We start from the raw sequence: 57671 nt of genomic DNA, 5'->3' as shown, positions 1-57671 counted from the left end.
CGTACGGGATGCCGTGTAGCCGTCGAGGCCCAAAGTGCCGTCGGCACGCTGCTTCGTACCGAAAGCAGCGAGCATAAACGAGCCGACACCGAGACAAGCGAGCAACTCACCGGTCGCCTTGGCGAACGGAAACCCGAAGGTAGTGATTGTGCCCGGATCAGGAATGCCCAACGTGGCGCGCGAATCCATGTTGAACGCCATCGAGAGCAAACCAGCTAGAACGCCGCCGATAAGCACAAAAACAACGTACCAACCAGCAGATTTACGGACTTTCTTATCCTTGCTAACAGGCGGAGAGGTCTCGGCCTTGGTCGTGGCAGTCATAGCCCTAAGCTTAGCGACCAAATTCCCTAGAGCAGAACCGGTAACACCACTGGGATTAGAACCGGTTGTGATTGGCTGTGCCAGAGACGCTACAATGCTTTTCTTAGCTGGCCTCCATAGCTCAGTGGACAGAGCAGTCGGCTTCTACCCGATTGGTCGAGGGTTCGAATCCTTCTGGGGGCGCAAAAATAACCCGCCTGGCCTGGTTTTATACCAGCATCAGGCGGGTTTTTACCTTTTAGTCCTTCTTGTTATCCGCGGGATCCGGACGCAAGTAGCGGTCAACCATGTCGACAACCTCTTCGACAGATTTCTTGTCTAGCGCAGCATCCTTTCCATCCGGACGCCACACCAGCACCATCGTCTGAATCAGACGGTAAATGTTGCGTGCCAACTGATATGGGTCGTGCTCGCGAATAGTGCCATCTTCCTGCCCGTGACGGACACCGGGGAGAATGAACTTCTCCACAATCTCCAGCTGAGTGTCGCTCATCTCTCCAGTGAGCGCTTCTAAGACGCGGTCGGGATCTGTCTTGACCAGGCCAGGGAAAAAGTCACTTTCGATGATGCGTTGAACGACGATTCGAATACGCAGCAACATACGAGCGCGTGAATCGCCAGGGACATAACGGAGCCCCTCAAGCATGTGCAGGATTTCGCGGTTGGTCACTTCCGCGAGAAGCTCGCCAATATCGGCGTAACGGCGATATACAGTCGGCCGCGAAACCCCTGCCTTGCGAGCAATTTCTGCAATCGAAGTCCTACGAAAGCCCACAGTCATTACGCTCTCACGAGCAGCGGCAATGATGACATCATCGACGGATGGTTTCTGTGCCGCGGTGTTGCTTTGAGCAGCGTCGCCAACACGGCTCGTCTCATCCATGTAACTATTTCTCCCGTTGGAATCCGAATTCAGAAGTAATTTTATCAGGCAAATAGGTCGATTTAGTTCATGCCCCGTTGTCCAATTCTAAAACCTCACTTTCCAGTTAATTTCGTTTCCCCACAATCCGCCTCAAAATCGGCACGCTAAACCACATCACAATCCACATCGCTAAGCTGGGCGTAGTCAACACGCGCCCCGCAGCCCAGTCCGGGCACAAAATAAGGCGCACTGCAGAAACATGCCGAATCTCAGCGAAAGGTGAAATCATGGCTCAGCCCAATCCCGATCTCCAGCTCTCCCCTGAGCTCGACCGGATTGTGTGGATTGACTGCGAGATGACAGGCCTCGAGCCCGAGCGCCACGTCATTGTCGAAATCGCGGCTCTCGTCACCGATGCCAACCTCAACGTGCTTGGAGAAGGTGTGGACATCGTCGTGCACGCGTCCGAGACTGAATTGGCACAGATGGACGATTTCGTCACCAAGATGCATGCAAAGTCCGGCCTGGATCAGGAAATACGCGCAAGCAAGACAAATGTCGCCGACGCCGAACAAGCTGTTCTGGACTACATCCACCAGTGGGTTCCCGAGCCCCGCACCGCTCCGCTGGCAGGAAACTCGATTGCTTCCGACCGCAAGTTCATCCACCGCTACATGCCAGAGCTCGATCAGCACCTGCACTACCGCATGATTGATGTCTCTTCCTTCAAGGAACTGGCCCGCCGTTGGTACCCCCAGGTTCTCAAGGGCGCTCCAGAAAAGGGTCTCGCTCACCGAGCTCTCGCAGATATCAAGGAGTCGATCCGCGAGCTGGACTACTACCGCCGCGCCATGCTTCTGCCCCACCCTGGCCCCGATGCCGACGCTGTTTCCGCCGCAAGCAAGGAATCCACAGAAAAGTACGGTGAAATTCGCGGCTAGCTCGCTTTACGACGGCCCCAAACCCTAACCCTCTCCAATTTTATCCGGGTTGACCTGCTGTTTTTGTTTCCAGCCCACTGTGGGCTACCATATAGTTCGCTGCAGAGATGAACTGAGAAAACAGCTCATTTAATGCGGTAATGGTGACTGTAGTTCAGTTGGTAGAGCACCAGGTTGTGATCCTGGGTGTCGCGGGTTCGAGTCCCGTCAGTCACCCCAAGTAGAACCCTCGGCCAGGATTTTTCCTGGCCGAGGGTTTTTGTGTGTCCGCCTACCACGCGGGTCTCGGGTTAATAGACAAAGTGTGTCCACCCAGCGTGTCGCCGGGATGGGTCCTTTTGCTACTTATCCCCCCCCCACAGTCACTACCGAGTAGCTACCAAACCTGCATCCGATACCTGCAGTTTGCCGTCGATCATCTCCACGATCCGGTCGGCACCGTGGAGCTGCCCCAGGTCGTGGGTGATGTACAGGGTGGCCACACCCATCTTCCGCGTCACATCCATAATCAGTTGCGTCACGGCCCCTGCGCTCTTCTGATCCAAGGCCGCGGTCGGCTCGTCGACTAGCAGCACTTCCGGCTCATTCATCAGTGCGCGCGCAACATTGACACGTGCCTGCTGACCACCGGAAAGCTGGTTCACGCGACGGTTTCCCAGCCCCGCCAGGCCGACTGCCTCGAGTAGCTCATCGGCGCGCTTCTCCGCTTCACGACGGCCACCCGCGAGCCAACCGAAGACGCGGCCCAGCCGCCGCATTGCGATGAGCTGCTGCTTAACCGTTAAGGCTGGTAGAAGATTCGGCTGCTGGAAGACGATACCGATATGTTCGCGACGAACCTTGGCAGCATCCGCGCCGCGAGCGCTCAGGTCAATGGCCGTCCTTTCCGCACTCTCGTCCGCGCCTGCACCGTTCGACTCCTGCTTGGTGGAGTACAGAGTGACGTGTCCGGAGTCGGCGCTCTTCAAGCAACCGGCAATGGTCAGCAACGTTGACTTACCAGAACCCGATGGGCCGACCAATCCAACGACCTCGCCAGCGCGAATCTTCAGCGAGATGTCATCCAAAAGAGTGCGCTTGTTTTCACCGTCCTGGACAGTCAACGAGATGTTTTTGAGCGCCAGTGCCACGGGAGCTTTGTTGTCGATGTAGGTAGTCATGTTGTCCTCAATTCCTCAGTTGCGTGATGTGCAGAGTGTGCAGGGCGTGCAGGTTGTACGGGATGTTTTTGGCGGAAAGTCGTTTTCTCAGATTGCCACTATGCGTTCGCCAGTGCGGTGGTCGGATCGACGCGAAATACCGGCACCAGTGCCAGCAGCGCACCAACTACGCCGGTCACAGCGAGAACGAGCCCCGGCACGACGGTCGTGGAAGCATCGACCACAATCGGCATGACGTTGGCGCTCTGCAGAGCCCAGCCCGCCGCTGCAGTCACCGCCACGCCGCCGCCGACTCCGATTGCTAGCACGGCCAGGACCTGTGCCAGAGAGTCAGCCACCAGCACGGAGCGGGACGCACCGAGCGCCGAGGAAATGGCCACACCACGGAGTCGCTGAACGGTCCACACGGTGAAAAATGCGCCTACTACCAGCGCGGAGATGACATACAGCATCGAGGTCATCGCGTTGAGCGAAGTCTGCTCGCCCTGGTAGGAAGCCGACAGGTTGTTGCGCTCGCCGTCGCGCAGAATGGTTCCTTCCGGGACATTCGGCAGCTGCGCCGCAGACTCGTCGACAACCATCGCCGCCGGCACCATCTGCCCCGGCGTCAGGTCTTCCATCACACCGCGCCCGGCATAAATGACTGCTTGATGGTCCAGCCACTTATCCCCCACCAGTCGTGCAACCGTGGCCTTATAATCGCCCATCGCGCCAGACAGGGTCAGCGAGTCACCTTCCGCAATGGCGGTTTCACTAACGCCGTCGGTGACGGCCACCTGGTCGTCGTTAAGCGAAAAATCGGAGATGACGGTGACGGGCGTTTCATCGACTCGTGCACGGCTGACGTAGACATCGCGGATGGCGGCGTTATTATCGTTCGCCCACGTTTGGATGCCCTTTCGCACTGTCTCGCCCATGCTTGACGACGACAACGACGTGGCCCCCTCAGCGACGACGACGGCATCGTTTTTGCCGTAGACCTCGTCAAGTGCGGAAACGGACTGGGAGGACAGGCCGGCAGCCAAAGCCGAGAGGAACACGACCATCACAGCAATCATGCCAACGGTGATGGTGATTAGTGCCGCACGGCCTGGAGCGGCCCGAAGTTCTTTCATTGACTGGTACATACTCATTATGGTCGTGGATTCAAAGGAGGATTTAATCGCCAGGGAGGTTGAACTTCGTCTCCAACTTTCGGTTGATGTTGACAATTCCGGCTCGTCAGCGGTGTTTTGGCAGGTGGAACTGTCCTAAGCTCGAGGGCGTGGATACTCCTGAGACCCTGAACCGCAACTGGCAATTACTGCGGTTTGCCCTGGATGTTTTGGTGCTGGTGCTGCTAGCGGTATGCGTGGTTCCGGACCCGCAGTGGCGAATCATCACCTATGCGGTGTGTTTTCTAGCGGTGTACATAGCAGGTTCGGTCGGGCCGATTGGTCGGGCTCGGCATGGCAACGTAGCCAACGAGGTCGCACTGACTAAACCGCACGGCCTACTACTGGGCTGGCTTGTGATCCTGCTGCTGTGCTGGGCTGCGTTGGCGTTTGCAACGCTGGACGCCTCGTTCCTGATTTTCCCACTGTTTTTCGTAATTTTGCAGGTCACTGGCGGCCTTACGGCTGTAATCATGGTGGCGGCGACAACAGCGACGGCAATCGGCGCTATCGCCGTCCACACTCCCCTGACTTTTGGTGGGGTCCTCGGTCCTATCCTCGGCGGGACATTTGTGCTCACGGTGGGGCTGGGGTTTCGGCTGCTGCAGAAGGAGACTATCGAAAAGACCAAGGCGCTGGAGGAGCTCTCGGCTGCCCGCGCCCACTCGGAAGCACTGTCCCGTCGTGCCGGTGAGCTGAACGAACGCGCACGCCTCGCAGCCGACATTCATGACACCGTGGCGCAGGGGCTTTCCTCCATCCAGCTGCTGCTGCATTCGGTGGAGTCTCGCATGAAAAGTGCTCCCACTCAGCATGACCAGGCCTCGGTGGATTCGCTGCAGCTCGCTCGCAAGGTCGCGGCCGACAACCTCGCCGAAACTCGGCGCATTATCGCAGCACTTCAGCCGGCTCCTCTCGAAGGGGCTGACCTATCCGGTGCGTTGGAGAAAGTCTGCTCCTCCACGGTGCTGGGCGATGCTGTCAGCTTCTGCGTTGACGGCACACCCACGCGACTGCCGGCCACCGTCGAAGCCACAATTATCAGGGTGGCCCAGGCGAGCTTGGCGAACGTCGTCAAGCATGCACACGCCACGCGCTGTCGCGTCACTCTGACCTATCAGCCCGACGAGGTTCTGCTCGACTGCGTCGACAACGGCATCGGCTTCGACCCCACCGCACCAACCAACGACGACAGCGTGGGTATCGCCAACGCGCGCCGACGCGTGGAAAAGCTCGGCGGCACCTTCACAATCGAGTCGGAACCTGGGCGCGGCTGCGGTGTCAGCGTCAGCATCCCGCACGAGCTCGCCTCTTAAAGTCCCGCGCCTGGTATGCAGGTAGGAAACGACCATTCACATCACCCGAGGAGATAGCCAGGTGACCAAGCCCATCGGAGTCCTCATCGCCGACGATCATCCCATCGTGCGCGCTGGTCTTCGCGCCGTCGTTGAATCGGCGCCGGATATCGTCGTGGTTGGCGAGGCTGCCAGCGGTGACGACGCGGTCGAGAAGGTGCGCGCATCGCTTGACGACGACTCTTGCGACCACATCGATCTGGTACTCATGGATCTTCGCTTTGGCGAGGCCCCTGGCACCGCTTCCCGCGCAGGCGGAGTTGATGCCACTGCAGCCATCCGCGCACTCGCCGGGCGCGGCGTGAAGGCTCCGGAGGTGTTGGTGGTGACCAACTATTCTTCGGACTCCGATGTCCTCGGCGCTGTCACCGCTGGCGCAGTTGGTTATCTGCTGAAGGATGCCGCTCCGGAAGAACTCATCGATGGCATCCGTCGCGCCGTTCGCGGCGAGACCGTGCTGAACACGCAGGTTGCCGGGCGCTTGATGGGGCGGATGCGCAATCCCAATACGGCACTAACCCCGCGCGAACTCGAGGTGCTCGAGTTGGTCGCGCGGGGTATGTCGAATAGAAAAATTGCAGAGCAGCTGGTGCTCACTGAAGCGACTGTGAAGTCGCATCTGGTGCATATTTTCACCAAGCTAGACGTCAGCTCCCGCACCGCGGCTGTTGCTCGGGCGCAGGAGCTGGGAATGTTGGATGAATAGTAAGCGGTCTAACCCGTGTGACTTAAGTGATGGCCTCACTTAGAGGACAGGGGGTTACCAAGAGCTGGTCTCGTCGGCGTTGCCCTTCTTCCAGGTCTCCCACGGGATGTTCCAGTCACCTAGTCCATCAACACCGGAGAGCGTCTCGCCAACCGTATTCTTCACAACCACGATGTCACCGCGCTTAGTGTTGTCCAGGAACCACTTAGCGTTGGCGTCAGTGACGTTGATGCAGCCGTGAGACTGGTTGACGCTGCCCTGTGCCCATGTTGACCACGGTGCACCGTGGACGTAGATACCGGAGTAAGACATCTGCGTTGCGTAGTTAACCGGCGTGACGTAGCCACCGTTATCCAGAGACAGGCCGTAAGTACGGGAGTCCATCACCATAGTCTCGTTGCGATCACCGATGATGTACTGGCCATTCGGAGTCGGGTGAACATTAGACCCCATAGAGATAGGCATGGAGTTTACGACTTCACCGTTCTTCTTAATGACCATGGTCTTCGTCGCATCATCAGCGATAGCGATGACTTCATCACCGATGGTGAAGCTGGTTTCGGCGGACTCCGCACCGTACATGTCGTCACCGAGATCCGTGCCATAAATGTCGGACTTCACGGTAACCTTGGTACCCGGCTTCCAGTACTCCTTTGGACGCCAGCGCACCTCGCTATTATTCAGCCAGTAGAAAGCGCCTTCCACCTTAGGCTCGGTGGTCACCTTGATTGCTTCCTCAGCGGCCTTGCGGTCCGAAATACTCGCGCTGAACTTCACGGCAATAGTCTGACCGACACCCACGGTGGAACCATCCAGTGGGGACAGGTAGCCATTTACCTGAGAAGTCGGCTCAATAGTGGTGAAAGAAGTAGCCAGCTTTTCTGTGCCTGAGGTGGCGTTAATCTCATAGGTCTTTGAGTAGCCCAGGGGTTCTGCAGTGGTCCACTTGGTACCACTGGAGTCGAGCTTGCCCTTTACCTCTTTGCCCTCAGGGTTGGTCATAACAACCTTGTCCAGGCGATGCCCCTCTTCCACCTGAACCGAAATCGGGTCAACCACCGAAACATCGGTGGCATCGTCCTTCACACTGGCGACAAGACCAACGTCCGACTTCTCCGCCTCTTGCTGCTCGGCATTATCGCCGCCGACGGTACAAGCAGCTAGCGAAATGGTGGCCGCAAATGTCACCACCGCCGTCGACAGGCGCTTAAAAGATTGCCGCATGATCGTGCTTCACTCCAACAGTGCAATTATTAAGTAGTAAGTCCCGGGGACACACTGTGACACACAGCGGAGTCCTGCTACAGCCCCTGGTGCGCCCTCGAAAAAGGTCAGACTACCCTGCAACGGCACTAGCCGCCGATAAAACGCCCGCCCTAGCTGAAAAAGCCGTAATGACTGCCCGATCGCAGTTTTCAACTCTTCACAGGGCGCAGCACGCAAAGTAGCCCAACGGTTCCTACAGTTAACCCTCTGGAAAAATGCTGTGCAACCCCCAAAAACCGGGGCACTTCAACCGACCTGGGAAAACGATGCACCTTTGAGGCTGCGTTACCGAAAAGTAATCAGTTCGCTATTCAAAAGTGCCACCGGACGTTACCGGACGTTACTAAACACCGCCGAACGTCACCGAACGTACCTACGGCATCAATGCACGCTCCCGGCGTTGATGACCTTGATACAACCCCACCCCACTTTGAGGATTTTCAAACTTTTTTTGAACTTTTTTCAAACGGTTGCGCAAAACCCTTCAAAAAACATGCAAAAACGTCAGCTCAAAAACAGCACCTGACCAGCCGATTTTACAAACAATCAGAAACCTGGTTATATATCTTCTCGTTGCCGGGGAGGAGCTCACACAGAGAGCACCAAGCAGGAAACAGTAAGCGCCATTAGCTCAACTGGCAGAGCAGCTGACTCTTAATCAGCGGGTTCGGGGTTCGAGTCCCTGATGGCGCACGATACAGACCGGGAAGGTAGAAATACCTTCCCGGTCTTTTTGTTGCATAACAAGCGCAGTCGCCAACTTGTGCCCCACGCCTGACTCAAAAAGGGATTAGATACGCAAAAGCGCACGACCCCAGGTAACCACCCGAAGCACGTGCGCTAATTACTGAAAACTACTTAGCAGCAGTCTCAATCATCTCGCGAATGCGGTCGATTTCCTTGCTGCGATTGCGGTTACGACGAATGCCCATTGCGATGCCGCCAACAACGAGTGCGGCAACGACACCCAGTGCTGCCTGCACCTTAGGCTCATTCAGAGCATCGAAAACACGGGTCTTTGCGTCATCCGCAACGTTCTTCGGATTCGTTCGCACGGTTAGCTCATCCAGAGTACGGGCGAGCTGGTTACGGTTACGCTCAATATCGCGCTGGATATCTTCAATGCTGCGAGCCACGTAAACTCCCTAAAAAGTTGAATATCTAAAGTGATTGTTCGCCTAAAAGACTAACACTTCCGCTACAGCAACGTGGGCGAGCACGGGAAAAACTCAATGCATTGCTTCAGAGTCGCCACGCACCGCTCCAGAGTCGATACGATTAAGCCATGACTACTTCTTCCTCCAGCGACAAAGAATACGGCCAGAACAACATCCGATTGGAAGCTGGCGATCCTGCCCCGGCGTTTACTCTTCTCAACGACGCCGACGAGCAGGTTTCTCTGTCGGACTACGCGGGCAAGCCAGTGCTGATTTACTTCTACCCGCGGGCCAACACCCCAGGCTGCACCACTGAGGCATGCGACTTCCGCGATGAATCCGCAGCCCTGAACGATGCCGGCATTCCTGTTGTAGGTATTTCTCCGGACAAGCCGGCAAAACTCGCAAACTTCCGTGAGGACCACGGCTTGAACTTCACCCTCCTGTCCGATCCGGACAAAGAAACTATGACCGCGTTCGGCGCTTTCGGCGAGAAGAAGAACTACGGCAAGGTTGTCCAGGGCGTCATCCGCTCGACTTTCCTGGTTAATGCCGAAGGAGAAATTGAAAAGGCCTGGTACAACGTTCGTGCCAAGGGGCACGTCCAGCGAGTACTGCGTGATTTGGGCGTGGAATCACAGGCTTCCGACAGCTAGCTTGTCGCAAGACCTGCTCTGGCCCCGGCCCCAAACTCTCATCTCATATCATCCCGATTAGACGGTTTCGTAGTAGTGACTCAATCCCAGGACGCACCGAATATTCTTCGTCCCCGTCGCACTCCGGCTCAACAACGCAGCCGAGAGCGGTACGCACGCATGCTCAGCTCGGCACGCACAGTGCTCATCGAGCACGGGTTTGAGTCTTTCACTTTCGACGAAGTCGCTCGCCTTGCCGATATCCCCATTGGCACGCTCTACCAATTTTTCGCAAACAAGTATGTGATGATCTGCGAGCTCGACCGTCAGGACACCGAGGCCGTCATTGAGGAAGTCTCACGCTTCGGTGAAACAGTCCCCACCCTGAAATGGCCGGAGTTTCTCTCGGAGTTCATCGACCACCTGGCAAAACTGTGGCGCGAGGACGTTTCTAGAAGAGCCGTATGGCTGGCCGTTCAATCGACGCCCGCTACACGCGCGACCGCAGAAGATACGAAGGCACGCCTGGTCACCGAGATTTCAAAGGTGCTGCGCCCGCTGGTGCCGTCGTCAAGCGATGCGGAACTGAATTTCATCTCCGACCTCATGATTAACGCGACGTACGCCCTGCTGAATTATGCGGTTGACCATCCGGGAAGTGATGCTGAACGGGAAGCTCATTACGAGCTGACGGTGCAGGAAATCAAACGCATGACTATCTCTTATCTCATGAGCGTCGCAGAAGCAGCAGACTAGAAAGCTCCCCTCCTCACCTCGGCAGGGGCATTTATTGCCCTTACCAATACGCGGAGGGTAGGCTTGCCTTAGTTTACGCTTTACTCTGGTCAGCGCGGTGGGGTTGCTTGTTTTTCGCCGTGCCTGCGCCGGAACTCCCAAACAGAATCAGAGGTTTACATGTCCACGACGCAGGGCGCTTTCCGACGGAGCCTGCTTCCCCGCTCTATTGTTCTAGCTTCGGCAATCGTAGTGAGTACGGGATTTCTACCCGCAGTCCCCGCATCGGCACAGTCGCTGCCATCGATTGGACAGCTCGGCGGTTCGCTCCCCGGCATCGGTGACCTTCTCGGCGGTAGCATCGATCAGTCTGAGCGCCAGCTCTCCGTGACCCCTGCCACTGATCTTTCCGACGGCGCCACCGTGACCATCAAGGGAGTCGGCTACCCCGCTAACGCAAATATTTACCTGGCCCAGACAATCGAGAAGCCAAAGTCGGGCTACCCCTCGACCTATGGCGAAGCGGCCAAGGTCACGGTCGGCGCTGACGGAAGTTTTACGCAGGAGATGAAAGTCGCGACCAGCTTTGGCGATGTCGACTGCACCTCCACCCAGTGCTACGTAGCCTCCTTTACTGCGTTCCCTAATCTTTCTGACCGCAGCAATGACCAGTGGGTCCCCATCACTTTCAAGGCGGGTGCTACTTCCCAGGCTGCTCAATCGCAGGGTTCCACCGGCGCGGCACCGAGTGGTGGCCAGAGCACTGGTTCGGGCGCACAGTCACCGTCGCAGTCACGAGGTAGCGCATTGGTGAGCCTGTCCAAGACCTCAGACTTGAACCCGAGCGGCGACACCATTCGAGTTGAAGGCAAGGGATTCAAGACCTCTGGACCGGGCATCTACGTCGGTATCGCGCAAAATGACCAGATGGATGTGACCAACGCCGATTCCTTCGGCCCGGATACCAAGTTTGTGTCTACCTCTCGCGGCAACCTGAAGTCCGACGGCAGCTTCAGCGTGGATCTTCCGGTCAGCGCGAAGTTTGGCACGGCAGACTGCATGCAGAACGCTTGCTCGGTCTACACCATTGCTGCTCACGGTTCTTCCGACCGCAGCCAGGACACAGCGACAGCAGTATCGTTTGCCGGCGGAGCTGCTAAGCAGGACGCTACCCTGCCGTCCGGCGGTGGCTCCTCACAGTCCGCCGGCAGCGCAAGCTCCAGCGCCAGTGGCAGCACAGGGTCTAGTGGGTCGAGTAGCACCACCGGTTCCAGCGGCTCTAGCAGCTCCAGCAGCTCCAACGACAGCAGCTCCTCGACCGGAACCCCGGCGGTAAGCCTGTCCACCACGGAACTGAACCCATCGGGCAGCACCGCAATTACCGTCTCCGGCACCGGATTCAAAACCAGCGGCAACGGCATCTACGTCGCAGTGGCTGAGAAGAACAAGTTCTCCACCACCAACGCTGATGCTTTCTCCGCCGCTGAGTTTGTCCGCACCTCCCAGATGTCCTCCGACGGAAGCTTCTCTACCACGCTCAATGTCGAGGCCGTCACCTCGGCCGCCAACTGCGTCGAAAATGACTGCGCACTCTACACCTTTGCTGCACATGGTTCTTCCGACCGCAGCCAGGACACGGCCACGGATCTCAGCGTCGGTGGCTCCGCCAAGGAACGCGAAGAAGCTGTGAAGGCCGGTGCCTCCAAGACCGGAGAGTCCAAGGCCAGCGGCGCATCCAAGGCATCTGGCAAGGCTTCCGCAAAGTCCAACGCTTCCGGTAATGGGCTCGACGAAGTTGTGCAGACTCAGCAGGCCGCGACCAATTCCCCGCTCCAAACCGCCGCAGTCGCCGGAACCGGCGCAATCCTGGGCGCGCTAATCTTCGGTGCTGGCATCCTGGTCGGTCGCCGTCAAAAGTCCGTCGATTAGCACCGCGCCGGACTAGTCCAAGCGTACGACGGCGATTGCGTAGTCGCCGTCGTGCGAGATGCTTAACGACGGCCCCAGCTGCCACTCCTGATCGTGGAAATGGCGGCTTACAGCTCCGTGGAGACTGATGCTCACGCGACCGTAGGCATCCGGCTGCACCTCTATTTCCCGCCAGTCCAGCCGATCTCGCGCAATCGGCGGCTGGCTGCCGAAGATAGTCTGCGACCAGGCCTTGATGAAGGCTTCCTTCGCAGCCCAGCGGCCCGCTAAGTGACGCGCCAGCGCGCCGCCGACTGCTCCGCGGCGCTTTGCTATCAGTAGCTCAGCCGGTGTGAAAACCGCCTGCGCGAACTGACTTCCTGGCATATTCAGCTGCTCTTCGAAGCTCGGAATATAGACGAGGTCTACGCCAATCATGGCTGGAGGACACCATCGATCAGACGGGCGCCATCGGAAAGCAGAACGGCCTTTTCCAATGCAGCGGGTGAACCGAACCGACCACCGTCCGCCAGGTTTCGCTCGCGTGGACGCTCGTAGAGAGTTTCCCCACCGTAAATAGCCTCATCAATGCGACGCAGACCAGCCGCTTCGCGGTTGTGCGCCGCGCTACGCCAGCGTTCCGCAGCCTCAGCGCCATCGTGCTGCACTATCGCTTGATAGAAAGCTTCCGGATGGACGACTGCCACCAGTGCCGAGACATGTCCGAACCCGAGCGAGGTAACAAAGCCAGCCTTCAGCGGCAACGTATTGCCGAAATTGACTGCCTTCGTTGGCCATACCAAACGAGAATGCTCAGCCAATGCGGGATCGACGCAGTCCAGCGATCGATTACCTGGCACAATGCCGCTACGCAATACTTGAGTCAGACCAATGATCTGGAACGCTGCAGCCCCACCCTTGGCGTGTCCGGTCAGGGATTTCTGAGAGACCACCAGCAGCGGGTTCGAGCGCTCGCGACCGAGTTCATCTGCAATGCGTTCATGCAGTTCAGACTCATTGGGGTCATTGGCATTGGTCGAGGTATCGTGCTTGGACAACACCACGACCTGATCCCCAGTGACATCGAGTGATGCAAGTGCGCGAGCCAACCGAGACTTCTCGCCGCCCTGAGCTGCCGCTAGTGCACCCAAACCCGGCGCCGGGATGGATGTGTGCGCGCCGTCGGCGAAGGACTGGGCGTATGCGACGACACCGAGCACGGGGAGTCCCATGTCACGAGCGATGTCTCCGCGAGCCAACAGCACCGTTCCGCCACCTTGCGATTCCACGAAGCCTCCGCGTCGACGATCGTTAGGCCTGGAGAAGTACGCATGGTCGATACCCTTATCTTCCATGGTGGCGGAGTCAGCTGTGGCGGCCATGTCGCCGAAACCTGTGATCCCCTCTGCGGATAGGTCATCGAAGCCACCCGCGACAACGAAATCTGCCTTACCCAGGGCTATCTTGTCGACGCCCTCCTCCACCGACACCGCTGCCGTCGCACAGGCTGCGACAGGGTGAATCATCTGCCCGTAGCCACCGACATAAGACTGCATAACGTGGGCGGCAATAACATTTGGCAATGCCTCCTGCAGGACGTCATTGGCTCGCGGTTGCCCCAGCAGGCCGTCGATGTAGAGACTGCGCAGCGACTCCATCGCACCAATACCTGTGCCCTGCGTCGACGACACTCGCGCCGGGTTGACCGCTTCCAGCAGTTGCGCTGGGCTGAAGCCCGATGACAGGAACGCATCAACAGTACAAACGATGTTCCACAAGCTCACGCGGTCCAGATTGTCCATCATGTCCGCCGGAATACCGTAGCGTGCCGGGTCAAAGCCCTGCGGAATTTGACCGCCAACATAGCGGCTCATCGCCATTCGGCGCGGAACCTGAACCGGCGTGCCAGCGGCTCGTGTCACAAGCCACTGCCCTGTCTCGGCATCGAAGCTCGCAGTGGTGTTGTCCGGGTTGGAACTGACAAAAGTCTCCGCTGCCGCGCGATCGCGCACCGCAAAGCTCAACGCTCGATCCAGGTAGACCGTGGTCAGCTCAGTCATCGTATTATCAACCAAATCGCCATCATCGGCGTAACGACGCACACCAACTCGCGCCAACACTTCATCGCGGTAGCGCGAAGCAATGTCGCTTTCTGCCAACGGTTGCCCATCGGCATCGCGCCAGCCGCCCTCATAGGAAATCAGCCCCATTGACCAGGCCAATTCCACAATTCCCGCTGCAGAAATATCATCGACTTCGGCCTCAAAGCGCGTCCGGGAAGAACCGTACGGTCCAAGCTCGCCGGCGCCCACGATGACCACCATGTCCTCCGGAGCCGCTGCGATGTCACCAAAGGTTGGTGTTGTCTGCGAAATCGGTCGACGCGGGCTTGGCAGGCTGCTTAAGACACGGCTTGACGACGGCTCCTGCGAGCGCGCCCCGCTAGCGACCTCGGAGTTTTGAGCTGATAGGCCAGCCGCCTGTGCAGCCTCCTGCGCCAATTGCGCAATGTTGAGGTCAACGTCACCCAATCCACCGGTGAGATCGGCCTGAATCGGGCGGGTTTGAGCATTCTTCCGAGTCTCCGAGCTCGCGAGCTCAATCAGTTCAGCTGCCATTTCTTCGGTGGAGAAGGTGCGGACTCCCTTTGCTTCCACTGCAGCAACCAACGGATCGTTTCCACCCATCAGGTTGGTTCCTCGGACCCAACCAATCTGTGCATGAGCCAGAGTGGTGCGCCTACGCCAAGCGTCCTCCACATTCCAGCGCGCCACCACTGCGTCGAGAGCGGCCTTGGCTTCACCATAGGCACCATCGCCGCCGAAGCGACCACGGTTCGGTGAACCCGGCAGCACCACGTGCAAACGATGCTGCAGATTATTGTCCCCGCCAAGTGCTGACATCCCTGCGATGAGTCGTTCCACCGACCACAGAAGCAGACGCATTTGGGTCTCGGACGCGGGACCGGCGTCGGCAAGCGAGCCCGAAACCGTAGGCGCCGCGAACGGGAAGAGTAGCGTCGGTGACAGTGCGGGCTTGGTCACGACCACTTCCGCACCAATCGTCGTAGTCTGCTCGGTTCCAATCCAGTCGATAAGGGAATCCAGGTCCTGGAAACTGGACAAGTTCGCCGGTACCACCCACAGCTTCGCCTCGCCCTGCGCATTCACGCGATAGAGCTGCTTGTAGAAGCTCAGGCGTTCGCGTCCAAGGCGTGAAGTGGTAACAACAACGGTTGCCCCCTGAGACAGCAGCTGTGCAGTTACGGCAGAACCAATCGAATTTGGCGATGCGCCGGTAACAACTGCAATGTCGGAGCTCATCGGCAGTTCGTCCACATTCGTGATGACCTCATCCGCCAACTGGCGGTAGATACTCGCCAACTGTGTCCGTCCTGCCTCGTCTGCCTTGGCAGCCCACCACTGTGCCTGCTCAACTGCGGTTTCATGGATACTGCCCGGCGCGGTGCCAGCCACATCCTCATCAGCGGCTGCCCATAGGCGCGCGAGGTCATCGCGGGAGGTGGCCCAGCGGTCGTCGAGAAGCACTGCCTTGGTGGGCGTAAACGTCGGGGTGACCAGCTTCGGCCAGTCCGCGCCGAGTTCAGCGGTGACAAGATTTACCAGGTTGCTGTCGGCGTCTTCGGCATCGAAGTCAATGGCATCGGTAATCTCGTGGCCGAGTTGCTCCAGAATCGTGCGTGCCGCGGTAGCAAGAATGCCTCGCTGACCTGTCAGTTTATCTGCAAACTCAGTGAGTGCAGCCGAGTCGACCACCCCAGCGCCACTGTCACTTGCCGACGGCTTAGCGACAGCTACACCGCGCTGCGTGGCGACCGCAAGGATCGCTTCATCGATCAGCTGGTTGAGTTCAGCAGTACTGGTTGGGGCGGCCGGTGCCAGATGCGCAAGATCGCCGCCGCGCAGGGATGCGCCCTCACGAGTACCAAGCATAATCTCAGCACTGACTGCGCTTGCCCACCCCTTGCCAAGCTGCCATTCACCCAGCACATAATCATCAATGTAATTCGCGCCTGCACCAGCGGGACCGGTAATCCGGCGAATACCGTCGGCAATGGCTTCGGAGAGAATCGGACCGAATGCCGAATACCCACTGGCCAAGCTATCAATCTTGTCCTTTAGATCCGCCAGTTCCGCATCTGCTGCCCCCTCGATTGAACCGAGCTCGAATTCCACTCCGAGATCGAGCAACAGTTGATTGCGTCGAGATGAGACTCCATCGACCAGAGTCTCGATGGAGTCAGCGGCACCGAGCTGGTCGGGGCGCACCTTCGTCCATTGGCAAATAAGAACTTCCAGCGCTTGTGCCGGGCTGACGGAAATATCAGCAACTTCGGCAGCCGGAGTGGCAGAACTCGTGATCGTGGTGGCCTGTTCGGTCGCCGCGGATTGGTCGGTGGATACTGCCGGCTCCGCTGCTCCCGCTGCGGCCGCTACTCCCGCTGCTCCTGATTCTCCAGATAGAGCCTGCGCCGCGTCCTGCTCTGTTGTCACCTCCGACTCGAGCTCAGTCTTTTCCGGCTGAATTTGGTCGCGCATAAACACTGCATCAGCATCACGTTCGAGATTGAGCACTCGAATGTCACGGCTCCGGTGACGGGGCAGCTGGCAGGTACGGGCAGCCAGGTTTGCCAGTGTGGGCGCTGTACCTACCCCGACTTCAATAATGCGGCTGACACCGAGAGCCTCAAGCAGCAGATCCTGCGTTTCAATCCACCTCACCGGTGAGCAGAATTGCCAGGCCAGCAGCTCGACCAGCAACATGCGGGCCAGGCGCGCCGGGTTTTCAGCGGCAGTGCCGAAATCGGCAAGGATGTGTTCCAGAATGTCTGAGTCGACGACTGCAGCCATCTGGCGGACGAACTTCTCAGTCAGCTCAAAAGAGGTCGCGGTGAGATTCGGGATATAGCGTCCCACCAGGCGTTCTGGAGCGATCTCCGCCGGCAGCAGCCGCTCCAGGTGTTTACGGAAGGAATCCACACCGTCGCGCAGGACACTGGAGTGGAATGGCACATCAATACCTGGGATACGCACGAATCCCTTGCCGTCCGAGCTACGGCGCTCGCACTGTTCAGCCAATGCCGCCAGCCCCGCGACGGTGCCGGCGACGGCGTACTGCTTGCCTGCCAGGTTGAGATTTACGACTTCGAGGAACTCACCGGTTTCCTGCGACAACCGATTAACAAACTCAGTGACCTCGTCCTCGCCCACGCCAATCTTGTCCGGACGCAAGGCGCACAAACCATAGTTGGACCTCCCCTGCTCATCACGTTCGACCAGTTCATGCATGGTCAAACCGCGGCGGTAGACAACCTCCAACACGGCGTCTGCGTCAAGCGCACCAGCGAAAGCCGCCAGCGCGTTGTACTCACCGACAGAGTGTCCCGCAAAGTGAGCTGTTTCATCTAGCAGCCCTGCTTCACGGAGCTCCGCAACCTGTGCCAGCCCCAACGTCGCCATCGCAACCTGGGTGAACTGAGTCAGATTCAGAACACCTTCTGGGTGGAAATAGCGCACACCATCCACGACCACCTCTACCGGGTTGTCCCGGACAATAGCCAGTACGGAAAAGCCAAGCTTCTCTCGGGTCATCGCATCAGCCTGGTCCCACACGCGGCGGGCCGCTACGCTGCGAGTCCGAGCAGACAGCCCCATCCCCTGTGATTGAATCCCCTGACCAGGGAAGACATATGCGGTCGTCGGTGCGGCGATTACAGCAGTGGCGGTCAATACCAGCTCGCCATCTACTGTGGCCGTGACTTCGCGGACTTCACCGGCGCCTGGGCGGTCATCAAAACCACGGCGTTCGACAGAGAATTTCACTTGCTGTCCAGGTAGAACCGGGCTCAGCATAGTCGCAGTGAACTCAATCACCCGATTGCCCATGCCGGCATCCGACGTGACAACAGCCGCATGCTCGGCCATCGCCGACAGCCACATTCCATGGACAATAACCCCTGGTAGACCAGCGAGCACTGCTGCACGGGAATCGACGTGGATAGGATTGCGATCGCCCGTGACATAGCTAAATGGCTCCATCGCCTTAGGCGCTTCCACGGTCAACGCACCGCGGAAACTTCGTGGCGTATCCGTGACCGTTGGAAATGGCACAGTGTTGGTCCGCGCTGTCTCGCCGCCGTTTCGGCCACGAATGGCAAAGCGTTCACTCAAGGTAGCGAGCAGCGTACCGCCATCACGAACCTCCGCGCGCACCACAACGAGCCGCCCTAAGTCCGTATCAACGACCTCGTCGACACGCGCACTAATCCGCAACGTTGTGGTTTCCTGCGGCAGAGCCCCAATCATACGAATGTGATGCTCAAGGTGAACAAGCGCGAGCATGCCCTCAACAACATCAATGCCGGTCTCAGTACGCGCCTGCGCGACTGCCGCAAAAATCGCTGGCCAAGCATGCCCAACCAACGCGTCCGGCACCGTCGCCTGTGACTCATCGCCGGCAGCTGCAATAGTGACCGCATCGTAGTCAGCCATCGCCATCGGATCCCACACGGATTCCCACTCCGCGACCCCATCGACGATGTTTGCAAGCTCACCGCCAGCTGCGATTCGCGTCAGTTCCCGCATCGCGGCTGTCGCATCCTCATGCTTAACGACGGGCACTGCGCCCACCGCTGCACTCTGGCACAGGCGAATTCGCAGTTTCGTATTCTCACCCGCAGCATCGGGCAGCGGCACCGTCAGCTGTGCCCAGATGAGGTCCTCCCCGCCCTCATCATTGCTCCCATCAGCTCCAATGGTCTCCACAATGGCACCAGTACCTGGGTGTTCCAGGCGTTGCGAACGAGAGACATCACTTGCTTCAGATACACATACCCACTCATGTTCCGCGCCGAGTGCCAGCGCCGGGTTCGGCTGCTGTCGGCCAGCCCACCAAATCACAGGTGCTGCGAGCATCCGGCTGAGGGCGTCAACAGGTACCTCCGGCAGGTAGCCGGTATCCATCAATGCCTGTGCGGTAGCTTTTTCAAACCGGCCCAGAATCTCTGCTACTGGCTCATTCGCGCGGGTAATGCCCGAAACAGCTTGCGGCCCTGGGATGATGCAGACTTGATCCGCATCGTAGCGAGAGTCATGCGCCTGCCATAGGGAGTCCGATCGCCACCAGCGACGAACCTCAGCATCGATAACCGGAACGAACGGCACAGGCTTGCCCGGGGTGCGGCAGAGCTCAGAGATAAAGAAGGTGACATCTGCTGGATGGAGCTGGGTATCCAGGTCTAGCAGGCCGGACAGTCGCGAGATTTCGCTGCGCGGCTGGGTGCGCAAGCTGTCGCCGTCGGCAAGCGCGGCAAACGTGCCCGCGTCGACTGCACTTAGTCGTGCCTCTACGCGGTCGACGAGTGCGACGAAGCGCGTCGACCACGTTGGATCGAGGAACGTCCCCTCGGGCGCGCACAATTCGAGATAGCGGTTCAGCACCTCGGCATACGTCATGGTGCTGACATCTCCGAAGTACGGCTTCGCGGTGGAGTTAATTGCCTCGATGATCTCCGCGCGTCGTTCGGTGACCTTAGTGAGGTCACCTGCGACTTCGTCAAGCAATCTGCCTGCGCGTGCTGCGGCGTTTTCAATTTCGTGGATATCAGCACCCAACTGGCTACGCCCCGACGCCATGCCATCCATGGCGCTACCGGCGGGAATCCAGTTGTCAGTGCCGACGGTGTCGACCAGCATTTGTTTCACGGACTCAGAGGCGGTCGACTCCTTTGCCGCCATCGCAGCTGTGCCGATGATGACAGCATCTACCGGCATCGGCGCCAACCCGTAACGTGTCGACCACGTGCCCATCAGATAATCACGGGACTGTTCTGGCTTGCCGATGCCACCGCCAACAGCAAGCACTACATCTCGCCTGCGGATCTTTGCGTAGGTGTTAATTAGCAGGTCATCGAGGTCTTCCCAGGAGTGATGGCCACCAGCACGCCCACCTTCAACTTGCATGATGATTGGATACGGCGTGCCATGCTGCGCCAAGGTATCCGCGATTTCGAGCACCGACTCGATTTGTGCGATTGTGCCCGGCTTGAAGGAAATATACGGAATTCCGCCCTCGCGCAGCTGCTTTACTAGCTCTACTGCCTCGTCCACCTCGGGGATGCCCGCAGAGATGGTGACACCATCAATCGGTCGACCGGCTGCCACCGCACGCGGGAGCAAACGCCGGCTTCCAATGTGCAAACCCCACAGGTACGGATCCAAAAACATGGTGTTGAACTGTGCGCTGCGGCCCTCCTCGAGCAGTTCGGAGAGTCGCGCCACATTAGCCTCGAAGATTTCCGGCGTGACCTGGCCGCCACCGGCCAGCTCTGCCCAGAACCCGGCATTCGCTGCAGCCGCCACAATTTCAGGGTCAACAGTTGTCGGGGTCATACCGCCGAGCAGAATTGGCGAGCGCCCGGTCAACTTGGTGAACTTCGTCTCGACACGGGGCTTAACCCCAGTGACCAGCCGCGGTGCAAACTCCAGCCACGATGTCGGATACTCAATGTCGCTCTCAGACAGGATGCTCCTCCCCGCAGCTGTTGCCGCAGCAATCACCGCCACGCCGTACCCTTCAGCGTTACGTTCTGTCAGCTTGACGACGCCCGTGTGTGGCCCCAGATCCAAAATGGTGGTTGCCCCTTGGTCGATGAGCCCCCGCACCTCAGCGCTCCAATCGCTGGAGTCAACCAAGATTGCACGCGCAAGCCAGTCAGCTGTTTCTGCATCCAGCCCAATGCGCTCAGCTCGCTCCACTACCCATGCCGCAGCAGGCGCCAGTGCTGGGTGATGGAATGCGCCGCTAACTGGCAAAACTGTACATTCGACAGCCCGCCCCTTCTGCTGCTGCGCTGTGAGCTGCTCTGCCAGCTGTTCTAGTTCATCTTGCTTGCCGATAACTACGCTGGTGGTCTGCGTATTCTTCAGACCGATGACACAGTCCTGGGAGAGGAAAGGTTCCAACTCCTCGACCGTTAGGCCAGAGATACTCATCATCGGCGCGCGCCCAAATCCGGCTACTCGGCTTCCGCGCGCACACGCCACACCGATGAGGCGAGCTAGTGCAAGCAGTTCTGCTGCCTTCTCTGGATGAGCGACAATCTCAGCGGTAAGAACACCTTGCGAATGACCGGTTACCGCTATCGCGTCATCGATATTAATTCCCTGCTTTGCCAGCAACTCAACAATGCCCAACTGTGCTAATACGATGCCCGGCACGCTGACTGCAGGGTTGGTTGTATCTCCGGTAAATGGGTCGTCTGTCACGAGTGAGATTGCCCAACCAAAGGGGTCGAAACCTGCGGGAAGCTGGCCGATGAGATCGTCGTCAAGCGGTGCGAGCAGTTCCTCAGCGCGAGTGAAAACTTCCCGTAGTTTCTTTGAGTTGCCACTGGCCATGACGCTGGAGAGAGTGTCCAGCCATGGTTGCGATTGACCGGCGAAAGTGACTGCAAAAGTACCCAGATCTGGAGCATTTACGACATTGGTCTGCAAAGTGGCGAGTTTTTCGTATTTCACGTGGCTGAGGTCCTTGTCTTGTGGGGTACGAAATGAAAACATCTTTTGTTTCCAAATCCTTGCCAGGACACTATGCCATAAATCATGAGGAATCCATCATGTTTTTCTGATGCGGTTCTGTGGTCATGTCAGAGGGAAAATAGTTTGCCCCCCTAAAGTAGGGAGTCCGGAATAGCAACGAGGTCAACGGGTCCAGCACCCCAAAAGCAAAAGAATTCCGCAGGCAGGAAACAGTGTTTCCCCGCTGGGAAACTACTTGCGCTTCATCCCCGCGGCAGCATCGGCTACGGAAAATGAAGCCACGATGACTGCGTCGATTTACACCTAATCGGTGATGAACATCACACTCAGAATGAGCGTCAATGTGCGACTAGAACGCTCAGTTTTCGCCAATTAATCGCCTAGCGCATCCAAGATTGCGGACTCCGCTTCTTCTAAGCGCCGCTCTGACTCTTCAAGGTCCTGCTGCGACCTACCGTCGCGCTCGACTTTGCCGTCGAAGATTGCGCAGGGATCATCGTTGACCACAGTGTCGTCGGGAACTATGCCACGACGCGCCATGTACTCATCCAGATGCATCGAGATGCTCAAGTTGCCTCCCTGCTTCCACCTTACGATTCAAGTTACGATTCGAGCAGCGTCATTGTATCGACAGGTTCGATCGCCCTACGCAGTGGAATGAGCGAACAGAGGTTTCCCAGAATGGTACTCACACGCGCTGTGCGGCTGCCCCGTTTTGTGTTCCCGCCAAAAGAGGCGGGACTGTCGCAGGCCTACAACTGGTCTGGCGGCCAGGGCTTTCCATCGGGGAAATACCGGTCATATTTCCAGCCCAGGCGAAAGGGGAGGACGTATTTCTGGGGACTGTTGTTCGCTTCCCACATTGATTTTGGCTTAGTCGCTTTCTCGGCTTCTTCCCGGTCGGTGTACACCCCGTAACAGATGGGGTCCCAGAAGTTGCTATCGGTGATTTCAAGAGTGGGGGTGCCGGTGAACACTCCGTAAAGGAGTTGGTCGCGGCTTTCGACCTCGACTTCGAAATCTTCCCAGGTGCCCATCATTCCGCCGGGTTGCGCGCGCCACCAGTTGTCAATCGCGAGGGCAGTTTCTTCGGATTCGACAAAGCCGCCGAGAGGTTCAGTGTTATCCGGGTAGCGGGGATAAACGACGCAGACAACAATTTTCATAGGCAATATTCTTGCGTTCTGCGGGAGGCCTACAGCTGGTCTGGTGGCCAGGGCTTTCCATCGGGGAAATACCGGTCAAACTTCCAGCCCAGGCGGAACGGAAGCACAAACTTCGGAGGGCAGTTGTTGGCCGCCCACATCGTCTTAGGTTTTGCCTCGCGCTCAGCTACCTTACGGTCTGTGTACACCCCGTGACAGATGGGGTCGTAATAGTCTGGCTCGTCAATTTTGTGGGCGGGCGTACCACTAAATACCCCGTAGAGAATCTGGTCGCGGCTATTGACCTCGACCTCGAAATCTTCCCAGGTGCCAATCATGTCGCCAGGTTGCGCGCGCCACCAGTCGTCTATCTTGCGGGCGGTCTCCTCGGACTCGACGAACCCGCCGAGAGGTTCCGTGTTATCCGGATAGCGGGGATAAACGACGCAGACAACAACTTTCATAGTCATGGTTCTACACCCTGCATGGGAGATTGGCGACCTCGGAGTAGCTTCGGGCGTAGTAGGTCTTCCCCCGATAGACGATAGTTCCCAACGTGACACCGATGAAGCGGGTATCTACTTTCCCGTTACATGTAAATGCAATGTTGTTCTGGTCTAGACGATTCGTGTTGTAGGCAGAATCGCGCACCCCGCTTAGGGCAAGCCTCCACGCGGTGTAGTATTTGTACCTCAAGTCGGAGCTGTGTTTGATACTCGTGACTGGGACGCTGCACTTTGTGTGTGGCTTGAAGCCAATGGTTCCCCAGTTACCTGACTTCCGTAAGTGGATGTAGTCCAGCCATAGGGTGCAGGGGCCATATTCCTTGACAGCCCGAACGGCGGTGGTGCCCTCGTCAAGTGGGGTATCAGATAGGACATAGGGAATCGCGATAGACCCAAGACTCTCGTCCACTTGGGCCTGGGCGGGCGCTGCTGTTCCTAGGCTGGCGACGCTGATTGCCACCGCTGTGAGTAGGGATATTGTGCGTGTGCGCATGGTTGGAGCCTTCCGTGAGTACGCTTACCAAACCGTTGGCGACAAGCTGCCCCGCGGTATTTTATTAGCTGGGCGACTGTCACTTATAGAATGGTTCACTTCCTGCCTCAATGAAAGACCTATACCTTTCGGCTACCCTAAGCCGAGCTAGCCCGTGTCTACTCCTCTAGACACGAGCAGCTTGCCCCACGAAACTTGGCACATGCCTACATACACAGCAAAGGTGGAACGCTCCGGAGACCGGTGGGCTGTTGCAGTGCCCCAGGTTTCAGGACTATTCACCCAGGGTCGCAACCTTGTCGAGGAAAAAGACAGTTGCGCCGGGCGTTAGAGCTGTACCCGGAGATAGAGACAGACCCGGACACCGCCGAGATAGTCATTCAGATGGACACTCCCCGCGGGGAGGAGGCCGCCACAGCTATTGCCCGTAACCGTACCCTCCTCGTGGAAAAGGCGGCAGCCGCAGCCGCAACTGCTCGCGCCTCCCGCCACCTCGTAGACCGGGGATTGGCCTACCGCGATACAGCCACGCTGCTCGATATTTCATATCAACGGGTTGGGCAGCTCGTCACATAGCCCACCTGCCACCTATCCACACACCCCGCCCGACGCGACTGTGCACCGCCCCATGCAGCAGTGCCCTCGCGCCGGGCGTTTCCTGTACGTGACCTAGGAAAAAGGAGACTTTTGATCGCGCCGAAGCGGCGTGCCAGGCGCTGTGACGGAGCGCACTGGTACCTACAACGAGGTGAAAGTCGAGCGTGAGCGGCGCATGACCGCGGTGGAGGGTAAGCAGGCACGTCAGCGTGCCACCCTTGGCGCAGAGATAGACTCCGACTACGCCGAGACGCTGGCCGAAGCAGACCGCACGGTGAACTCTGCGGTGGAGACAGTCAATGCGGCACTGGACGCGTGGCGCGAAACTGTCACCGCCGGGGTCTATTCCAAGACGGTCACGCGCTCGGAGACGGACCGCACGGTCATAGGCGAGACTACTAAGACTGGCGAGAGCGCACCATCTCTATGCCGCCGCAGGTTGTCGAGCAGCTGCGCCCACGGGTTGCAGGCCGCCACCCTGCCGAGCTGGTGCGGTACACCCTCCACAGCGACCCGTTTACTGACCCGCTGCTCTACCGACGGGTTCACATTCCTGGTGGACCTCCACCATGAGCACGTGCGCGGATGACGATGACACGTTTCCTAAGAGACTAGGCTGTCATGACCTCCTCACACCTCTGCCTCACTGCTCATTGCCTCTAGTGCCAATGTCATGCAGGTGCATAGGCAGCTGGGGCACGCGCGCGCCCGTCCATCACCCTCGATGCGTGCTCTCATCTGTTCGACACCGGACTGGGTGAAATCGGGCGGGAAATGGGCCAGATTTTGGGCACGCGGCCTAATGAGGGCGGAAAATCTGACGGGCTGGAGAACGAAGATACCCCGTGACCTGCATAGTCACGGGGTATTTATGTGTGCGCCTGGGGAGACTCGAACTCCCACGCCCTAAGGCACTGGAACCTAAATCCAGCGCGTCTGCCAATTCCGCCACAGGCGCCCGTCGCGAATCCGTGACAGTTACGTACAGTCCCCGTAAGCATGGACTACTTATTAGCCACCTACAGGCACAACGAACTTTCACAGCTCATTTGGACTGTACACACTTTAACGGGTTCGCCGCAGATTTCCTAATGTCCTAGCAGAATTCGTAATGCCGGATCCCCTGCCTTATCCAGCGAGCGCGCTAGCTTGGCAGGTCACGGACTAGCTATGGTGGTTATGTGTCCACTTCACAGCATTCCAATACCACTGACAAGCCAGCGAAGATTCCCACTCGTACCCGCGTGGTGCAACTAATCTTCTTGGCTCTTGCAGTCGGCGCCACTCTTGCACTCGCCTACTGGCAGCTCAGCAGGTGGAACACAACCAGCTCATTCCAAAACCTGGGCTACGCACTGCAGTGGCCAGCTTTCGGCCTGTTCTTTATTTGGGCCTACCGCAAGTACATGGAGTACGAACGCGAACGCCTGAGCGGCAATAGCGAGGCCGCATTTGAGGCTAAAGACGATGTCATGACGGAAATTCCAGACGACTTCCTGCCGACCAACCCAGATGGCTCGCGAAAGGTGCAGCGTGTGGATGAGACACAATCGACGGATTCTGGCACCAACGCCTAGGCGATAACTGCTTATTCGAGAAAAGGACTTTTAGTGACCAACATCAATCCAGATCGTCAAGAGCGCGTAAGGAAGGCGCTGACGTACTTCTCCGTCACCGCCTATTTCACGGGTGTGATGCTGCTCTTGCTGTGTGCCGAGATGATTTACAAGTACCTCATCCTCGACAACTCCGCCGACGCGCCGCGGTGGTTCTTCTACACCGCCCAGATTCACGGCTTCGGCTACATGGCATTCCTCATTGCCACCGTAAACCTGGGTACCAAGGCCCGCTGGGAACCAGCAAAGTGGATTATCACCGCGCTCGGTGGCGTAGTCCCGTTCCTCTCCTTCTTCGTCGAGAAGAAGCGCCGCGAGGAAGTCGAGACCGCTTTCCAGCTGAAGTAGCGGGCTCTCGGCAGCCCGAGGGCTCGCCCGTGGGCTCACCCCAGGGCTATCCCTCAGACTCTGCCTCAGCCAGGATTTTCAGCGCCGGAGTCAAGGCACGCAGTGCACGCCCCCTGTGACTAAAAGCGTCCTTGTCTTCGGCGCTCATTTGTGCCGCAGACAAAGTGGCCTCAGCTTCGTTGCCCTCTCCAACTGCGGGCGCGAACACCGGATCATAGCCGAACCCATTGTCCCCAACAGGCTCGCGCAGAATGGAGCCAGGCCAGCGGCCCTCTACAACCAGCAGCAGGTTACCGGCTTCATCGAGGACGGCTGGGAAACCGCCGTCGGCTAGCGCGGACGGCACCTCCTTGACACCGGGGACGACCAACGCGCAAGCGGTACGGAAGGACGCCGTACGACGCTCATCTGGGCAGTCCCCCATCTGAGCGAGCAGCAGCTCGTAGTTAGCGACATCGTCTCCGTGGGTGCCGGACCAGCGCGCCGAGAGCACACCCGGCATACCGTTTAGCTCATCTACGCTGAGCCCCGAATCGTCAGCCAAGCACGCGTAGCCGGTGTGTGTCGCACCATCGAAAGCCTTGATGTAGGCGTTGTCCGCAAAAGTGCGACCGGTTTCAGGGCGCTCTGGGTACTCCGGGACGTCGCTAAGCGAAAGAAGCTCCACCGAATCAATACCCGCCGCACGCAGGATGCGGTCGAGCTCGACTAGTTTTTTAGAATTTCGGGTAGCGACAAGGAGCTTCACGGCAGCTCACCCGGGTACGGCGCACGCAGAACTTCCTGCTGCAGGGCGATGAGCTCACGAAGACCCTTTTCCGCAGAGTCGAGCATGTCATTCAGCTGACCTCGGTCGAAGGTGCCTTCCTCGCCAGTGCCCTGGATTTCGACGAACTTGCCCTCTGCGGTCATCACCACGTTGAGGTCGACCTCAGCGCGAGAGTCCTCCTCGTAAGGCAGGTCCAGGCAGACGCGGCCGTCAATAATGCCGACCGAAACAGCTGCGACTGGTGCCTTCAGCGGGGTGCCCGGCACTGCGCCCGCTGCATGCAGGTAGGTCAGGGCATCAGCCAGCGCAACGTACGCACCGGTAATGGAGGCGGTACGAGTACCACCATCCGCCTGCAGAACATCACAGTCGATGTTGATGGTGTTCTCACCGAGTTCCTTCAAGTCGATAGCTGCGCGAAGCGAGCGACCGATTAGACGGGAAATCTCGTGGGTACGACCCTTGACCTTGCCGCGCATCGACTCGCGGGGCATGCGCTCGTGGGTAGAGGCCGGCAGCATGGAGTACTCAGCAGTCAGCCAGCCCTCGCCGGAGTCACGCTTGAATCGCGGCACCGACTGCTCAACGGAAGCGGTGCACATCACACGCGTATTGCCGAAAGTAACCAGCACAGAACCTGCCGGATTGTCGGTGAAGCCACGAGTGATGGTCACCTTGCGCATTTCATCAACCGCGCGTCCATCGGCACGGCGAAAATCGGAATTAGCTGTAGTCATGCCAACTACCCTACCGCCCGGCGCGAAAGCGGTGCGACAGCTGTACGGAAACCCGATAATCGATGAGACTAGCCGCCTAGCTCCATGCCCAGGTAGGCCAATTCAACGTCACCGGTAAAGGTACTCTTCGCAGCACCCAGTGCTTCCTCACCGTCGGCGTATGGCGGAATGTGAGTCAGCACCAGCTTCTTGACCCCCGCCAGCGTCGCTGCCTTTCCGGCCTCATAGCCCGTCAGGTGCATGTCCGGCGGGGTGCCCTCTTCGTTACTGCACCATGTGGCTTCACAGATGAAGATATCCGCATTCCGCGCCAGCTCCACCAGTTCATCGGTCCACGCAGTATCTCCGGTGTATGCAATGGTCAGACCATCTGCTTCAATGCGGTATCCAACAGCTGGCACCGGGTGGACCATGTTATACGGCGTGACGACGGCGCCTCCGTCCGCTTCGCCCCCACCGACTAACAGTGGTTCACCGGGGCTACTCACAACCTGGTCAAAAGTGTCTTCCAGGTTGGCATCTTCTTCACTTCCCAGTGCTTTGCACATGGTGCCTATCCGGTCGTGAATGTCTCCGGGGCCAACCAGGAGATTCCGGGAACTCGCCGGGGCTGTCGGGTGGAAGCGACGCCAGACGAGCAGCCCTGGAATGTCTGCAGTGTGGTCTGGGTGCACATGAGTTAGTAACAAATCACAAGCTGCAGGATCAGAGATCTTCTGCAATTCGGCGAGGACACCGGGACCCAAATCAATGACAAAGGTTCGACCGTTATCCAGCTCAATGAGGTAGCCAGATGCTGGCGCCGATGGGCCACCCATGCTGCCTGTACATCCCAGAACCTTCAATCGCATACTTCAAGCTTGCCATGTAATTGATCAAAACCGAGCAAAAAACCAATGGAGTGTCTGGATTTAATAAGAAAGGTCACATTTGGGAATGCATAGTGACCTGGCTAATACCGGGCCCGAGGAAGCGCTTTGCCAGTGATGCAAAAACTTGCGGATCTCCAGTGGATTCAAATGTGCGCACAGGGGTCGGATTACTCTCCGGGTCAGCGAGCATGTCGGTCTTTGTGAGGATGCGCAGAACGTCCTTCGACGTCTCCTCCGCCGAGGACACTAGGGCGACGTCCTCCCCCATGGCCAGCTGAATCACACCAGACAGCAGCGGATAGTGGGTGCAGCCCAGCACGAGCGTATCTACACCATCGGCCTGCAATGGCGCGAGGTAGCCCTCTGCAAGTCCCAGAATCTGGCGACCAGAGGTAATTCCTCGCTCGACAAAGTCCACGAATCGCGGGCAGTCGACCGCGGAGACATCCACGCCGGGCACTGCATCAAAGAGATCTTGGTAGGCACGGGAGCGAATCGTGGCGGCGGTACCGATTACGCCGACTTTTCCGTTCCTGGTGGTCGAGACCGCACGGCGCACGGCGGGCAGAATGACCTCGACTACTGGGACTGGGTAGCGCTCGCGGGCATCACGCAAAAATGCGGCCGAAGCAGTGTTGCAGGCAATGACTATCATCTTGCAGCCGCGTGCAACCAGTTCATCGGCGATCGCTTCAGCGTGCTGACGAACCTCGGCGATGCGCAGCGGGCCGTAAGGGCCGTTGGCAGTATCGCCGATGTACATAATCGACTCGTGCGGCAGCTGATCCATGATGGCACGCGCCACTGTCAGCCCACCGACACCGGAGTCGAAGATGCCAATCGGCGCTGTTCGGTCGGGGAAGCCGCTATCCTGCGCCGTCAGCTGATTGACTGCCTGAGTTCCTGCTTCTGCTCCCACCGCTATCTGGACTCCTCATATCGTTGGTCAAACACCGAAGCTCCTATTCTAGGCCGTTTCCGCCAGGAGCTGATGCCGCTTACCTCGGGCTCTTAGCCACGTGCGCGACCGCGCTTAAACATCACCGCAGCCCAGATGCCCGCAAGCCCACCGAAGAGGTGCATCTGCCAACTAACAGCCATCTGTGTTGGCAGCACTCCCCAGATAAGACCCGAATACATCGATGCCAGAATCACGCCCAAAATAATCTGCATCACCCGACGGTTCACGAAACCGCGTACGACCAAAAACGCCAGCCAGCCGTAAATCAGGCCGGACGCACCGATGTGGACGGTATTTACACCGCCGACCAGCCATGTCAGACCGCCACCAACGACCGTAATCAAGAGCGTGACCTGCCAAAATAGCCGCTTCGACGACATTGCAATCAAACCGGCGAACAACGCCCCGGGCAGAGAGTTCGCCACAATGTGCCCGTAATCTGCGTGCAGCAGCGGTGCGGTCAAAATTCCCCACAGCGTCGAGGTTTCGCGTGGGCGCACACCGAAGTTGTTCAGCGCCCCACCAAAGATGAAATCGTTGACAAGAAAGACCGTCCATATAAGTACCAGGTACCCAATAGCCGTACTGATGGCCGCCCCGAGCCCGCCGTCGCGATCCTGCGGAACAATCTGATTATTCCGCCGCGTCTGCACGGGACCGCGCATCGGGTACTGCGCATAGTTCTGGTAATTCTGCTGTTGTCCCGAGCTCCATTGCGGATTCATTGGCGAACTTCCCTCACTACTTGTCCAGCATCTCTGACAGCGCGGCTACTCCCGCGCGCCCCGTTGCACTCATCACGGCATCGACAATAGCCATCTGCACCGCATCGGCCGCCATCGCAGCCAACAGCGCCACCACATCCGAGCCCACGGGTTCAGCGTTTTCGCTATCCGCTGCCTCGGCCGAGCTGAGCGCAAACAGCGTGTCACCGTCCATCGGTGCATGAGCCGGCCGAATCGCTCGTGCCAGCCCATCATGACCGCACATCGCCAACCGCTTCAACTGCGCAGTCGTCACCGGCGCATTGGTTATCAACGTGCCAATCGTCGTGTTTCGCGTGCTTGCCGACGACTCCCCGTCGCCAGCCGCATCTGCGAGAATCTTGGTTCTACCGACGAAAATCTGGTCCAACTGGGCCAATGCCTCCTTGCTGGCACCGGCAGCCGCCGGCATTCCGTAAAGGTGTCCCTCCGGGTCAATGACTGCACCAAAGGAGTTAACCACCATTGCGGCAGCCACAAAGTACTTACCATCGGCGGAGGTCACACGGGCTTGTCCAAAACCACCCTTAATTGCCCCGGCCATAGCGCCAACACCGGCACCTACTGTTCCGGAGGGAGTGTCCTCCGGGACGTCGTCAAGCGCGTGCGACAACGCTTCGCGCCCGAGTTCAGCGGTGGGCAGCGTCGGCTCACCTAACAGCAAGTCGAAGATGACAGCACCGGGAACGATGGGCACGAGGATATCTGGACGAGTTGGAGTGACCTCAAAGCCAATGCCGCGGTCACGCAGTTCGCGCATAACTCCGTCGGCAGCTGCAAGGCCGTATGCGGAGCCGCCAGCCAAAACGACAGCGTGGGCGCGTTCGACGGTATTCTCCGGTGCGAGCAGGTCGGTCTCGCGAGTGCCAGGACCGCCACCGCGGACATCGACAGCGCCGACAGCACCGCCTGGAGCGGCGATGACGGTGACTCCGGTATCCCCCTCAGCAGCATGGCCGATGGAGATGCCGTCGATGGAGTCGAGACATCCTGCGCCAATGTCGATGCTCGTGCCCAACGCAGCACTGCTGGCTTGGTGTCGAATGTCGGTGGGGCTGATTGCGAAAATCTCAGAATTCATTGTCGCCTACGGCACCTTTCACCACAGTTCATGGCAGTTAGCCTCAGTTGATTACTGCATCTTTCGGGGTTTTGCTCGGATTCGTTACTCACTCATAAGCTGATCCAGCAGTGACTCTTGGTTGTAGGACAGCCACTGGTACATCGCGTCGGTCTGCTCAATCTGCTCGATGGAGCCATTGAGGTTCTCCATGGAAACGTGCAGGTAAATACGTAGGTCATTGATTCCTGCAACCCAGGCATGGGCATCGCTTTCCGAAATGGATACCTGCCCCGACTCGGCGGGCTCCAGTGCGTCGATAATCGCACGCAGGGAATGGAGCTTGCTCTCTACAATCTCCGACTCATGCAGCTGGCGCATGAGGGCGTTTTCCCCCTCCACGCTCTCCTCACCCGGCTTGGTGAAGTCCGGCAACAGTCGCGCAAGCTTAGGATCGGCTGGGGCCTCGGAGTGTCCGACGGGCATTCCCGTCATTTCCGCGAGCTCATCCTTCGGCGCCGACCGGGCTCGCTCCATCAGCGAGTCCGCCACAGTAGCAGCCAGATTCAGCAGCAAATCCCGCTCCGTGCCTTCAAAAGCCGTGACGTACTTGATGCCACCGCCGAGAAGGGATCGCTTGCGCTTCCAAGGACGCATGTAAATTCTCTCCCGCTGTCGAATATCGGCTTAGTCAGCCTGCTCCATTGTTGCCCACAAGCCCGCCTTGTGGAGCTTCTTCACATCGGCCTCTACCTTGTCACGCTCACCGGAAGACACGATTGCCTTACCCTCCGTGTGAACCGTCATCATCAGCGCGTGCGCCTTCTTTCGGTCCATGCCGAAGAGCATCTGGAACACGTAGGTGACATAACTCATCGAATTAACCTGGTCATCCCACACAATGCACTGCCAGGGTCGGTTCGATTCCGTCACGACATCGGCATCCATAGTGGGCATCGGTGTTGCTGCTGGCATGCTCATAGGCACCAGGATAGTACGGAGTGGCGCGCGCTCGCCGGAACCGACTGCCCCGGCCAGCTTCAGCCGACTAGACTATTGACCGTGATTGATAAGCATTCCTCCACCGCCCTTCTCACCGATAAGTACGAACTGACGATGCTGCAGGCATCGCTTGCCGACGGATCCGGCGAGCGCCAGGTCGCCTTCGAGGTGTTTGGCCGTCGTCTGCCGAATGAGCGCCGCTATGGCGTTGTCGCTGGGACAGCGCGTGTATTGGATGCTATCCGCAACTTCCGCTTCACCGAGGAACAGCTGGCTTCGCTGGACTTCCTCGACGACCGGACGCTGGATTACCTGCGTAACTATTCCTTCAGCGGCCAAGTCGACGGCTACCGCGAAGGAGAGCTCTACTTCCCCGCCTCGCCCATTTTGACTGTGCGGGGCACTTTCGCCGAGTGTGTCATTTTGGAGACTGTTATTCTCTCCATTCTCAATGCGGACTCCGCCATTGCCTCGGCAGCGACCCGAATGGTCACGGCTGCCGGTGGGCGCCCGATTATTGAAATGGGTTCGCGTCGTACTCATGAAGAAGCAGCTGTGACCGCTGCCCGCGCCGCCTACCTGGCAGGTTTTAGCGCCACCTCCAACTTGGAGGCAGCGGCACGGTACAACATCCCAGCCTCCGGTACCGCTGCGCACGCGTGGACTCTGTTACACACCAACCCAGATGGCACGACAAACGAGACTGCAGCCTTCAAAGCTCAGATTGACACGCTGGGGACCGACACCACTTTGTTGGTGGATACCTACGACATCACCGAGGGCGTCAATACGGCCATTGAGGTCGCGGGGCCGGAACTCGGCGGTGTACGTATTGACTCCGGTGACCTCGGAGTTCTCGCTCGCCAGGTGCGTCAGCAGCTGGACTCGCTGGGCGCACACAACACCAACATCGTAGTGTCCTCTGACCTCGACGAGTTCGCCATTGCGGCGCTGAGGGCCGAGCCGGTCGATGTCTACGGCGTGGGCACCTCTGTAGTCACTGGCTCCGGCGCACCGACTGCGGGACTGGTCTACAAGATGGTCGAAGTTGATGGGGTGCCCGTCGCCAAGCGCTCGTTGGACAAGCGAAGCCACGGTGGCGTGAAGGCGGCGATTCGTACCTGCCGCCGTTCCGGTACCGCCGTGGAGGAAATCGCTTTCCCGCTCGGCTCGGAAATCCCGGATGTGGGCAACCTGCACTACCGCGATCTAACCATTCCGATGATGCGCGATGGCGAGGTCGTCGATGGCCTACCGACCTTGGAAGAGTCCCGCGATCACTTGGTTAAGGCGCTGGTCAGCCTCCCGTGGGAGGGGCTCGCACTTTCCCGTGACGAGCCGGTACTGTCCGTCCGTTTTCACGGCGTTTAGGCGGCGGGGGAACTGTGTCGGATACTCCCGAGTACGCAGATTTTGCAGAGCTATCGGACGGCTTTGAGGACTTTGACGATGTTGACGATGCTGACGAGCTAGCTTCGCCGAGAGCCAGCGTCCATGACTCGGACAGCATCGAAGCTCTTCTCGATGCAGCAGTGAAGGGACTCGGCGGAACAACTCGCCCGAATCAGGTCAAAATGTCCCGGTCGGTGGCCTCCGCCTTTGCGCGCGAGCGACACCTAGCGGTACAAGCCGGTACCGGTACTGGTAAGTCACTGGCCTACCTGGTGCCCGCCATTGTGCAAGCAATGGAGTCCGACGAGTCGGTAATCGTTTCCACGGCGACCATTGCGCTGCAACGCCAGCTGGTCGAACGCGACTTGCCGCGGCTAGTCAGTTCGCTAGAGCCACACTTGTCCCGCACGCCAACCTTCGCAATCCTCAAAGGCCGCTCAAACTACCTGTGCAAGTCCAAGGTCGGAAATGTCATCAAAGATCCCGTCATCGACGGTGATGAATCCGAGCCGACCGGTATGGGCGGCCCAACTGCTCTACTCAGCGAAGCGCAGCTCAGCCGAACCGCTGCCGAGGTCATGCGGCTACGCGAGTGGGCCAATGACACCGACACCGGCGACCGCGACAGCCTGGACAAGGGCGTCTCCAACGAAGCCTGGCGGCAGGTCTCCGTCACGGCCCGCGAATGCGTCGGCGCCATTTCCTGCCCTTTCGGCGAGGAGTGTTTCGCCGAACAAGCCCGCCGCGAGGCCTCCAACGTCGACATCGTTGTCACCAACCACGCCCTGTTGGCCATCGATGCGCTCTCCGACGCCATGATCTTGCCGCAGCACGACTGCGTCGTCATTGATGAGGCTCACGAGCTCGACGGCCGAATCACCTCCGTTGCCACCGACGAGCTCTCCCCTGCCGGTATCACCATGATGGCCCGGCGCGCCCGCAAATTCGGCGCCGCAGAGCAGGTCGATGATGTCACCGATGCCACGGATCTACTCGGCGAGACCGTCGCATTGCTTGCCGACGCCTACAGCGGCGCACTCGAAGAAATTCCCGGTGAGCTGGGAGCGGCACTAGCTTCGCTCCGCGATAGCCTGTGGCAACTGCAAACCACGCTGGGCACCTCTGGCTCAGGCAACTCTGGCGGGTCGGGCTCCGGGGGTTCGGGGTCCGACTCTGACAGCACGGAGCGCCAGACCGTGCGCGCAGCCGTGGAGAATATGCACGATACTGTCGTCCGGATTCTCGAGTTCAGCAGCGACGATGTCGTATGGCTTGGCGAGAACAAGACAGTTTATGTCGCTCCCCTGTCCATCGCAGCACTACTTCGCGAACGCCTCTTCGGCGAATCCACCGTCGTTTTGACCTCAGCAACACTTGCTCTTGGCGGCAAGTTCGATGCTATGGCCGCTGCCTGGGGGCTTCCCTCCGGCGGGTGGGATGGCTTGGACGTCGGCACGCCCTTTGACCCGCAGAAATCTGGCATCCTCTACGTCGCACGCGACCTGCCTCGTCCTGGACGCGACGGCGCCACGCCAAAGCAGTTCGCGATCATGGAACGCCTCATCCGCGCCGCTGGTGGGCGAACGCTGGGGCTGTTTTCTTCTCGCCGAGGCGCCGAGGCAGCGGCGGAGGAAATGCGCAAGCGCCTGCCTTACGACGTCCTGTGCCAAGGCGATGACTCTATCGGCGCTCTGGTTGATCGCTTCGCAGCTAATCCACAGACATGTTTGTTTGGCACGCTGACGCTGTGGCAAGGCGTCGATGTTCCTGGCCCATCGCTATCGTGTGTCATCATCGATCGTATCCCGTTCCCCCGACCCGACGACCCGCTACTGTCCGCGCGCTCCGATGCGGCTAATGCCGCTGGCCGAAACGGTTTTATGGAGGTTTCAGCGACACATGCAGCGCTACTGATGGCGCAAGGTTCTGGTCGTCTGCTACGTCAAGTCGATGACCGCGGTGTCGTCGCGGTACTGGATTCACGGTTGGCGACGGCGCGCTATGGATCCTGGATTGCCGCATCGATGCCTGACTTCTGGCGGACGACTGACCTCAATGTCGCTGCTGGTGCACTGACTAGGCTGACGCGGGACAGCTAGCTAGGTAGTCATTTCACATAAGAAATGACATTTTTCCCAAAATCTGCACGAACTGTCAGCACACCTACTACTGTGATGTGAAACACAACGAAGCTAACACGGTGATCCTTGTTCAAGGAATTCATCTGAAGCCTGACGCACGTGCAGAAAGGTTGTTTTCCCCTATGCCGCTGACTAGCAGTCTTCCCAACATCGATATTCCGGAGACCTCTCTATTCGATTTTCTGTTTGGCGAAATCGAGCCTCGGCACAAGGATAAACTCGCAGTAGTTGACTCCGGCTCAGAGGTAACTTTCGGGGATTTGAAGGCCAGCATTGAGGCCTTCGCGGGCGCTCTTGCTGCACGTGGAATTAAAAAGGGCGATGTTGTTGCCCTGCACTGCCCTAACTCCACCACCTTCGCAGTCGCTCTGCACGGTGTTCTTCGCGCAGGTGCAATCTGCACGACTGTTGCCTCGCTGGCAACTGCCGAGGACGTTGAAACGCAGCTGCGTATCTCTGACGCCAAGATGATGCTGACGACTTCGTCGATTGGTTGGGCCGGTGCTAACGGCGCTGAGGCCGCTGGCCTCCCGGAAGAGATGATTATCGGTCTGACGGGGCTTCACGGCATGGGTGAGCTGCTTGCTGAAGGCCATGCGGGACCAGATGTAGACGTTTCTCCCGATGACGTTGCTGTCATTCCGTTTTCTTCTGGCACCACTGGTGTGCCAAAGGGCGTCCAACTCACGCATCGCAATCTTGTTGCCAACGTGGCTCAGGCAGGAGCAGCAACTGTCGAGGCATTGGATGAGACAACCCCGGCGGTTACGATTCTGCCGTTCTTCCACATCTACGGTTTGACTGCTCTGCTCAATCTTTGCCTCTGGCGACGCACTACCCAGTACACGATGGGCAAGTTCGACTTGCTGGATTTCCTTTCCATTATTTCGGAGCACAAGGTCAAGTTTGCGTTCATCGCACCGCCGGTCGCAGTTGGGTTGGCCAAGCACCCGGCTGTCGATTCCTTCGATCTGTCCAGTCTGGAGACTATTTTCTCCGGCGCAGCTTCGCTTCAGCTGGATTTGGCGGAGCAGGTGGAAAAGCGCCTCGGCTGCACTGTCGCCCAGGGCTACGGTATGACCGAGTCCTCCCCTGCCGCGCACATTCGTATCGGACACGACAGCCCACTGGATTCCATCGGTCGAGCAGTCCCGAACACCGAGTACAAAATCGTTGACCTCGATACTGAGGACCTCGATGAAATCCCAGTTCCTGAATCAGGACGTTCCAAGTCCGGAGAACTGTGGATTCGCGGTCCTCAGGTAATGAAGGGTTATCTCAACAATCCCGAAGCTACGGCTGCAACGCTTGTCGACGGCTGGTTGCGAACAGGCGACGTTGCGGAACTCGACAAGGAAGGGAATGCGTACATTGTCGACCGCTTCAAGGAACTGATCAAGTACAAGGGTTACCAGGTACCACCGGCAGAACTTGAGTCCGTGCTTCTCGAGCACCCGGATATCGCTGATGCTGCCTGCAGTGGTGTCATTCGCTCCGATGGTGAGGAAATTCCGAAGGCATATGTGGTGCTCAAAGAAGGAAAGTCACTCACTGCTGATGAGGTAATGGACTTTGTTGCCGACCGCGTCGCACCGTACAAGAAGGTGCGAGTAGTCGAATTCATGGATGAGATTCCAAAATCGGCAACCGGCAAGATCCTGCGCAAGGATCTTAAGGCCATGGAGGCAGCACGCGCTTAGCTGTCCGCTACTGCCCCTGTGCCCCTGGCGTGACCGACACGGTGATTGATCCAGGGGCAATCTCTGTAAACCCAGCATCCTGAACTTCTACAGCACGTAGCTCTGGCGCTGGCCACAGCTCCCGCGGTGTTTCTTTCACATCTAACGCGTAGCCAGTTTGCGCCCACGCCCACGCTTCCTCAACCGACAGGCTGGCCGCATAGAGCATTGAGCCGTGTCCAACTTGCGCGGCCACCTTTCCTACGGACATATTCAGGTTCTTGTCCACCCAAATCACTGGCGGAGCAAAGGTGTCAGCACTCCCACGGTTGCCCGAGTCGTCGGGAGATGTGGTCTCCGGGTCGTCGTAAGACAAATCGGTGCCGGAAATTTGTAGTTTGGCAATCTCTGGGTAGGTATCGTCGACAGGAGTTGGCACTAGTGCGCGAGCTTGCGCGCCGTCGACATCTACGGTGACACCCGGTGCAAGCTGAGCGCGTTGCCAGCCGATATTGCGAGCGCGACGTGTGAGCTTGCGGATGCGCGCGCCGTACCAAGACACCAGACCTTGTTGATAGGCCGAAGTGTCATCGCCTGCGCGCTCGTCGAGGCAACAAGCAACAACAGCCATCGCGGCGGCGCGGAGCAGCGCAGTGCGCGAGGGGCGTTCCTTCTTCGGCACCTCAAGCACAATAGCCATTGCCCACGGCACATCCTCGCCATGGTCTTCCCTATCGGGTTGCGGCAGGAGGCTATGGGCAATGCGGAACCATTCCGGCACCGATGATGCGTCCGTGACAGCGGGATTCTTGTGATCCTGGCGTCGCACTACTGCTCCAACGGCACGCGGCGGAAGGTGCCATCTTCGCGGTCGGCATCGTCGATTTCATCGCGGGAAATACCCAACATGAACAGAATCGAGTCCATGAATGGAACGTTGACCGACGTGTCAGCGATTTCCTTCAGCGCCGGCTTCGCGTTGAAAGCAATACCGAGGCCCGCGACTGACAACATATCGATGTCATTGGCGCCATCGCCGACAGCGACGGTCTGGTGCATCTGAAGCCCAGACTCCGCGGCGAACGCCTTAAGACTGCGGGCCTTTTCCTGCCTATCGACGACACCGCCGACCACGCGACCAGTCAGCTTTCCGTCCTCAATCTCGAGGGTATTGGCCTTGTAAAAGTCCAGGCCGAGATCCTTTGCCAGTGGCTCCAGAATCTGGATAAACCCACCGGAGACGGCACCACACTTGTAACCGAGACGTTTCAGCGTGCGGATCGTAGTGCGGGCGCCAGGGGTCAGCTCGATGGAGTCGGTAACTTCCTCAAGGACGCTGACCGGCAGGCCTGCCAGAGCCTTAACTCGCTCGTGCAATGACTCAGCGAAGTCCAGTTCACCGCGCATAGCGCGCTCTGTAACCGCTGCAACCTCCGCCTCGCGACCAGCGTGGGCGGCCAGCATCTCAATGACCTCACCGGTAATCAAAGTGGAGTCCACATCGAAGCAAATCAAGCGTTTGGATCGGCGCTGCAAACCTGCGCGTTCAATTGCGATGTCAATGTCCTGGTCCTGTGCAAGCTCAGCCAGCGCCTTACGCAGCGGAATGCCCGCACCCGGCTTCGGGTCCGGAATAGAGACAAGCAGCTCCAGGCCAGTAACTGGGTAGTCGGCAATACCGCGAATGGAATCGATGTTTGCACCGTAATCTGCGAGAGTACGGCCGATACGGGAAATATCCTCAGCATTGACCGGATTGCCCAATACGACAAGTGCATGGGTAGATCCATCGCTGCGCTCAATCGGGGCATCAAGCTGAAAACTGACAGTCATGCCGTGAGGCTTCAGTGTTTCAATGAGCCCCTCACGCAGAACGCCGACCTTCTCTTCTGTAACGCCAACAAGCGCACCGAGACTCAAATTAGAGCGGAACACCGACTGCTCCACATCAAGAATCTGAACTCCGTGGGCCGCGAGCACACGGAAGAAGGCTGCCGAGACACCCGGGCGGTCTCGGCCAACGGCGGTAATAAGCACCGGAGCTAGTCCCGGTGCTAACGAAACCGACAAGGCATCGGTATCTGCGGACTGACTGGGAGAGGTAATTACCTGTTCATTCACCAATCCAGTATCGCATGAAGCCCCGGCAGAGTGCTCATCGCATTGCGGGATACCGCACTTCGGAGGGTGGCCAGTCACAGCCGTTAGCTGTCGCCCCCCCCTGCTCTCCGCTGCTCTCCCCTCCAGCTCCCTTGCTGCGCTCCCTGCGCTCCCTGCCCCCCCTTACTGCGCCTTCCCTAGGAAAGACTCTCAAAGACAAGACTACGGCCCCATCACGGAGATCCGTGATGGGGCCGTAGCTTCGCGTAGTTATTAACTCAGAGTTGCATCAGCCATGTAGCCACTAGCTCTTAGAGCTGGCGACCAACGTGGGCCTCTGCGCGCTGACGCTCAACCATGTGCGGGTAGTGCAGCTCGAACGCCGGGCGCTCCGAGCGGATGCGCGGCATCGAGGTGAAGTTGTGGCGCGGCGGCGGGCAAGAGGTAGCCCACTCGAGAGAGTTACCGTAACCCCACGGGTCATCAACAGTGACGACCTCACCGTAGCGCCAGGACTTGAAGACGTTCCAGACAAACGGGATAACAGACAGACCCAGGATGAACGCACCAACGGTGGAAATCATGTTCAGGGTGGTGAAACCGTCAGTCTCGAGGTAGTCGGCGTAACGACGCGGCATACCCTCGTTACCCAGCCAGTGCTGGACCAGGAAGGTCAGGTTAAAGCCGATGAAGGTCAGCCAGAAGTGAACCTTTGCCAGCTTCTCGTCGAGCATACGTCCGGTCATCTTCGGGAACCAGAAGTAAACGCCCGAGTAGGAAGCGAAGACCAGGGTACCGAACAGAGTGTAGTGGAAGTGTGCCACGACGAAGTAGGTGTCAGAGACGTGGAAGTCCAGCGGCGGGGATGCCAGCATAATACCGGTCAGACCACCGAACAGGAAGGTCACGATGAAGCCGAGAGCGAAGGTCATCGGGGCCTCGAAGGTCATGTGGCCACGCCACATCGTACCCATCCAGTTGATGAACTTAACACCGGTCGGGACCGAAATCAGGAAGGTCATGAACGAGAAGAACGGAAGCAGAACGCCACCGGTCACGAACATGTGGTGCGCCCACACAGCCATGGACAGACCTGCAATAGACAGGGTCGCGAAGACCATACCTGCGTAGCCGAACAGCGGCTTACGGGAGAAGACCGGAACAACCTCAGTAATGATGCCCACGAACGGCAACAGCAGAACGTAGACCTCTGGGTGACCGAAGAACCAGAACAGGTGCTGCCACAGCATGGCGCCACCGTTTGCCGGGTCGTAAATGTGACCGCCCAGCTTACGGTCGTACAGAACACCAAGAGCAGCTGCAGTCAGAATCGGGAAGATCAGCAGAGCCAGAATCGAGGTAACCAGGATGTTCCAGGTGAAGATTGGCATACGGAACATGGTCATGCCCGGTGCGCGGAGGCACAGGACAGTGGTGGTCATGTTAATAGCGGAAGCGATAGTACCGACACCACCGACACCGACACCGACAATCCACAGGTCAGAACCGACACCCGGGGAGTGAATCGGGTCAGACAGCGGAGAGTACATAGTCCAACCGAAGTCAGCAGCACCACCCGGAGTCAGAAAACCCGACAACATCAGAATGCCACCAATAGTTGTCAGCCAGAAGCCGAAGGCGTTCAGACGCGGGAAAGCCACGTCCGGAGCACCAATCTGAAGCGGCAGAATGTAGTTAGCAAAACCCCAAACAATCGGGGTACCGAACAGAAGCAGCATCACCGTGCCGTGCATGGTGAACATCTGGTTGAACTGCTCGTTAGAAAGGAACTGAAGTCCTGGGGCGAAGAGCTCAGCACGGATAAGCAGAGCCATCAGACCGCCGACAAAGAAGAACGAGAAGGACATAATGATGTACATAATGCCCAGCTTCTTGTGGTCGGTCGTGGTCAGCATTTCCCACGCCCAGCTGCCCTTACGCTCATGTCCGAACGGCTGCGGCCGTTCCGGCGCTACAACGCCATGATCTGGACGAGGCGCTACTGCAGTCATTCTTCCTCCTTACTACGCGAAGATTTCCTGTAACTCACTACAGGGATTTGAAGTTTTGTCCTTGTGAGAATAGTGCAGGTGAGTACGCGACGGCGAAACCACCTACCACTATGTGCCAGATTCTAGTCTGAACCTTGGAAAAAGTTAAGGCCAAGGAATTCTCCGGCCCACTTCCCCACTCAGCTAAGCACACTATTAGTTTCCTGAGAATTGTCTTAACCTGGGCTAACGCCTTTTTAGCAGGAACCGTCGAGGCTAGGGCTACTACCCCCGTGTGTGCTGTCACCAGAGTAGGGCTCGGTGCGGAATGTTCCCTACACCTGTGCTTTTAGAAGTCCCAGTCCTCATCCTCGGTTACTTCAGCCTTACCCATGACGTAGGAAGAGCCGGAACCTGAGAAGAAGTCATGGTTTTCGTCAGCATTCGGCGACAGGGCCGACAGGATTGACGGCGAAACTCGAGTCTCGTCGGCCGGGAACATACCTTCATAGCCCAAGTTGTTCAAAGCCTTGTTGCCGTTGTAACGCAGGAAACGCTTGACATCCTCGGTCCAGCCGAGTTCGTCGTACATCTCTTCGGTGTACTGAATCTCGTTGTCGTAGAGATCAAACATGAGATCGAAGGTGTAATCCTTCAGCTCGTCACGTTCAGCCTGGGTCAGACGCTCCAGGTTACGCTGGTACTTGTAACCGATGTAGTAACCGTGAACTGCCTCATCACGAATAATCAGGCGAATAATGTCCGCGGTGTTGGTCAGCTTGGCATGGCTGGACCAGTACATCGGCAGGTAGAAACCCGAGTAGAACAGGAAGGACTCCAGCAACGTGGAAGCGACCTTCTTCTTCTGCGGGTTATCGCCCTCGTAGTAATCGAGGATAATCTTGGCCTTCTTCTGCAGGTACTCATTCTCCTCGCCCCAACGGAACGCATCCTGAATCTCAGGGGTCGACGCCAGCGTCTGGAAAATCGACGAGTAGCTCTTTGCGTGCACCGATTCCATGAAGGCGATATTGGTGTATACAGCTTCCTCGTGCGGAGTCAGCGCATCCGGGATGAGCGATACTGCGCCAACTGTGCCCTGGATGGTGTCCAGCATGGTCAGACCAGTGAACACGCGCATCGTGGTGCGCTGCTCCAGTGCATTGAGTGTATTCCAGCTCTTGATGTCATTCGACAGCGGCACCTTTTCCGGCAACCAGAAGTTACCGGTCAGACGATCCCAAACCTCGAGATCCTTGTCATCAGGAATCGTGTTCCAGTCAATAGCCGCAACTGGGCATGCACGCGACTCTGGATTCTTCTCACGGTGGGCCGGAGTCGAGGGTGGACAATCATCGAAACTCACGTGGAAACCTCTCCCTTTTTTCATTGATCTTGCCGTTTCCCGAACACACCTTATATATAAGGAATGTCCTTCACTCTTTACGAGTTCGAAAACAGCGGCTGCAGCGGTGGCTATTCCAGCCTTGTCCCACTACAAAACGTCAGACTCCCGATGAAAGGAGCCACTACCCTTAGCAGCTTACCCACACTGCCCTCTTTCAGCACACCACTGTTGGCTATCTCTCCAATGAACACCTTTTATTTGTGCCCCCTCTCCTCATGCACCCACGTCACACAAAGAAAAAGGCGCTTGACGACGCAATGTCCGTCGTCAAGCACCAGGTGCAAAATGTTGCGCGAACCTAGGCGTGAACCTTCTCGCGGTTTTCTGCGGTGTCGTTGATGAGGCGGTCGGAGATGACGTACACCAGCAAACCTACGACAGCCATGAGCGCGAGCAACCAAGCGATAGTAGCGGAGACCCCTTCTGCTTCAGACTGCGCGATGGAAAGGGCGCTGAAGAAGGCCGGCCGAGAATCAACAAGCATGGCCGTTAACGCAATGCCAACCGGGACGGCGATGTTGATAGTCAGATTATAGAAACCGATTGCGACACCAGACTTGGCCGCGGGAATGTTCTGCAGTGCGGTCGCGACCAACGGCGCATACATGAGCGCGAACCCTGATGGGAACAGAATCATGGACACGATAACCGTGGCAACACCGGCCCCCGGCAGCACTGCGGGAATGAGCAACGCCACGATAATGATGCTGATAGCTGCGACAATAGCCTGCCTCGAAGACAGGAACTTGGCAACCTTGCCGGACATTACACCGACGATGACCGCGCAGAGATAGCCCGGCGCGAGAATATAGGCAGCACCGTCGAGGTTAATGCCATAGAGCTCGTCGACCATATACGGCAATAGAATGGCCGAATACCCCAACTGGACCATGTAAACCACAAGCACAACAATCAGCGCGCAAACGTAGCGGGCATTGGTAAAGAACGACGGATTGACCACGGCGTTGTCGTATGTCCGGATGTGCGAGACAAAGAGCGCGACACCCAGCGCAGCAGCTGCCAGCCACCACCATTGGAACTGCTGCATAAACAGCATCAGCGCAGTGGCGATGACCGCGACGAGGAACAGGCCAGAGATATCCAGGTGACTCTTCTTCTGTTGCTCCTCCGGAACTGTCTTGATCAGGAACGGAATGGCAACTATCAGAATGAGCGAAATCAGGAACATAGCCGGCCAGGAAATGTAGGTAGCCACGATTCCCGAGGTCAACGTTCCAATCAGCAGCGCAGCTTGGAAGGCCGCGGTGGAAAAGCCGAGGTAGGTTTTCTGATCTTCTGGGCTTAGGTACTTGGTGACATAGATGACGTAGAGTGTCTCAGCCGCCGCCAGACCGGCAGTTTGAATAATGCGGGCAGTAAGCACCATTGGCCATACTCCCTGGAAGAAATAACCCAGTAGAGAGCCCACGGCGACAAAGCCAATACCGACAATCATCAATTTGCGGATACTGATGCTGTCCGCCAATGCGGCGTACACCACCGCTCCAATGCCAATCAAAATACCGGCGAGTGTCGCCTGCAGACTGGCCGTGGAGACACTGAGATCCAGAGATTCCGCAATCGGCTTGGTCATGAACTTAAAGCCATTGTCCAAGACCAAACAGAATACAAAGGAAAACAGCAAGACCGGAACTGCGGCCTTAGGGTTTGGCGCCGCAGCGTTGGACGCTGCGCTTTGAGAGAGATTCACGTTCAAGCTGGTATTACTGGCGGGATTGCTCATCGCACTGTACCTATTTCACACTTCAAGCCAATTGATTGCAGACCAGGACACTAGAGTCGAGCCAGCGGCAATGCGAGCTCCATCATCGTCGTGAAGGCCTTCTCACGTTCTTCCGGAGTGGTCTTTCCACCGGTGACGATGTTGTCCGACACAGTGAAGATTCCCATGGCCTCCACACCGGCCTCGGCGGCAGTGGCATAAAGGCCAGCAGATTCCATCTCCACCGCCAGCACACCCATGCGTGCCCAACGGTCGTTCACATCATCCTGGAAGTTGTAGAAAATATCGCTGGACAAGATGTTGCCGACGTGCGTAGTGATGCCCTGCTCGCGGGCGCGATCGCGAACATCTTCAATCAGACGGAAAGATGCGGACGGGGCGAATGTTCCCGGCAAGTTGTACTGCGATAGAAAACTGGAGTCAGTCGACGCCGTCTGGCCAATAACCACGTCATACAGGTCCAGCTCCGGCTGCAACGCGCCGCACGAACCGACGCGAATCAGCTTCTTGCAGCCGAAAACATGGATAAGTTCCCAGGAGTACAGCGAGATAGACGGAATACCCATACCGGACCCCATGACAGACACTTCCTGCCCCTGGTAGGTGCCGGTAAAACCCAGCATGTTGCGAACTTCGTTGAACTGAACGACATCGTCCAAATAGGTCTCCGCAATGAACTTCGCACGCAGCGGGTCACCTGGCAACAAAATAGTTTCTGCAATCGGCGCACCCTTTGGGTTGATGTGTGGAGTGCTCTTACCAGTGGTATCGGACATGGCTTCCAGCCCCTTCTCCCACTAGCCGTGGGTGAAAATTATGCGAACATTGGTGTACCACTACCCAGGTTAATTACCTGCATTACAACCGTCAATAGTAATATTTACATTTGTTCCCAATTGAGTGGAGTGACGAAAAAGGCGCGAGAACGTCCCGACAAAACTCGGGGAAATTCTCGCGCCTTCAATGCGCTACAGCTAAAGCATTAGATGCCTAGCCCTCAAACACGCTTGCTTAAAGCATGCAGGATACGCAGCCCTCAACCTCAGTACCCTCCAGCGCAACCTGACGCAGGCGGATGTAGTACAGAGTCTTAATACCCTTGCGCCATGCGTAAATCTGCGCACGGTTGAGGTCACGGGTGCTCACCGTGTCCTTGAAGAACAAGGTCAGGGACAGTCCCTGGTCAACATACTTGGTAGCGACCGCGTAAGTGTCAATAATCTTCTCGTAGCCGATTTCGTAGGCATCCTGGAAGTACTCGCGATTGTCATTGTCCAAGTGCGGAGCCGGGTAGTAAACGCGACCAATCTTGCCCTCCTTGCGAATCTCAATCTGAGATGCAATCGGGTGAATCGACGAGGTCGAGTTGTTGATGTACGAAATCGAACCGGTCGGCGGCACTGCCTGCAGGTTGCGGTTGAACAGGCCGTACTCCATGACGTCGGCCTTCAGCTGCGCCCAGTCCTCAGCGTCCGGAATGTGTGCGGTGGAGTTCGCGAAGATCTCCTTTACGTGCTGAGTCTTCGGCTGAAACTCTGCCGGATCGAAGTTATCGAAGTACTTGCCGCTGGCGTAGTCGGAGTTCTCAAAGTTGACGAACCTCTGACCGCGCTCACGAGCAATCTTGTTAGAAGCGCGCAGGACAGCGTAGAGCACTGCTGCGAAGTAGGCATTGGTGAAGTCCAGGCCCTCTTCCGAGCCGTACATAATCTTCTCGCGGCCAAGGTAGCCGTGCAGGTTCATCTGCCCCAGGCCGATGGCGTGAGATCCGTCGTTTCCCTTGCGAATCGATGGCACCGAATCAATAGAAGTCTGCTCACTGACCGCAGTCAGGCCACGAATGGCAGTCTCGACGGTGCGACCGAAGTCTGGCGAATCCATGGTCATCGCAATGTTCAGCGAGCCAAGGTTACAGGAAATGTCCTCACCAACGTGCTCGTAGGACAGGTCTGCATTGTAAGTCGACGGGGTGTTGACCTGCAGAATCTCCGAGCAGAGGTTCGACATATTAATACGTCCCTCAATCGGGTTCGCGCGGTTAACCGTATCCTCGAACATGATGTACGGGTAGCCGGACTCAAACTGAATCTCAGCGATGGTCTGGAAGAACTGACGCGCGTTGATCTTCTGCTTACGAATACGCGGATCCTCGACCATATCCGCGTAGTTCTCGGTGATACTAATGTCCGCGAACGGCTTACCGTAGACGCGCTCGACATCGTACGGGCTGAAGAGGTACATGTCGTCGTTACGCTTGGCCAGCTCGAACGTGATGTCCGGAATGACAATGCCGAGCGACAACGACTTGATGCGAATCTTTTCGTCCGCATTCTCACGCTTGGTATCCAGGAAGCGCATGATGTCCGGGTGGTGCGCGTGCAGGTAGACAGCGCCAGCACCCTGGCGAGCACCCAGCTGGTTAGCGTAGGAGAAGGAGTCCTCCAGCAGCTTCATAACCGGGATGACACCAGAAGACTGATTCTCGATGTGCTTAATCGGAGCACCCTGTTCACGCAGGTTGCTCAGCAGCAGTGCCACACCACCGCCGCGCTTGGACAGCTGCAACGAGGAGTTGATGGCGCGGCCAATGGACTCCATATTGTCCTCGATACGCAGCAGGAAGCAGCTCACCGGTTCGCCGCGCTGGGCCTTACCGGAGTTGAGGAATGTAGGAGTAGCAGGCTGGAAGCGTCCGGTGATGATCTCATCAACCAGGTGCTGCGCGAGCCCCAAGTCGCCGTCGGCAAGCGTGAGAGCAACCATGCAGACACGGTCTTCGTAGCGCTCCAAGTAACGCTTGCCGTCGAAGGTCTTCAGTGTGTACGAGGTGTAGTATTTGTAAGCACCCAGGAAAGTCTGAAAACGGAACTTGTGGGCATAGGCCTGCTTGAACAGTGCCTTGACGTCCTCAAATTCGTACTTCTCCAGAACTTCGGCCTCGTAGTAGTGATTTTCTACCAGGTAATCGAGCTTCTCCCGCAAGTTGTGGAAGAACACAGTGTTCTGATTGACATGCTGCAAGAAGAACTGGCGCGCAGCCATGCGGTCTTTATCGAACTGAATCTTGCCGTCTTCACCGTACAGATTCAGCAGCGCATTGAGCGCGTGGTAATCCAGCTTGTCCTCACCCACCGGCTCCGCGACCTGCTTGCCCATTTCCGACACGTTGACTCCTTTAATACTCATTTGCCTGCACAGGGTCTGTTCAAACACTGCCCAGAGCAATCCAATCTAGCTATTTTCCTCGCACACCGCTTTACGACGGCTTCCGCGAGCGTATCCATTCGGTTGTCCTCAGTGCCCCTTCCCTCGACACTGAGGCTTGCCAACTTAGGCGCTGACTCTACCGTGGAAGAACTCCTCTAGCCCTTCTCGGACTCGCCGCACATCGTGGTCGGTTCCCATCAGCTCGAAGCGATATAGATATGGAACCTTGCACTTGTAGGAGATGACATCCCCTGCTTTACAGAAGTCCTCACCGAAGTTGAGATTGCCGGCAGCAATCACACCTCGGATGAAAGAGCGGTTGTGCTCATTATTAAGAAATTTGATGACCTGCGGAGGAACTGGCCTTGAGTTACCACCGCTGATGGAAACGCCACCACCATAAGTCGGACAAATGAGGACATAGGGCTCATCGACGATAAGCTCCGGCTCATTACGACGGATGGGAATGCGGGCATTTTTGATACCTAGCTTTTCAACAAACTTGTGTGTATTCCCCGTCGCCGAGGAGAAATACACCACCAGCATGAGAGCTTCACCCTTTACATCGCAAAACCCCCGCAATCTCCGTTTCCTGTGCGGTTAACGAAATCTGCGGGGAGGTGTGTGATTCTTAAGCTGCCTGGAGAGCCTTGATGCGGTCCGGGCGGAAACCCGACCAGGTCTCAGTGCCAGTGTCAACGACCGGCGCCTGGAGGTGACCGAGAGCCATGACGTAGTCCCGAGCCTCATCGTCCATGGTGATGTCGACGATATCGTAGGCAATTCCAGCCTTATCGAGGGCACGAGTGGTAGCGCGGCACTGGACACATGCAGGCTTGCTGTAAACGGTAACCATGACTCTCACAAACTTTCTGGCTTTGGGTAAGACCAATGAATCGGATCGACTTCGTACAAACAACGGAAGCGGCCGAGGAATCAGCGGATTGGTTGAATGACCGAAAGCTCCCAGGGTTCATGAGAAACCGAGTACGGGTGGCAGACAGGTCCTTTTAGCTCTCCTTGGCTCGACATCGAAAACACTACACTTGGTGCCTAGAAAACTCTAGTCATACTAGATGTAGTACTCACAACCATGGTATTCCCTGTTCGGAGATCTCTGGCGCACAAGATGTTGTACACAGACGCACCACAACCTTGTAATTTCACGCTAAAAATTCTAGAAAATCGTAGAAAAACAACTATCGGTCCATTTTGGTTAAACCAATTACTGCAAGACGGCTCGAGGCCAATCACACCAATACCAGGTGCCGCAGTGTCCCTGCTCTGCCCTATCCCTCCCCTACCCAACTTCGGATTCCGCAGCGATTTCAAAAATTACAGGCTGCACATGTGAAACTGTGCGAGTTTATGACACTTTCAAGCCATTTTTCGGGCCAATTTTGACATAAACGCAGTCAGTAACTTCCATCGCCCCATCGCTCCACCGCCCCCAGCCATAAACGCTGTCACCGCCTGAACCTGTCCCTCCAAAAACCAAAAACCGCAACCTTCAGCCACAGTAAAACTGCGACTTCAGATTGCGGTTTTGGCAATAAATGAGGAAGCTATTTGCTTCGCGCTAGCCTAAATAAGGCTTAGCCCTGGCGGGCCTTGAAGCGCGGCTCCTTCTTGTTGATCACGTAGACCTTGCCACGACGGCGCACGACCTGAGCGCCCGGCTTGTTCTTCAGCGACCGAAGGGACTTGCGGACCTTCATTCGGGCGCTCCTTTCTACTCGGCTCCGAAACGGGGATGTGCACACTGCACTCTCCCCGGACAATCACCCCAGTGACTGCCTGGCAACGCACCTTTCCTGATAATCCGAAGAAATATCAAAGAGTATGCGTTACGACACGAGTTGCCATACTACCTAATAAGCGGAATAACTCCAAAAATCCGGGGGAAACATGTTCTTTCACAGTCAACCCCAAGATCGTGACTCCCCACGTTGCAACTGCTTCCACTTCTCTACTTGGCAGCGGCAATCATGTACTCGCGGACCTCGGCAAGCGTCTTACCTGAGGTCTCCGGCACCGCCTTGATGGTGAATACCAGCGCAATTGCGCCCGTAATGGCAAAGAAGAAGAACGACCACGCACCACCGACAGCATCCACCATCGGAAGAAAAGCCTGTGCCACAAACCAGTTCGCAACCCATAGCGCGAGCCCTGCCAGCCCCATACCCAGGCCACGGGCCTCTGTCGGGATGATCTCGGAAATCAGGAGCCAGGTCGCCACCGACACAGCCGCCTGCTGGAACACGATAAATACGGTCATCAGCAGAAGCGACATCATGGCACCCGTCGAAGAGTTACTCGACAAACCATAGACGGGCGCCAGCACGAGCAGCGAGCTTGCACAGCCCACCAGACCGATAATCAGCATTCGCCGACGACCAACGCGGTCAATGATGCTCATACCAATTGCACACGAAATCACCGAAGCGATACCGATGATGATGGAGGTATAGACAGAGCTTTCCGTCGACAAGCCAACCTTGTTCATCATCGTCGGCGCGAAATACATAATCGCGTTCGCGCCCGTGACCTGTTGCGTCACGCCAATCAGCATCGCGATGATGACGGTGCGTCGCACCCACGGGGTTTTCACGGCCAGGCGCTCGGCTGCACGCTGATCGGCGCTTGACGACGCCTCACCAACGGCAACCTCAGCCAGGGTCGCCTCATCTCCCTGTATCTGACGCAGCACGGCCAGCGCCTTGCCCTCCTGTCCTCGACGGACGAGGTAGGCCGGAGTGTCCGGCAGAACCAGCATGCCGATGAGCAGCACGATGCCGGGGACAGCGCCTAATCCAAGCATGAGTCGCCAGTTACCGGAGGAGGCTAGGGCGGAGTTGGTGAGGAACGCCACCAGCTGACCAATCACGATCATCAGCGAGTTCAGGCTGACCAGGCGTCCACGCACATGCGGTGGTGCCATTTCGGAGATGTACATCGGTACGACGATGGAAACACCACCGATACAGACGCCGAGCAAAGTACGCGCAGTACCCAGCGAAAACGCACTAGTAGCGAAAGCACACCAGATACTGCCGATGATGAAGCCGACCGCTCCGAGCAGGATGGTGCCACGGCGCCCCAGAGAGTCCGCTACGCGACCACCCAGGAACGCACCGATAGCCGCACCGACCAAGAGCATGGCGGTGACAGTGGACTCCTGTCCTGGAGTCAGCTCAAAAGAGCGCTGGATATACAGCAGCGCGCCTGAGATGACACCGGTGTCGTAACCAAAGAGGAGGCCGCCCAGAGCGGCGATGATAGCCACGGCTATCGACCGAGTTGTGGTGGTTTCCCGGTTTGGTCCAGTCTTATTCTGTTCGGTTGTACTCACGCTGGAAATCTTGCCACCGTCCGGGCAAAGACCCCCTATCCGAACAGCACTTACTCGATAAAGATGAGAGTTTTGGCACTCTTCTGGCAGGAAAACCATCCCTTTTCCCGTCCGGAACTAACGGTAGAGTGAGGCTCATGACACCAGTAGGCACACAGGATTTCCCACATCCCCTCCAGTCGGAGATTATTAACGACCTCCACGTCCAGCCCACCATCAATGCCGCCGAGGAAATCAGCCGCCGAGTCGATTTTCTCTGCGATTATTTCCGCGCCGCGCACGCCAAGGGATTCGTGCTCGGAATTTCCGGCGGTCAAGATTCCACGCTGGCCGGACGTCTAGCGCAGTTGGCCGTCGAAAAGCTTCGCAACGGCGGCGAGGACGCCACCTTCATTGCCATTCGCCTCCCCCACGGCGTGCAGGCCGATGAGGACGACGCACAGGTGGCACTGCAATTCATTCAACCTGACCAAAGGCTAACTATCGATATCGAACCGGCCACCGCCGCGATGACCGCCCAGGTCACCGATGCCCTGGCCGGCAGCGCTATCAGCGACTTCAACAAGGGAAATATTAAGGCCCGCATGCGCATGATTGCCCAGTACGCAGTGGCGGGTGTTGACGGCGCTTTGGTCATCGGAACAGATCACGCCGCGGAGGCTGTCACCGGCTTCTACACCAAGCACGGCGACGGCGCCTGCGACCTCGTCCCGCTGCAGGGGCTGAGCAAGCGCCAGGGCGCGGCCTTACTCCGTCACCTCGGCGCACCATCCAGTACGTGGGAGAAGGTGCCGACGGCCGACCTGGAAGAAGATCGCCCTGCGCTTCCCGACGAAGTTGCGCTCGGGGTGACCTATACCGCCATCGACGACTACCTCGAAGGCAAGGCCGTCTCAGATGAGGATGCCGCGCGAATCGAGCACCTCTACTCCATTTCCCGGCACAAGCGAGCCGTCCCTCCTGGACCGGCCGATTCCTGGTGGCGCTAAGCTACTGTCCCGGGCCACCGATCTAGCACTGTCATCCCGCCCAAAAACTTCCCCCGGCTACTATCGCCCACCTGAGGGGTGCTGGATTAACGTCCCGTACTGAGCAGCAAACCTCTTAAGAGAAACCCCTTAAGAGAAGGCCTCCGCGCCAGCGTCCCAAATAGCTCCAACTGCGGCCAAGCTGTCTGCCGCACCGGCTTCGGCACTTGGTTCCAGCGCAGGTGAACCATCCTGGACGAGCTCGGCGGTCACCAAACCGTGCGCGAACGCCCACATGGCCAATCCCTTAGGCTCATCGCCGGCAACCTTAATGAATGCATCGCGAATCCAGGCATCCAATGACGAAGGCGAGACGACATTCACGAAATTAGTGCGACTCATCAGCCGGTAGCCATGCGGATCGTCGAGAACTGCCTGGCGGTACGCCTGCAGCAGAGACGCCGAAGTGCATTCCTCATCAATGGCAGCATGAATACGCTTGCCCAGATTCTCGAGACTCTCGGTCAGCAGCAGCTGGAGGAGCTCTTCTTTGCCGCTGATGTGCTTATACAGCGATGGCGCCTTCACATCGAGTCGCGCCGCTAGACGGCGCATACTGATTGCGCTCCAACCCGATTCGCGCAGCATCGCGCGCGCTTCATCTACGATCTTCTGCATACGTGGGGACTGCCTGCGCACATCGGGCTGCGCTGGCACCCCATCGGTCGATTCTATGGTGCACGTCACATTTGTGACTGTAACGCGTTGAATCTCACTTAGGGCGCTTTTGGGTAATTTAACCCAACAATTTTTAAAAAAACAGCTAACGGCGGTGCTCAGTCACTAAATGCTGCCTTTGCACGCTGCTAGCTTTGCTTTACGACGGAGCCTCCACCGTCGTAAAGCAAAAGCACCGTATGCCGCCGCTACACTTCGTAGCGATTTGGCTCCTCACCGAGGTGGAAATGGCGACCGGAAACATCGTTCGGAGTAATGCGCACGTAGTTGTACTTCAACGTCGGCAGCCAGGGCTTCAGCGGCAGCTCATCTGCAGCGTTAATATCCGCGCGGGAGGTGAGAACCTCTGCGTCACCCTTTACGATGACCGACCATGCCTTCTGGGCATCCTTGTCAACAAAGTCGGCCTCAAAAAGAACATCGTGGTTCAGAGAAACAGTAAAAAGCTTCGACCCCTCGGCAGTGCGGAAGTAAATGCTCCCCTCATGAACGACGTAGTTCAGCGGGAAAAGATCCATGTCATCTTTACGACGAACAACCAGGCGCCCAAAAGTCTGCGTAGCCAGCAGCTCGAGGGATTCTTCGGTGGACAGTTTCTGAATAACGGAGTCGTTGTGTGCCATACCCCCAGTATTCCACCGTTTAGACAAAGTTGCTACAGCCATACGGATTACCAATCACTGAGGTAAACGGCGAGCACACTACCCCGGGTAGATACAAGAAAAACCCCCGGTCATTTCGACCGAGGGATTTCATACTGGTGGAGCTAACGGGACTCGAACCCGTGACCCCCACACTGCCAGTGTGGTGCGCTACCAGCTGCGCCATAGCCCCAGAATCAACATCGAAGTGGCTTTCACCCTCCGCTGTGGACTCCTCAAAGGCTACATGGCACTGTCATGTATCACCAAATCCGCATGTAGAACACTCTTTTACGCATTCGCCGAGTGCTCCAGAGCGGATCTGCCGAACATGAACTGAGGATGAATCGTGTGAGCGTGCACGGAACCTAGCGCAGGGCCACCTTGACCCACTGCCCCAGCCCGCCATCACCGGAAATGTTCTCTAGAATATCCTTGCCATCGACAAAGACGTGCGGCGAGGAAACCTTGCCCAAGCGCTTCTCAAGGTCATCGAAGTTGGCATTCGCGCTTGCCTTGGCCTCGGTGGTGTCGATGCCGGAGCGGACTTCGCTGACAATTTCGTCGGCGACACCGAGCTGCTCCAGGCGGTCAGCCAGCTCGTCATTGCTCCACGTGACGGAGTTCTGCTGGTCAGCCATCATCATTGTGCGGAAGTTCCAATATGCGCGAGCATCCCCGGTCTCAGCAATCTTGCGGGCAGTCGCGTAGACGCGAGTGGAGTGACCGTCACGCTGCTCCTTCTCCTCACCATCCAGGAAGTTCAGCGTGCGGTATTCAGCGACTAGCTTGCCGTCATTTAGCGCCTTGAGCTCATCATCGTGGCCCTCTTCGCTCATCTGAGCACAGTAGTGGCACGAGAAGTCCTCAAAAATCGTGGCTGTTTTAGCCCCTTCGGCACCGTCCTTGCTTAGTCGGATGACATCGCCGTCGAGTGCGACAGAGAAGTCGACGTCCTCATCTGGCAGCCCCTCAATCGGCTGCGACCGGCCGATGTAGATAACGCCACCAATAACAACTGCAACGACAGCAAGAAGAGCAATCAGGCCGACGACGAAGCCACTGCTCTTTTCATTTGGATTCTTAATCTTCTGACTCACACCGCTTACGATAGCGGTGTTTTCTTGCCAATGACACAATTGAGCCTGAGAAAACGGAAATGGTTACTAGGCCCATCACTAGGCCCACCGCCTTGACCCCAGCCCCCCCCCCTTGTCCTTTCCCTCAGACTTCAACCTCTAGCCAGCGGGCTAGGCGTAAATGGCAAACTTCTTCCACGGCCATACGTACACAAATACAACCAACGCCAAAAAACCTATGTCTCGGGCAATTGACTTGAGATATGAAACTGCGTCAGCGTTCTCGTCGTAGCCACCGCCACCAAAGCAACCGCAGTCAATCTGCAGTCCGCGCGCCCACGCCGAGATAATGCCTCCGACGAACACCAGCAAGAGCGCTCCTGACAATACTGCTACCGGACGCAGGAAAAGCCCCAATACCAGTAAGAGTCCAAGGATGACTTCGAAGGCGGGCAGCGCAACCGCTACCATCGGCACCAAGTCGCTCGGCAGCAGTTCATAAGCTTGCACTGCCTGACGCGATTCCAGCGGGTTCAGCAGTTTGATAAAACCCGAGTACAACCAAACTGCAGCTAGGCCGAATCGGGCCACCACGCCTACGAAATTCTTCATGCATAGAAATATTAGTACAGGCTAACTGTTTACAGCTAGCCCAACGGATACCGTTTACCCGTTCAGAACTGCCGAGACCACGTCCTGCGCCTCAGCCTGAACCTGTGCCAGGTGATCCGCGCCCTTGAAAGACTCCGCGTAGATCTTGTACTTATCTTCAGTGCCCGACGGACGCGCCGCGAACCATGCGTTTTCCGTAACCACCTTGAGGCCACCAATCGCAGCGCCGTTACCCGGCGCTTCAGTCAGTTTGGCTGTGATGGTCTCCCCAGCCAGGGTGTCGGCCTTGACCTGCTCCGGCGAGAGCTTCTTCAGGATTGCCTTCTGCTCACGGGTTGCGTCCGCATCGGTGCGGGCGTAAGCCGGGGCACCGTACTTATTGGCGAGCTCTGCGTAGAGCTGCGATGGAGTCTTCTCGGTCACGGCCTTGATCTCGCTGGCCAGGAGGTCCAGGATGATGCCGTCCTTATCGGTAGACCACACAGTGCCGTCGTGACGCAGGAACGATGCGCCGGCGGATTCTTCACCACCGAAACCGATGGTGCCGCCGAGCAAACCCGGGACGAACCACTTAAAGCCGACTGGAACTTCCACTAGCTTGCGACCCAAATTGGCGACGACGCGGTCAATCATCGACGAAGACACCAGCGTCTTACCGACCGCGGTGTCCTGCGACCAGCCCGGGCGGTGTGCGAAGAGGTAATCAATGGCAACGGCCAGGTAGTGGTTCGGGTTCATCAAGCCTGCGTCCGGTGTCACAATTCCGTGACGGTCCGAGTCCGCGTCATTGCCGGTGGAGATGTCGAACTTATCGCGGTTACCAATCAACGACGCCATCGCATTCGGTGAGGAGCAGTCCATACGAATCTTGCCGTCTGTATCCAGCGTCATAAAACGCCAGGTCGCATCAACCAGCGGATTGACCACAGTCAGATTTAGGTTATGAGCATCGCCAATTGCACCCCAGTAATCCACCGACGCACCACCCATTGGGTCAGCGCCGATACGCACGCCGGCATCACGGATGGCGTCGAGGTTGACAACATTCGGCAGGTCCGACACGTACGCATTGAGGTAGTCGTGCTTTACGACGAGGTCTCCTGCCTTATCCACCAGCTGGCGCTTAACCCCATCCAGGCCCTTAGCCAGGTATTCATTGGCACGAGCTGCAATCCAGTCCGTCGCATCCGCGTCCGCCGGACCACCGGTCGGCGGGTTGTACTTAAAACCACCATCTCGTGGCGGATTGTGGGAAGGGGTAATCACGATGCCGTCGGCACGCGCGGAGCTACTCCCCGTCGGACCTCCCTCGACGTCGCGGTTGTACGTCAGAATCGCGTGGCTGACTGCCGGAGTCGGCGTGTAGCGATCCTGAGCGTCAACCATCACGGTGATGCCGTTGGCCGTGAGCACCTCGAGGGCGGAAATCATTGCCGGCTCGGACAGGCCATGGGTATCGCGACCGACGTAGAGCGGACCTTCAATGCCCTGGCCCTTGCGGTAATCCACGATTGCCTGGGTGGTGGCATGAATGTGGTCTTCGTTGAAAGCGCCGTCGAGGGAGGAACCGCGGTGACCAGAAGTACCGAAGACGACCTTCTGGTCGGGGTTATTCGGGTCCGGGTGCTTTGTGTAGTAGGCAGTGACCAGTTCCGCGACATCGATAAGGTCGGATGGCTGGGCCAATTGCCCGGCGCGCTCATGAGCCATTGTGGGTATCCTCCTGCTAAATCGGCGAACTGCGCAACCGCCGATTTCATTGCCGACCAACCGGCCGAGACAAAGAAACCGAACTTAGATGCGCTTCCTCCTCTCCAGTGTCCCCGTTTTAGGGACAGCGCGCATGGCAAGAACCACTCGGTAAGGCAAACTCGCCCCTGCAATAGGGTGCATCAGATAGATTGCCGCGTGCCGACGGGAGCACCTTCTCGAAAGGATTCCGGGCTGCCGGCACCTGTCTCCTGTCCCCCCCCCCCCCCCCCC

Annotated in this window: 49 protein-coding genes and 5 tRNA genes (1 of these 54 only partly in view); 17 read left to right on the top strand and 37 right to left on the bottom strand. The window is 57.7% G+C overall.

Features of this window, described 5'->3' with window-relative positions; all coding sequences use genetic code 11:
- Positions 1-324, bottom strand: partial view of a bifunctional copper resistance protein CopD/cytochrome c oxidase assembly protein gene (locus tag HMPREF2614_RS10540; RefSeq protein ID WP_038628066.1) — the beginning only. The gene continues 1824 nt to the left of window position 1, outside the view; the window shows 324 of its 2148 coding nt (coding positions 1-324); the start codon lies at positions 322-324; its stop codon lies off the left edge, out of view.
- Between the two features lie 110 nt (positions 325-434).
- Between HMPREF2614_RS10540 and HMPREF2614_RS10535 the strand changes: the two genes are divergently transcribed.
- Positions 435-507 (top strand) — tRNA-Arg (locus tag HMPREF2614_RS10535).
- A 55-nt stretch (positions 508-562) separates the two neighbouring features.
- Here the strand turns inward: HMPREF2614_RS10535 and HMPREF2614_RS10530 are convergent.
- Positions 563-1207 (bottom strand): TetR/AcrR family transcriptional regulator, encoded by a 645-nt coding sequence (locus HMPREF2614_RS10530; protein ID WP_038628064.1) that lies wholly within the window; start codon positions 1205-1207, stop codon positions 563-565.
- A 269-nt stretch (positions 1208-1476) separates the two neighbouring features.
- On the opposite strand from HMPREF2614_RS10530, the gene orn reads away from it, so the two are divergent.
- Positions 1477-2130 (top strand): oligoribonuclease, encoded by a 654-nt coding sequence (gene orn / locus HMPREF2614_RS10525; protein ID WP_038628062.1) that lies wholly within the window; start codon positions 1477-1479, stop codon positions 2128-2130.
- 143 nt (positions 2131-2273) lie between these two features.
- Positions 2274-2349, top strand: a tRNA-His gene (locus HMPREF2614_RS10520).
- Positions 2350-2495: 146 nt separating this feature from the next.
- Here the strand turns inward: HMPREF2614_RS10520 and HMPREF2614_RS10515 are convergent.
- Positions 2496-3290 (bottom strand): ABC transporter ATP-binding protein, encoded by a 795-nt coding sequence (locus tag HMPREF2614_RS10515; RefSeq protein WP_038628059.1) that lies wholly within the window; start codon positions 3288-3290, stop codon positions 2496-2498.
- Between the two features lie 98 nt (positions 3291-3388).
- Positions 3389-4405: an FtsX-like permease family protein gene (locus HMPREF2614_RS10510; protein WP_052155632.1), complete on the bottom strand. Its 1017-nt coding sequence runs from the start codon at positions 4403-4405 to the stop codon at positions 3389-3391.
- Positions 4406-4554: 149 nt separating this feature from the next.
- Between HMPREF2614_RS10510 and HMPREF2614_RS10505 the strand changes: the two genes are divergently transcribed.
- Positions 4555-5760: a sensor histidine kinase gene (locus HMPREF2614_RS10505; RefSeq protein WP_038628056.1), complete on the top strand. Its 1206-nt coding sequence runs from the start codon at positions 4555-4557 to the stop codon at positions 5758-5760.
- Positions 5761-5821: 61 nt separating this feature from the next.
- Positions 5822-6505 (top strand): LuxR C-terminal-related transcriptional regulator, encoded by a 684-nt coding sequence (locus HMPREF2614_RS10500; protein WP_038628053.1) that lies wholly within the window; start codon positions 5822-5824, stop codon positions 6503-6505.
- Between the two features lie 54 nt (positions 6506-6559).
- Here the strand turns inward: HMPREF2614_RS10500 and HMPREF2614_RS10495 are convergent, their stop codons facing one another.
- Positions 6560-7729, bottom strand: coding sequence for a L,D-transpeptidase (locus HMPREF2614_RS10495; protein WP_038628051.1), 1170 nt, complete (start codon positions 7727-7729; stop codon positions 6560-6562).
- Between the two features lie 662 nt (positions 7730-8391).
- Between HMPREF2614_RS10495 and HMPREF2614_RS10490 the strand changes: the two genes are divergently transcribed.
- Positions 8392-8464: transfer RNA gene (locus HMPREF2614_RS10490), tRNA-Lys, on the top strand.
- A 161-nt stretch (positions 8465-8625) separates the two neighbouring features.
- On the opposite strand, the gene HMPREF2614_RS10485 is transcribed toward HMPREF2614_RS10490, so the two are convergent.
- Positions 8626-8907 (bottom strand): DUF3618 domain-containing protein, encoded by a 282-nt coding sequence (locus HMPREF2614_RS10485; protein ID WP_038628049.1) that lies wholly within the window; start codon positions 8905-8907, stop codon positions 8626-8628.
- A 149-nt stretch (positions 8908-9056) separates the two neighbouring features.
- On the opposite strand from HMPREF2614_RS10485, the gene bcp reads away from it, so the two are divergent.
- From bcp to HMPREF2614_RS10470, 3 genes are all read left to right on the top strand, one after another.
- Positions 9057-9584, top strand: a complete 528-nt coding sequence (bcp, locus tag HMPREF2614_RS10480) for a thioredoxin-dependent thiol peroxidase (protein ID WP_038628046.1) — start codon at positions 9057-9059, stop codon at positions 9582-9584.
- A gap of 75 nt (positions 9585-9659) precedes the next feature.
- Positions 9660-10319, top strand: a complete 660-nt coding sequence (locus tag HMPREF2614_RS10475) for a TetR/AcrR family transcriptional regulator (protein WP_038628044.1) — start codon at positions 9660-9662, stop codon at positions 10317-10319.
- Between the two features lie 159 nt (positions 10320-10478).
- Entirely contained in the window at positions 10479-12227 is a 1749-nt protein-coding gene (locus HMPREF2614_RS10470; protein WP_038628042.1) for a neocarzinostatin apoprotein domain-containing protein, read from the top strand.
- A 12-nt stretch (positions 12228-12239) separates the two neighbouring features.
- Here the strand turns inward: HMPREF2614_RS10470 and HMPREF2614_RS10465 are convergent, their stop codons facing one another.
- The 5 genes from HMPREF2614_RS10465 to HMPREF2614_RS10445 all read right to left on the bottom strand — a co-directional run bounded on the left by HMPREF2614_RS10465 (position 12240) and on the right by HMPREF2614_RS10445 (position 23381).
- Entirely contained in the window at positions 12240-12644 is a 405-nt protein-coding gene (locus HMPREF2614_RS10465) for a holo-ACP synthase AcpS (RefSeq protein ID WP_038628039.1), read from the bottom strand.
- Positions 12641-21787, bottom strand: coding sequence for a type I polyketide synthase (locus tag HMPREF2614_RS10460; RefSeq protein WP_246815702.1), 9147 nt, complete (start codon positions 21785-21787; stop codon positions 12641-12643). Before HMPREF2614_RS10460 ends, HMPREF2614_RS10465 begins: the two co-directional genes overlap by 4 nt.
- A 351-nt stretch (positions 21788-22138) precedes the next feature.
- Positions 22139-22336, bottom strand: coding sequence for a hypothetical protein (locus HMPREF2614_RS10455; protein ID WP_038628037.1), 198 nt, complete (start codon positions 22334-22336; stop codon positions 22139-22141).
- A 182-nt stretch (positions 22337-22518) separates the two neighbouring features.
- A complete protein-coding gene (locus HMPREF2614_RS10450) occupies positions 22519-22932 on the bottom strand; it encodes a hypothetical protein (RefSeq protein WP_038628034.1) in 414 nt (137 codons plus the stop codon).
- A gap of 29 nt (positions 22933-22961) precedes the next feature.
- Positions 22962-23381, bottom strand: a complete 420-nt coding sequence (locus tag HMPREF2614_RS10445; protein WP_038628031.1) for a hypothetical protein — start codon at positions 23379-23381, stop codon at positions 22962-22964.
- 913 nt (positions 23382-24294) lie between these two features.
- Here HMPREF2614_RS10445 and HMPREF2614_RS10435 point away from each other — a divergent pair.
- Both HMPREF2614_RS10435 and HMPREF2614_RS10430 read left to right on the top strand, forming a co-directional pair.
- The gene (locus HMPREF2614_RS10435; protein WP_141737473.1) at positions 24295-24486 is read left to right on the top strand and encodes a hypothetical protein; all 192 of its coding nucleotides are present in this window, start codon (positions 24295-24297) and stop codon (positions 24484-24486) included.
- A 142-nt stretch (positions 24487-24628) separates the two neighbouring features.
- On the top strand, positions 24629-25096 hold the full coding sequence (locus HMPREF2614_RS10430; RefSeq protein ID WP_141745480.1) for a hypothetical protein: 468 nt from the start codon (positions 24629-24631) through the stop codon (positions 25094-25096).
- Positions 25097-25383: 287 nt separating this feature from the next.
- Here HMPREF2614_RS10430 and HMPREF2614_RS10425 read toward each other — a convergent pair.
- Positions 25384-25465 (bottom strand) — tRNA-Leu (locus HMPREF2614_RS10425).
- 223 nt (positions 25466-25688) lie between these two features.
- On the opposite strand from HMPREF2614_RS10425, the gene HMPREF2614_RS10420 reads away from it, so the two are divergent.
- Both HMPREF2614_RS10420 and HMPREF2614_RS10415 read left to right on the top strand, forming a co-directional pair.
- Positions 25689-26084: a hypothetical protein gene (locus HMPREF2614_RS10420; RefSeq protein ID WP_038628021.1), complete on the top strand. Its 396-nt coding sequence runs from the start codon at positions 25689-25691 to the stop codon at positions 26082-26084.
- Between the two features lie 33 nt (positions 26085-26117).
- Positions 26118-26471, top strand: coding sequence for a DUF3817 domain-containing protein (locus tag HMPREF2614_RS10415; protein ID WP_005511118.1), 354 nt, complete (start codon positions 26118-26120; stop codon positions 26469-26471).
- Positions 26472-26517: 46 nt separating this feature from the next.
- Here the strand turns inward: HMPREF2614_RS10415 and HMPREF2614_RS10410 are convergent, their stop codons facing one another.
- The 8 genes from HMPREF2614_RS10410 to clpS all read right to left on the bottom strand — a co-directional run bounded on the left by HMPREF2614_RS10410 (position 26518) and on the right by clpS (position 32615).
- The gene (locus HMPREF2614_RS10410; RefSeq protein WP_038628019.1) at positions 26518-27219 is read right to left on the bottom strand and encodes a non-canonical purine NTP pyrophosphatase; all 702 of its coding nucleotides are present in this window, start codon (positions 27217-27219) and stop codon (positions 26518-26520) included.
- On the bottom strand, positions 27216-27977 hold the full coding sequence (gene rph / locus HMPREF2614_RS10405) for a ribonuclease PH (RefSeq protein WP_038628017.1): 762 nt from the start codon (positions 27975-27977) through the stop codon (positions 27216-27218). Before rph ends, HMPREF2614_RS10410 begins: the two co-directional genes overlap by 4 nt.
- A 68-nt stretch (positions 27978-28045) precedes the next feature.
- The gene (locus HMPREF2614_RS10400; RefSeq protein ID WP_038628014.1) at positions 28046-28828 is read right to left on the bottom strand and encodes an MBL fold metallo-hydrolase; all 783 of its coding nucleotides are present in this window, start codon (positions 28826-28828) and stop codon (positions 28046-28048) included.
- 73 nt (positions 28829-28901) lie between these two features.
- Entirely contained in the window at positions 28902-29768 is an 867-nt protein-coding gene (gene murI, locus HMPREF2614_RS10395; protein WP_370547405.1) for a glutamate racemase, read from the bottom strand.
- A gap of 92 nt (positions 29769-29860) precedes the next feature.
- Positions 29861-30535: a rhomboid family intramembrane serine protease gene (locus HMPREF2614_RS10390; RefSeq protein ID WP_038628009.1), complete on the bottom strand. Its 675-nt coding sequence runs from the start codon at positions 30533-30535 to the stop codon at positions 29861-29863.
- A gap of 16 nt (positions 30536-30551) precedes the next feature.
- A complete protein-coding gene (locus HMPREF2614_RS10385) occupies positions 30552-31655 on the bottom strand; it encodes a P1 family peptidase (protein ID WP_038628006.1) in 1104 nt (367 codons plus the stop codon).
- Positions 31656-31739: 84 nt separating this feature from the next.
- Positions 31740-32291: a DUF2017 domain-containing protein gene (locus tag HMPREF2614_RS10380; protein ID WP_038628003.1), complete on the bottom strand. Its 552-nt coding sequence runs from the start codon at positions 32289-32291 to the stop codon at positions 31740-31742.
- 30 nt (positions 32292-32321) lie between these two features.
- The gene (gene clpS, locus HMPREF2614_RS10375) at positions 32322-32615 is read right to left on the bottom strand and encodes an ATP-dependent Clp protease adapter ClpS (RefSeq protein ID WP_005511165.1); all 294 of its coding nucleotides are present in this window, start codon (positions 32613-32615) and stop codon (positions 32322-32324) included.
- A gap of 81 nt (positions 32616-32696) precedes the next feature.
- Here clpS and HMPREF2614_RS10370 point away from each other — a divergent pair, with 81 nt between their 5' ends.
- The 3 genes from HMPREF2614_RS10370 (at position 32697) to HMPREF2614_RS10360 (ending at position 37869) form a co-directional block, all read left to right on the top strand.
- On the top strand, positions 32697-34007 hold the full coding sequence (locus tag HMPREF2614_RS10370; protein WP_038628000.1) for a nicotinate phosphoribosyltransferase: 1311 nt from the start codon (positions 32697-32699) through the stop codon (positions 34005-34007).
- 137 nt (positions 34008-34144) lie between these two features.
- Positions 34145-36127 (top strand): ATP-dependent DNA helicase, encoded by a 1983-nt coding sequence (locus HMPREF2614_RS10365; RefSeq protein ID WP_187402571.1) that lies wholly within the window; start codon positions 34145-34147, stop codon positions 36125-36127.
- 164 nt (positions 36128-36291) lie between these two features.
- Positions 36292-37869, top strand: a complete 1578-nt coding sequence (locus HMPREF2614_RS10360) for an AMP-binding protein (RefSeq protein WP_038627995.1) — start codon at positions 36292-36294, stop codon at positions 37867-37869.
- A 7-nt stretch (positions 37870-37876) separates the two neighbouring features.
- Here HMPREF2614_RS10360 and HMPREF2614_RS10355 read toward each other — a convergent pair whose 3' ends face one another.
- From HMPREF2614_RS10355 to HMPREF2614_RS10305, 11 genes are all read right to left on the bottom strand, one after another.
- The gene (locus tag HMPREF2614_RS10355; protein ID WP_070560943.1) at positions 37877-38677 is read right to left on the bottom strand and encodes an aminoacyl-tRNA hydrolase; all 801 of its coding nucleotides are present in this window, start codon (positions 38675-38677) and stop codon (positions 37877-37879) included.
- Positions 38677-39969, bottom strand: coding sequence for a phosphoserine phosphatase SerB (serB, locus tag HMPREF2614_RS10350; protein ID WP_070560941.1), 1293 nt, complete (start codon positions 39967-39969; stop codon positions 38677-38679). The genes HMPREF2614_RS10355 and serB overlap by 1 nt, the downstream gene beginning before the upstream one ends.
- Positions 39970-40259: 290 nt before the next feature.
- Positions 40260-41960 carry an aa3-type cytochrome oxidase subunit I gene (gene ctaD / locus HMPREF2614_RS10345; protein WP_005511131.1) on the bottom strand — a complete coding sequence of 567 codons (1701 nt, stop codon included), beginning with the start codon at positions 41958-41960 and terminating at the stop codon, positions 40260-40262.
- A gap of 328 nt (positions 41961-42288) precedes the next feature.
- On the bottom strand, positions 42289-43305 hold the full coding sequence (nrdF, locus tag HMPREF2614_RS10340) for a class 1b ribonucleoside-diphosphate reductase subunit beta (protein ID WP_016422253.1): 1017 nt from the start codon (positions 43303-43305) through the stop codon (positions 42289-42291).
- Positions 43306-43645: 340 nt separating this feature from the next.
- Positions 43646-45091, bottom strand: a complete 1446-nt coding sequence (locus tag HMPREF2614_RS10335; protein WP_049181996.1) for an MFS transporter — start codon at positions 45089-45091, stop codon at positions 43646-43648.
- Between the two features lie 50 nt (positions 45092-45141).
- Positions 45142-45867: a purine-nucleoside phosphorylase gene (deoD, locus tag HMPREF2614_RS10330; RefSeq protein ID WP_070560939.1), complete on the bottom strand. Its 726-nt coding sequence runs from the start codon at positions 45865-45867 to the stop codon at positions 45142-45144.
- Positions 45868-46102: 235 nt separating this feature from the next.
- Positions 46103-48247, bottom strand: a complete 2145-nt coding sequence (gene nrdE, locus HMPREF2614_RS10325) for a class 1b ribonucleoside-diphosphate reductase subunit alpha (protein WP_187402564.1) — start codon at positions 48245-48247, stop codon at positions 46103-46105.
- A gap of 174 nt (positions 48248-48421) precedes the next feature.
- Positions 48422-48844 (bottom strand): class Ib ribonucleoside-diphosphate reductase assembly flavoprotein NrdI, encoded by a 423-nt coding sequence (nrdI, locus tag HMPREF2614_RS10320; RefSeq protein WP_038627981.1) that lies wholly within the window; start codon positions 48842-48844, stop codon positions 48422-48424.
- Positions 48845-48929: 85 nt separating this feature from the next.
- Positions 48930-49154 carry a glutaredoxin-like protein NrdH gene (nrdH, locus tag HMPREF2614_RS10315; protein WP_005511161.1) on the bottom strand — a complete coding sequence of 75 codons (225 nt, stop codon included), beginning with the start codon at positions 49152-49154 and terminating at the stop codon, positions 48930-48932.
- 739 nt (positions 49155-49893) lie between these two features.
- Positions 49894-50016, bottom strand: a complete 123-nt coding sequence (gene ykgO / locus HMPREF2614_RS10310) for a type B 50S ribosomal protein L36 (protein WP_005511141.1) — start codon at positions 50014-50016, stop codon at positions 49894-49896.
- A 251-nt stretch (positions 50017-50267) separates the two neighbouring features.
- On the bottom strand, positions 50268-51749 hold the full coding sequence (locus HMPREF2614_RS10305; RefSeq protein WP_141739594.1) for a sugar porter family MFS transporter: 1482 nt from the start codon (positions 51747-51749) through the stop codon (positions 50268-50270).
- Between the two features lie 38 nt (positions 51750-51787).
- Here HMPREF2614_RS10305 and nadE point away from each other — a divergent pair, with 38 nt between their 5' ends.
- Positions 51788-52639, top strand: coding sequence for an ammonia-dependent NAD(+) synthetase (gene nadE, locus HMPREF2614_RS10300; protein ID WP_049181988.1), 852 nt, complete (start codon positions 51788-51790; stop codon positions 52637-52639).
- A gap of 129 nt (positions 52640-52768) precedes the next feature.
- Here the strand turns inward: nadE and HMPREF2614_RS10295 are convergent, their stop codons facing one another.
- From HMPREF2614_RS10295 to pgm, 6 genes are all read right to left on the bottom strand, one after another.
- Entirely contained in the window at positions 52769-53365 is a 597-nt protein-coding gene (locus HMPREF2614_RS10295; RefSeq protein ID WP_224784081.1) for a TetR/AcrR family transcriptional regulator, read from the bottom strand.
- A 179-nt stretch (positions 53366-53544) separates the two neighbouring features.
- Positions 53545-53979 carry a pyridoxamine 5'-phosphate oxidase family protein gene (locus HMPREF2614_RS10290; RefSeq protein WP_016422245.1) on the bottom strand — a complete coding sequence of 145 codons (435 nt, stop codon included), beginning with the start codon at positions 53977-53979 and terminating at the stop codon, positions 53545-53547.
- A gap of 135 nt (positions 53980-54114) precedes the next feature.
- A tRNA-Ala gene (locus HMPREF2614_RS10285) sits at positions 54115-54190 on the bottom strand.
- Positions 54191-54365: 175 nt separating this feature from the next.
- Positions 54366-55097: a DsbA family protein gene (locus tag HMPREF2614_RS10280; RefSeq protein WP_070560937.1), complete on the bottom strand. Its 732-nt coding sequence runs from the start codon at positions 55095-55097 to the stop codon at positions 54366-54368.
- Positions 55098-55247: 150 nt separating this feature from the next.
- Positions 55248-55688, bottom strand: a complete 441-nt coding sequence (locus HMPREF2614_RS10275; RefSeq protein ID WP_070560935.1) for a MauE/DoxX family redox-associated membrane protein — start codon at positions 55686-55688, stop codon at positions 55248-55250.
- Between the two features lie 54 nt (positions 55689-55742).
- Positions 55743-57398: a phosphoglucomutase (alpha-D-glucose-1,6-bisphosphate-dependent) gene (gene pgm, locus HMPREF2614_RS10270; RefSeq protein ID WP_070560932.1), complete on the bottom strand. Its 1656-nt coding sequence runs from the start codon at positions 57396-57398 to the stop codon at positions 55743-55745.
- Positions 57399-57671 lie beyond the last annotated feature (273 nt).

Origin of the sequence: Corynebacterium sp. HMSC074C11, assembly GCF_001809455.1 — a bacterium.
In the GTDB taxonomy this organism is placed as follows: Bacteria; Actinomycetota; Actinomycetes; order Mycobacteriales; family Mycobacteriaceae; genus Corynebacterium; species Corynebacterium amycolatum.
This window is presented reverse-complemented; position numbering and strand designations above follow the sequence as displayed.

Excerpts from the sequence above, each read along its gene's own strand:
- HMPREF2614_RS10530 (WP_038628064.1), bottom strand. The coding sequence starts at position 1,207 with ATGGATGAGACGAGCCGTGTTGGCGACGCTGCTCAAAGCAACACCGCG.
- orn (WP_038628062.1), top strand. The coding sequence starts at position 1,477 with ATGGCTCAGCCCAATCCCGATCTCCAGCTCTCCCCTGAGCTCGACCGG.
- HMPREF2614_RS10515 (WP_038628059.1), bottom strand. The coding sequence starts at position 3,290 with ATGACTACCTACATCGACAACAAAGCTCCCGTGGCACTGGCGCTCAAA.
- HMPREF2614_RS10510 (WP_052155632.1), bottom strand. The coding sequence starts at position 4,405 with ATGAAAGAACTTCGGGCCGCTCCAGGCCGTGCGGCACTAATCACCATC.
- HMPREF2614_RS10495 (WP_038628051.1), bottom strand. The coding sequence starts at position 7,729 with ATGCGGCAATCTTTTAAGCGCCTGTCGACGGCGGTGGTGACATTTGCG.
- bcp (WP_038628046.1), top strand. The coding sequence starts at position 9,057 with ATGACTACTTCTTCCTCCAGCGACAAAGAATACGGCCAGAACAACATC.
- HMPREF2614_RS10470 (WP_038628042.1), top strand. The coding sequence starts at position 10,479 with ATGTCCACGACGCAGGGCGCTTTCCGACGGAGCCTGCTTCCCCGCTCT.
- HMPREF2614_RS10465 (WP_038628039.1), bottom strand. The coding sequence starts at position 12,644 with ATGATTGGCGTAGACCTCGTCTATATTCCGAGCTTCGAAGAGCAGCTG.
- HMPREF2614_RS10460 (WP_246815702.1), bottom strand. The coding sequence starts at position 21,787 with ATGTTTTCATTTCGTACCCCACAAGACAAGGACCTCAGCCACGTGAAA.
- HMPREF2614_RS10450 (WP_038628034.1), bottom strand. The coding sequence starts at position 22,932 with ATGAAAATTGTTGTCTGCGTCGTTTATCCCCGCTACCCGGATAACACT.
- HMPREF2614_RS10445 (WP_038628031.1), bottom strand. The coding sequence starts at position 23,381 with ATGACTATGAAAGTTGTTGTCTGCGTCGTTTATCCCCGCTATCCGGAT.
- HMPREF2614_RS10435 (WP_141737473.1), top strand. The coding sequence starts at position 24,295 with ATGGACACTCCCCGCGGGGAGGAGGCCGCCACAGCTATTGCCCGTAAC.
- rph (WP_038628017.1), bottom strand. The coding sequence starts at position 27,977 with ATGACTACAGCTAATTCCGATTTTCGCCGTGCCGATGGACGCGCGGTT.
- HMPREF2614_RS10400 (WP_038628014.1), bottom strand. The coding sequence starts at position 28,828 with ATGCGATTGAAGGTTCTGGGATGTACAGGCAGCATGGGTGGCCCATCG.
- HMPREF2614_RS10390 (WP_038628009.1), bottom strand. The coding sequence starts at position 30,535 with ATGAATCCGCAATGGAGCTCGGGACAACAGCAGAATTACCAGAACTAT.
- HMPREF2614_RS10385 (WP_038628006.1), bottom strand. The coding sequence starts at position 31,655 with ATGAATTCTGAGATTTTCGCAATCAGCCCCACCGACATTCGACACCAA.
- HMPREF2614_RS10380 (WP_038628003.1), bottom strand. The coding sequence starts at position 32,291 with ATGCGTCCTTGGAAGCGCAAGCGATCCCTTCTCGGCGGTGGCATCAAG.
- clpS (WP_005511165.1), bottom strand. The coding sequence starts at position 32,615 with ATGAGCATGCCAGCAGCAACACCGATGCCCACTATGGATGCCGATGTC.
- HMPREF2614_RS10360 (WP_038627995.1), top strand. The coding sequence starts at position 36,292 with ATGCCGCTGACTAGCAGTCTTCCCAACATCGATATTCCGGAGACCTCT.
- ctaD (WP_005511131.1), bottom strand. The coding sequence starts at position 41,960 with ATGACTGCAGTAGCGCCTCGTCCAGATCATGGCGTTGTAGCGCCGGAA.
- HMPREF2614_RS10335 (WP_049181996.1), bottom strand. The coding sequence starts at position 45,091 with ATGAGCAATCCCGCCAGTAATACCAGCTTGAACGTGAATCTCTCTCAA.
- deoD (WP_070560939.1), bottom strand. The coding sequence starts at position 45,867 with ATGTCCGATACCACTGGTAAGAGCACTCCACACATCAACCCAAAGGGT.
- nrdE (WP_187402564.1), bottom strand. The coding sequence starts at position 48,247 with ATGGGCAAGCAGGTCGCGGAGCCGGTGGGTGAGGACAAGCTGGATTAC.
- nrdI (WP_038627981.1), bottom strand. The coding sequence starts at position 48,844 with ATGCTGGTGGTGTATTTCTCCTCGGCGACGGGGAATACACACAAGTTT.
- nrdH (WP_005511161.1), bottom strand. The coding sequence starts at position 49,154 with ATGGTTACCGTTTACAGCAAGCCTGCATGTGTCCAGTGCCGCGCTACC.
- ykgO (WP_005511141.1), bottom strand. The coding sequence starts at position 50,016 with ATGAAGGTCCGCAAGTCCCTTCGGTCGCTGAAGAACAAGCCGGGCGCT.
- HMPREF2614_RS10305 (WP_141739594.1), bottom strand. The coding sequence starts at position 51,749 with ATGGTTTTCCTGCCAGAAGAGTGCCAAAACTCTCATCTTTATCGAGTA.
- nadE (WP_049181988.1), top strand. The coding sequence starts at position 51,788 with ATGACACCAGTAGGCACACAGGATTTCCCACATCCCCTCCAGTCGGAG.
- HMPREF2614_RS10290 (WP_016422245.1), bottom strand. The coding sequence starts at position 53,979 with ATGGCACACAACGACTCCGTTATTCAGAAACTGTCCACCGAAGAATCC.
- HMPREF2614_RS10275 (WP_070560935.1), bottom strand. The coding sequence starts at position 55,688 with ATGAAGAATTTCGTAGGCGTGGTGGCCCGATTCGGCCTAGCTGCAGTT.
- pgm (WP_070560932.1), bottom strand. The coding sequence starts at position 57,398 with ATGGCTCATGAGCGCGCCGGGCAATTGGCCCAGCCATCCGACCTTATC.